Annotated in this window: 54 protein-coding genes and 6 pseudogenes (2 of these 60 only partly in view); 30 read left to right on the top strand and 30 right to left on the bottom strand. The window is 65.3% G+C overall.

All coding sequences use genetic code 11. The features are described 5' to 3' along the window. A pseudogene (locus ACETMP_RS07445) lies at positions 1-1,004 on the top strand (peptidoglycan DD-metalloendopeptidase family protein) (it extends 383 nt beyond the left edge of the window). A gap of 199 nt (positions 1,005-1,203) precedes the next feature. Here the strand turns inward: ACETMP_RS07445 and ACETMP_RS07440 are convergent. Next, positions 1,204-2,205 (bottom strand): annotated as a pseudogene (locus ACETMP_RS07440) (ATP-binding protein). Positions 2,206-2,387: 182 nt separating this feature from the next. Here ACETMP_RS07440 and yajC point away from each other — a divergent pair. From yajC to ACETMP_RS07410, 6 genes are read left to right on the top strand one after another with little or no spacing between them, the layout of a single operon-like run. Further along, entirely contained in the window at positions 2,388-2,777 is a 390-nt protein-coding gene (gene yajC, locus ACETMP_RS07435; protein WP_028136247.1) for a preprotein translocase subunit YajC, read from the top strand. Positions 2,778-2,824: 47 nt separating this feature from the next. Continuing rightward, the gene (secD, locus tag ACETMP_RS07430; RefSeq protein ID WP_375160451.1) at positions 2,825-4,429 is read left to right on the top strand and encodes a protein translocase subunit SecD; all 1,605 of its coding nucleotides are present in this window, start codon (positions 2,825-2,827) and stop codon (positions 4,427-4,429) included. Positions 4,430-4,440: 11 nt separating this feature from the next. Next, the gene (gene secF, locus ACETMP_RS07425) at positions 4,441-5,460 is read left to right on the top strand and encodes a protein translocase subunit SecF (protein ID WP_375160450.1); all 1,020 of its coding nucleotides are present in this window, start codon (positions 4,441-4,443) and stop codon (positions 5,458-5,460) included. A 60-nt stretch (positions 5,461-5,520) separates the two neighbouring features. Continuing rightward, complete coding sequence (locus ACETMP_RS07420) at positions 5,521-5,904, top strand: Mth938-like domain-containing protein (RefSeq protein ID WP_375160449.1); 384 nt, start codon at positions 5,521-5,523, stop codon at positions 5,902-5,904. Next, positions 5,901-6,764, top strand: coding sequence for a phytoene/squalene synthase family protein (locus tag ACETMP_RS07415; protein ID WP_375160448.1), 864 nt, complete (start codon positions 5,901-5,903; stop codon positions 6,762-6,764). The genes ACETMP_RS07420 and ACETMP_RS07415 overlap by 4 nt, the downstream gene beginning before the upstream one ends. A gap of 45 nt (positions 6,765-6,809) precedes the next feature. Then, entirely contained in the window at positions 6,810-8,054 is a 1,245-nt protein-coding gene (locus ACETMP_RS07410; RefSeq protein ID WP_375160447.1) for a threonine ammonia-lyase, read from the top strand. Between the two features lie 14 nt (positions 8,055-8,068). On the opposite strand, the gene ACETMP_RS07405 is transcribed toward ACETMP_RS07410, so the two are convergent. The 7 genes and pseudogenes from ACETMP_RS07405 to ACETMP_RS07375 all read right to left on the bottom strand — a co-directional run bounded on the left by ACETMP_RS07405 (position 8,069) and on the right by ACETMP_RS07375 (position 15,097). Then, positions 8,069-9,247, bottom strand: a complete 1,179-nt coding sequence (locus ACETMP_RS07405; protein ID WP_375160446.1) for an aminotransferase class V-fold PLP-dependent enzyme — start codon at positions 9,245-9,247, stop codon at positions 8,069-8,071. A 79-nt stretch (positions 9,248-9,326) separates the two neighbouring features. Next, positions 9,327-9,881 (bottom strand): CAP domain-containing protein, encoded by a 555-nt coding sequence (locus ACETMP_RS07400; protein ID WP_375160445.1) that lies wholly within the window; start codon positions 9,879-9,881, stop codon positions 9,327-9,329. A gap of 96 nt (positions 9,882-9,977) precedes the next feature. Continuing rightward, entirely contained in the window at positions 9,978-11,072 is a 1,095-nt protein-coding gene (locus tag ACETMP_RS07395; RefSeq protein ID WP_375160444.1) for a serine/threonine protein kinase, read from the bottom strand. Between the two features lie 7 nt (positions 11,073-11,079). After that, a complete protein-coding gene (trmFO, locus tag ACETMP_RS07390; RefSeq protein ID WP_375160443.1) occupies positions 11,080-12,507 on the bottom strand; it encodes a methylenetetrahydrofolate--tRNA-(uracil(54)-C(5))-methyltransferase (FADH(2)-oxidizing) TrmFO in 1,428 nt (475 codons plus the stop codon). Positions 12,508-12,632: 125 nt separating this feature from the next. Then, a complete protein-coding gene (locus tag ACETMP_RS07385; RefSeq protein ID WP_007590701.1) occupies positions 12,633-12,785 on the bottom strand; it encodes a DUF1127 domain-containing protein in 153 nt (50 codons plus the stop codon). Positions 12,786-13,217: 432 nt separating this feature from the next. Next, on the bottom strand, positions 13,218-14,042 hold the full coding sequence (locus tag ACETMP_RS07380; RefSeq protein ID WP_375160442.1) for a lytic transglycosylase domain-containing protein: 825 nt from the start codon (positions 14,040-14,042) through the stop codon (positions 13,218-13,220). Positions 14,043-14,187: 145 nt separating this feature from the next. Continuing rightward, positions 14,188-15,097: pseudogene (locus ACETMP_RS07375) on the bottom strand (DUF2189 domain-containing protein). A gap of 333 nt (positions 15,098-15,430) precedes the next feature. On the opposite strand from ACETMP_RS07375, the gene ACETMP_RS07370 reads away from it, so the two are divergent. Beyond that, on the top strand, positions 15,431-15,823 hold the full coding sequence (locus tag ACETMP_RS07370) for a DUF3597 domain-containing protein (RefSeq protein ID WP_257179897.1): 393 nt from the start codon (positions 15,431-15,433) through the stop codon (positions 15,821-15,823). Between the two features lie 52 nt (positions 15,824-15,875). Here ACETMP_RS07370 and ACETMP_RS07365 read toward each other — a convergent pair whose 3' ends face one another. Continuing rightward, on the bottom strand, positions 15,876-16,151 hold the full coding sequence (locus ACETMP_RS07365; protein ID WP_375160441.1) for a GNAT family N-acetyltransferase: 276 nt from the start codon (positions 16,149-16,151) through the stop codon (positions 15,876-15,878). 103 nt (positions 16,152-16,254) lie between these two features. Between ACETMP_RS07365 and ACETMP_RS07360 the strand changes: the two genes are divergently transcribed. Continuing rightward, entirely contained in the window at positions 16,255-17,184 is a 930-nt protein-coding gene (locus ACETMP_RS07360; RefSeq protein ID WP_375160440.1) for a tetratricopeptide repeat protein, read from the top strand. 197 nt (positions 17,185-17,381) lie between these two features. Then, positions 17,382-17,777, top strand: a complete 396-nt coding sequence (locus ACETMP_RS07355; RefSeq protein ID WP_375160439.1) for an SPW repeat protein — start codon at positions 17,382-17,384, stop codon at positions 17,775-17,777. Positions 17,778-17,822: 45 nt separating this feature from the next. Here ACETMP_RS07355 and ACETMP_RS07350 read toward each other — a convergent pair whose 3' ends face one another. Both ACETMP_RS07350 and ACETMP_RS07345 read right to left on the bottom strand, forming a co-directional pair. After that, entirely contained in the window at positions 17,823-18,098 is a 276-nt protein-coding gene (locus ACETMP_RS07350) for a GNAT family N-acetyltransferase (RefSeq protein WP_375161862.1), read from the bottom strand. A 96-nt stretch (positions 18,099-18,194) separates the two neighbouring features. Continuing rightward, the gene (locus tag ACETMP_RS07345; RefSeq protein WP_375160438.1) at positions 18,195-18,554 is read right to left on the bottom strand and encodes a hypothetical protein; all 360 of its coding nucleotides are present in this window, start codon (positions 18,552-18,554) and stop codon (positions 18,195-18,197) included. A gap of 94 nt (positions 18,555-18,648) precedes the next feature. Between ACETMP_RS07345 and ACETMP_RS07340 the strand changes: the two genes are divergently transcribed. From ACETMP_RS07340 to ACETMP_RS07315, 6 genes are all read left to right on the top strand, one after another. Next, positions 18,649-19,143, top strand: a complete 495-nt coding sequence (locus ACETMP_RS07340; protein WP_375160437.1) for a hypothetical protein — start codon at positions 18,649-18,651, stop codon at positions 19,141-19,143. 104 nt (positions 19,144-19,247) lie between these two features. Beyond that, complete coding sequence (locus ACETMP_RS07335; protein ID WP_375160436.1) at positions 19,248-20,855, top strand: acyl-CoA synthetase; 1,608 nt, start codon at positions 19,248-19,250, stop codon at positions 20,853-20,855. A 9-nt stretch (positions 20,856-20,864) separates the two neighbouring features. Beyond that, entirely contained in the window at positions 20,865-21,725 is an 861-nt protein-coding gene (locus ACETMP_RS07330) for a PCC domain-containing protein (protein ID WP_375160435.1), read from the top strand. Between the two features lie 108 nt (positions 21,726-21,833). Continuing rightward, the gene (locus ACETMP_RS07325; protein WP_375160434.1) at positions 21,834-22,586 is read left to right on the top strand and encodes an AAA family ATPase; all 753 of its coding nucleotides are present in this window, start codon (positions 21,834-21,836) and stop codon (positions 22,584-22,586) included. Between the two features lie 970 nt (positions 22,587-23,556). Continuing rightward, positions 23,557-24,135 carry an SRPBCC family protein gene (locus tag ACETMP_RS07320; protein ID WP_375160433.1) on the top strand — a complete coding sequence of 193 codons (579 nt, stop codon included), beginning with the start codon at positions 23,557-23,559 and terminating at the stop codon, positions 24,133-24,135. A 17-nt stretch (positions 24,136-24,152) separates the two neighbouring features. Then, positions 24,153-25,118, top strand: coding sequence for a cytochrome D1 domain-containing protein (locus ACETMP_RS07315; protein WP_375161861.1), 966 nt, complete (start codon positions 24,153-24,155; stop codon positions 25,116-25,118). Between the two features lie 130 nt (positions 25,119-25,248). Here ACETMP_RS07315 and ACETMP_RS07310 read toward each other — a convergent pair whose 3' ends face one another. The 5 genes and pseudogenes from ACETMP_RS07310 to ACETMP_RS07290 form a co-directional block, all read right to left on the bottom strand. Then, complete coding sequence (locus ACETMP_RS07310; RefSeq protein ID WP_375160432.1) at positions 25,249-25,890, bottom strand: HAD family hydrolase; 642 nt, start codon at positions 25,888-25,890, stop codon at positions 25,249-25,251. A gap of 42 nt (positions 25,891-25,932) precedes the next feature. Beyond that, positions 25,933-26,685, bottom strand: a complete 753-nt coding sequence (locus ACETMP_RS07305; RefSeq protein WP_375161860.1) for a trypsin-like peptidase domain-containing protein — start codon at positions 26,683-26,685, stop codon at positions 25,933-25,935. A 75-nt stretch (positions 26,686-26,760) separates the two neighbouring features. Further along, positions 26,761-29,738, bottom strand: a pseudogene (gene uvrA, locus ACETMP_RS07300) (excinuclease ABC subunit UvrA). A 282-nt stretch (positions 29,739-30,020) separates the two neighbouring features. Beyond that, positions 30,021-30,713, bottom strand: coding sequence for an outer membrane protein (locus tag ACETMP_RS07295; protein WP_375160431.1), 693 nt, complete (start codon positions 30,711-30,713; stop codon positions 30,021-30,023). A gap of 248 nt (positions 30,714-30,961) precedes the next feature. After that, positions 30,962-31,714 carry an outer membrane protein gene (locus ACETMP_RS07290; RefSeq protein ID WP_375160430.1) on the bottom strand — a complete coding sequence of 251 codons (753 nt, stop codon included), beginning with the start codon at positions 31,712-31,714 and terminating at the stop codon, positions 30,962-30,964. Between the two features lie 447 nt (positions 31,715-32,161). Between ACETMP_RS07290 and ACETMP_RS07285 the strand changes: the two genes are divergently transcribed. Together ACETMP_RS07285 and gyrA are read left to right on the top strand one after the other, a co-directional pair. Further along, a complete protein-coding gene (locus tag ACETMP_RS07285; protein WP_375160429.1) occupies positions 32,162-32,659 on the top strand; it encodes a single-stranded DNA-binding protein in 498 nt (165 codons plus the stop codon). A gap of 352 nt (positions 32,660-33,011) precedes the next feature. After that, a pseudogene (gyrA, locus tag ACETMP_RS07280) lies at positions 33,012-35,745 on the top strand (DNA gyrase subunit A). 71 nt (positions 35,746-35,816) lie between these two features. Here the strand turns inward: gyrA and ACETMP_RS07275 are convergent. Next, the gene (locus tag ACETMP_RS07275; RefSeq protein WP_028136278.1) at positions 35,817-36,074 is read right to left on the bottom strand and encodes a hypothetical protein; all 258 of its coding nucleotides are present in this window, start codon (positions 36,072-36,074) and stop codon (positions 35,817-35,819) included. A 253-nt stretch (positions 36,075-36,327) separates the two neighbouring features. Between ACETMP_RS07275 and coaD the strand changes: the two genes are divergently transcribed. The 5 genes and pseudogenes from coaD (at position 36,328) to queA (ending at position 39,506) form a co-directional block, all read left to right on the top strand. Then, positions 36,328-36,825, top strand: a complete 498-nt coding sequence (gene coaD, locus ACETMP_RS07270) for a pantetheine-phosphate adenylyltransferase (RefSeq protein WP_375160428.1) — start codon at positions 36,328-36,330, stop codon at positions 36,823-36,825. Positions 36,826-36,861: 36 nt separating this feature from the next. Beyond that, positions 36,862-37,426: pseudogene (locus ACETMP_RS07265) on the top strand (peptidylprolyl isomerase). A gap of 9 nt (positions 37,427-37,435) precedes the next feature. Beyond that, complete coding sequence (locus ACETMP_RS07260) at positions 37,436-37,858, top strand: hypothetical protein (RefSeq protein WP_375160427.1); 423 nt, start codon at positions 37,436-37,438, stop codon at positions 37,856-37,858. Further along, entirely contained in the window at positions 37,855-38,319 is a 465-nt protein-coding gene (locus ACETMP_RS07255) for a peptidylprolyl isomerase (RefSeq protein WP_128919467.1), read from the top strand. Before ACETMP_RS07260 ends, ACETMP_RS07255 begins: the two co-directional genes overlap by 4 nt. A gap of 113 nt (positions 38,320-38,432) precedes the next feature. After that, positions 38,433-39,506, top strand: a complete 1,074-nt coding sequence (gene queA / locus ACETMP_RS07250; protein ID WP_375160426.1) for a tRNA preQ1(34) S-adenosylmethionine ribosyltransferase-isomerase QueA — start codon at positions 38,433-38,435, stop codon at positions 39,504-39,506. A 114-nt stretch (positions 39,507-39,620) separates the two neighbouring features. Here the strand turns inward: queA and ACETMP_RS07245 are convergent, their stop codons facing one another. From ACETMP_RS07245 to ACETMP_RS07230, 4 genes are all read right to left on the bottom strand, one after another. Next, entirely contained in the window at positions 39,621-40,658 is a 1,038-nt protein-coding gene (locus ACETMP_RS07245) for an aspartate-semialdehyde dehydrogenase (RefSeq protein WP_028136284.1), read from the bottom strand. 251 nt (positions 40,659-40,909) lie between these two features. Further along, a complete protein-coding gene (locus ACETMP_RS07240; protein WP_375161859.1) occupies positions 40,910-41,512 on the bottom strand; it encodes a PepSY domain-containing protein in 603 nt (200 codons plus the stop codon). Positions 41,513-41,759: 247 nt separating this feature from the next. Next, entirely contained in the window at positions 41,760-42,506 is a 747-nt protein-coding gene (locus ACETMP_RS07235; protein ID WP_375160425.1) for a TetR/AcrR family transcriptional regulator, read from the bottom strand. A gap of 133 nt (positions 42,507-42,639) precedes the next feature. Next, positions 42,640-43,848 carry a patatin-like phospholipase family protein gene (locus ACETMP_RS07230; protein ID WP_375160424.1) on the bottom strand — a complete coding sequence of 403 codons (1,209 nt, stop codon included), beginning with the start codon at positions 43,846-43,848 and terminating at the stop codon, positions 42,640-42,642. A gap of 192 nt (positions 43,849-44,040) precedes the next feature. Between ACETMP_RS07230 and tgt the strand changes: the two genes are divergently transcribed. Continuing rightward, the gene (gene tgt / locus ACETMP_RS07225; protein WP_375160423.1) at positions 44,041-45,186 is read left to right on the top strand and encodes a tRNA guanosine(34) transglycosylase Tgt; all 1,146 of its coding nucleotides are present in this window, start codon (positions 44,041-44,043) and stop codon (positions 45,184-45,186) included. Between the two features lies 1 nt (position 45,187). Here tgt and ACETMP_RS07220 read toward each other — a convergent pair whose 3' ends face one another. Together ACETMP_RS07220 and ACETMP_RS07215 are read right to left on the bottom strand one after the other, a co-directional pair. Continuing rightward, positions 45,188-45,406 carry a hypothetical protein gene (locus ACETMP_RS07220; protein ID WP_375160422.1) on the bottom strand — a complete coding sequence of 73 codons (219 nt, stop codon included), beginning with the start codon at positions 45,404-45,406 and terminating at the stop codon, positions 45,188-45,190. A gap of 97 nt (positions 45,407-45,503) precedes the next feature. Then, complete coding sequence (locus ACETMP_RS07215) at positions 45,504-45,629, bottom strand: hypothetical protein (RefSeq protein ID WP_375160421.1); 126 nt, start codon at positions 45,627-45,629, stop codon at positions 45,504-45,506. On the opposite strand from ACETMP_RS07215, the gene cysK reads away from it, so the two are divergent. Together cysK and ACETMP_RS07205 are read left to right on the top strand one after the other, a co-directional pair. After that, the gene (gene cysK, locus ACETMP_RS07210; protein WP_375160420.1) at positions 45,628-46,605 is read left to right on the top strand and encodes a cysteine synthase A; all 978 of its coding nucleotides are present in this window, start codon (positions 45,628-45,630) and stop codon (positions 46,603-46,605) included. The two genes, ACETMP_RS07215 and cysK, sit on opposite strands and share 2 nt — an antisense overlap. 3 nt (positions 46,606-46,608) lie before the next feature. Beyond that, positions 46,609-46,851 (top strand): BrnA antitoxin family protein, encoded by a 243-nt coding sequence (locus ACETMP_RS07205; protein ID WP_257194838.1) that lies wholly within the window; start codon positions 46,609-46,611, stop codon positions 46,849-46,851. 198 nt (positions 46,852-47,049) lie between these two features. Here ACETMP_RS07205 and ACETMP_RS07200 read toward each other — a convergent pair whose 3' ends face one another. Next, the gene (locus tag ACETMP_RS07200) at positions 47,050-48,480 is read right to left on the bottom strand and encodes a caspase family protein (RefSeq protein ID WP_375160419.1); all 1,431 of its coding nucleotides are present in this window, start codon (positions 48,478-48,480) and stop codon (positions 47,050-47,052) included. Between the two features lie 201 nt (positions 48,481-48,681). Next, positions 48,682-49,557 carry a DMT family transporter gene (locus ACETMP_RS07195; RefSeq protein WP_375160418.1) on the bottom strand — a complete coding sequence of 292 codons (876 nt, stop codon included), beginning with the start codon at positions 49,555-49,557 and terminating at the stop codon, positions 48,682-48,684. A gap of 249 nt (positions 49,558-49,806) precedes the next feature. Here ACETMP_RS07195 and ACETMP_RS07190 point away from each other — a divergent pair, with 249 nt between their 5' ends. Continuing rightward, on the top strand, positions 49,807-50,205 hold the full coding sequence (locus ACETMP_RS07190) for a RidA family protein (protein WP_375160417.1): 399 nt from the start codon (positions 49,807-49,809) through the stop codon (positions 50,203-50,205). A 48-nt stretch (positions 50,206-50,253) separates the two neighbouring features. On the opposite strand, the gene ACETMP_RS07185 is transcribed toward ACETMP_RS07190, so the two are convergent. The 3 genes from ACETMP_RS07185 to ACETMP_RS07175 all read right to left on the bottom strand — a co-directional run bounded on the left by ACETMP_RS07185 (position 50,254) and on the right by ACETMP_RS07175 (position 51,878). Further along, positions 50,254-50,799: a hypothetical protein gene (locus ACETMP_RS07185; RefSeq protein ID WP_375160416.1), complete on the bottom strand. Its 546-nt coding sequence runs from the start codon at positions 50,797-50,799 to the stop codon at positions 50,254-50,256. Further along, positions 50,744-51,094 carry a hypothetical protein gene (locus tag ACETMP_RS07180; protein WP_100174819.1) on the bottom strand — a complete coding sequence of 117 codons (351 nt, stop codon included), beginning with the start codon at positions 51,092-51,094 and terminating at the stop codon, positions 50,744-50,746. The genes ACETMP_RS07185 and ACETMP_RS07180 overlap by 56 nt, the downstream gene beginning before the upstream one ends. A 196-nt stretch (positions 51,095-51,290) precedes the next feature. Beyond that, on the bottom strand, positions 51,291-51,878 hold the full coding sequence (locus tag ACETMP_RS07175; protein ID WP_375160415.1) for a formyltransferase family protein: 588 nt from the start codon (positions 51,876-51,878) through the stop codon (positions 51,291-51,293). A 560-nt stretch (positions 51,879-52,438) separates the two neighbouring features. Here ACETMP_RS07175 and ACETMP_RS07170 point away from each other — a divergent pair. Further along, a complete protein-coding gene (locus ACETMP_RS07170; protein ID WP_028136297.1) occupies positions 52,439-52,657 on the top strand; it encodes a hypothetical protein in 219 nt (72 codons plus the stop codon). A gap of 67 nt (positions 52,658-52,724) precedes the next feature. On the opposite strand, the gene ACETMP_RS07165 is transcribed toward ACETMP_RS07170, so the two are convergent. Beyond that, positions 52,725-53,027, bottom strand: a complete 303-nt coding sequence (locus ACETMP_RS07165; RefSeq protein WP_028136298.1) for a hypothetical protein — start codon at positions 53,025-53,027, stop codon at positions 52,725-52,727. 144 nt (positions 53,028-53,171) lie between these two features. Then, positions 53,172-53,399, bottom strand: a complete 228-nt coding sequence (locus ACETMP_RS07160; protein ID WP_375160414.1) for a hypothetical protein — start codon at positions 53,397-53,399, stop codon at positions 53,172-53,174. 274 nt (positions 53,400-53,673) lie between these two features. Here ACETMP_RS07160 and ACETMP_RS07155 point away from each other — a divergent pair, with 274 nt between their 5' ends. Beyond that, positions 53,674-54,759 carry an AI-2E family transporter gene (locus tag ACETMP_RS07155; protein ID WP_375160413.1) on the top strand — a complete coding sequence of 362 codons (1,086 nt, stop codon included), beginning with the start codon at positions 53,674-53,676 and terminating at the stop codon, positions 54,757-54,759. A 129-nt stretch (positions 54,760-54,888) separates the two neighbouring features. Next, positions 54,889-55,196, top strand: partial view of an NUDIX hydrolase gene (locus ACETMP_RS07150; protein WP_375160412.1) — the 5' portion only. It continues 85 nt past the right edge of the window; 308 of the gene's 393 nt are visible here — the first part of the coding sequence; the start codon lies at positions 54,889-54,891; the stop codon falls past the right edge of the window.

Below are 55,196 nucleotides of genomic sequence, written 5' to 3'. Positions count from 1 at the left end.
CTCGGTCGCGGCTGCCCAGCCGGCCGGCGGGACCAAGATCATCGTCGGCACCAGCGATACGCCTCGAGGTGCTCGCCAAGCGCTATCGCGTCACGCCGCAGGCGATCCTGGCCGCCAACGGCTATAAGGGCCCGCGCGCGCTGTCGCCCGGCCAGCAACTGATCATTCCGCATCCGGCGACGGCCGCTGCGCCGGCGCCTGCGTCGACTCCGGTCGCGGCAGCCCCTGCTGCGAAGCCGGTCGCCGTCATGGCTGCGCCGCCGAGCACTCATTTCGTCAATCGCGGCGACACGCTCGCCAGCATTGCCCGCAAGAACCATATCTCGTCGGCTGAGCTTGCCCGTGCCAACGGTCTCGATCCGTCGGCCAAGCTGAAGCTCGGCACCAAGCTGACCGTGCCCGGCGCAAAGACCGCGGCCCTCGCGGCGCCGGTTGCCGCAGCTCCTGTCACGGCCGCTCCGGTTGCGGGGACGCTGCAGCCCGTTGCAGCCGCTCCCGCGCCCGCCACCAAGATGGCCGCGGCCGGCGCACCCGTGCAGAGCGCGCGCCTCGCCCAGGCCACCACCAATGTCGAAGAGAAGCCCGCCGAGACCCCGGCGAAGGCTGCGGAGACCACCAGCGCGCTGCCGACCTTCCGCTGGCCGGTGCGCGGCAAGGTGGTCACGAGCTACGGCGCCAAGACCAACGGCAAGTCCAACGACGGAATCAATGTCGCGGTGCCCGAGGGGACGCCGGTCAAGGCGGCCGAAGACGGCGTCGTCGCCTATTCCGGCAACGAGCTGAAAGGTTACGGCAATCTGGTCCTGGTTCGGCACTCCAACGGCTACGTCACCGCATATGCCCATGCGAGTGAGCTGTTGGTGAAGCGCGGCGACACCATCAAGCGCGGTCAGGTCATTGCCAAGTCGGGTCAATCCGGGGAGGTGGCGTCGCCGCAGCTCCACTTTGAGATCCGCAAAGGATCGAGCCCGGTTGACCCGCTTCAATTCCTGAACGGGGCGTGAGGCGCCGCGGCTACGGTCGGGCACAGTCTCGCAAAAAAGTGCGCTGTCATCGTCCGCGAAGGCGGACGATCCAGTATTTCAGAAACAGTCGTTGTTGAACCGATAAGCCGCGGCGTACTGGATTCCCCGCCGGAGCCTGTCATCGGGCTCGCCGAAGGCGAGACCCGGTGGCGGGGAATGACGGTTGTGGATGTGGCGGCTACTTCGCCGTCAGCTTCACGCCGAGCCGGCCCGCCAGCTCCTGCACGAATTGCCAGGCGACGCGGCCCGAGCGTGAGCCGCGGGTGGTCGACCATTCCAGCGCCTCGCGCTCCAGCGCCTCATCGTCGACCTTGACGCCGAAATGGCTGCAATAGCCGCGCACCATGGCGAGGTATTCGTCCTGGCTGCAACGGTGGAAGCCGAGCCAGAGGCCGAAGCGATCGGACAGCGACACCTTCTCCTCGACGGCTTCGCCGGGATTGATCGCGGTCGAGCGCTCGTTCTCGATCATGTCGCGCGCCAGCAGATGACGGCGGTTGGAGGTGGCGTAGAGGATGACGTTCTCGGGTCGGCCCTCGATGCCGCCTTCGAGCACGGCCTTGAGCGATTTGTAGGACGCGTCATTGCCGTCGAAGGAGAGATCGTCGATGAACACGATGAAGCGGAAGCTGGCGTCGCGGAGCTTCTCCATCAGCATCGGCAGCGTTTCGATGTCCTCGCGGTGAATCTCGATCAGCTTCAGCCGGTCGGCCAGCTTGCGGTCCGCGTTGATGCTGGCATGCGCGGCCTTCACCAGCGACGATTTGCCCATGCCGCGCGCGCCCCAGAGCAGGGCGTTGTTGGCGGGCAGGCCGCCCGCGAACCGCTCGGTGTTCTCCATCAGGATGTCGCGCATCCGGTCGATGCCCTTGAGCAGGAACAGCTCGACGCGGCTGACCCGCGGCACGGGCGCGAGGCGGCCGTCGGGGTGCCAGACATAGGCATCCGCCCGTTCGAACGACTCGGCGGAGACGGCCGGCTTGGCCTGGGCGGAGAGGTGCGCCGCAATGGTCTCCAGCGCGCGGACGATGCGCTCCTGGGCGAGGCTGGCGCTGCCGCGCGAGGCGCTTTGACGGTCCTCTTGATGGTCCCCTTGGGGCGATTTGCCGCGACGCGGGCCGGCTTTCCGGCAGGGGTGCGGGGCCTTGCCGGCCGGGCTTTTGCTAAGGTTTTTGGGCATGTCCGAAGTTCCTGAGAACGCAGCCTTATCGGGCCTGACGGGCCGCCGCAAGGTGGCTAAAAGGGCGGTCTGGCAGCGTTGCAATTGGGGCAATGGCCGCTATAGTCCGCGCGAATTTGACCGAACCGGTTGCCTTTGAAGGCCTGACCGGTTTTCCCCCGTTTCTCACGAGGATCGTCCGAATGCTGATTACCCCTGCGTATGCCCAGGCCGCGGGCGCCGGTGACACCAACAGCATGTTGATGTCGCTGCTGCCGTTCGCCCTGATCTTCGTGATCATGTACTTCCTGATTCTGCGTCCGCAGCAGAAGAAGGTCCGCGAGCACGCCGACCTCGTGAAGAACATCCGCCGCGGCGACACCGTCGTGACCTCGGGCGGCCTCGTCGGCAAGGTCACCAAGGTCGTCGACGACGACCAGATCGAGTTCGAGATTTCCGACGGCGTGCGGGTGCGGCAGATGCGCCAGATGATCTCCGGCGTGCGCGCCAAGGGCGAGCCGGCGAAGGAATCCAAGGACAGCGCGAAGGACGCCGCCAAGGATAGTGCCAAGGACGACGCCGCGTCGAAGTGAACGCGTTCGCGAGCATCTCAAGTCTCCTGATCTGACAGGTCCAGTCGATGTTGTATTTCACGCGGTGGAGGGCGCTCGGGATTATCCTGACGGCGCTGATCGTGTGCCTCTGCGCGGTCCCGAACTTCTTCCCCGAGGCCCAGGTCAAGACCTGGCCGGCCTGGGCGCAGCGGCGGCTCGTGCTCGGCCTCGACCTCCAGGGCGGCTCCTACCTGCTGCTCGAGGTTGACTCCAACTACGTGAAGAAGGAACGGCTCGACCAGGTCCGCGACGATGTCCGCCGGACGCTGCGCGATGCCAAGATCGGATTCACCGGCGGCGTCACCGTGCGCAACGACGCGGCCGAAGTTCGCATCACCAAGGAATCCGACGTTCAGGCGGCGCTCGCCAAGCTGCGCGACTTGTCTCAGCCGCTGGGCGGCCTGATGGGATCCAGCGGTCAGCGCGACCTCGAGGTGAGCGATGCCGGCGGCGGGGTGATCCGCCTCAGCGTCCCGCAGGCCGCCATGCTCGATCGTCTGCGCAAGACCATCGAGCAGTCGATCCAGATCGTCGAACGCCGCGTCAACGAGCTCGGCACCGTCGAGCCCGTGATTCAGCGACAGGGCAATGACCGCATCCTGGTTCAGGTCCCCGGCCTGCAGGATCCGACCCGCCTGAAGAAGCTGCTCGGCGAGACCGCGAAGATGGAATTCCGCATGGTCGACACCACCGTGTCGCCGGACCAGGCGCAACAGGGCAGGTTGCCTCCGGATTCCGAGCTGCTGATGAGCGCGTCGCCGCCGCCGACGCCCTATGTGGTCAAGAAGCAGGTCCTGGTCGCCGGCGGCGACTTGATCGATGCCCAGGCGACCTTCGACCAGCGTACCAGCGAGCCGGTCGTCAGCTTCAAGTTCAATACTTCGGGCGCGCGCAAATTCGCGCAGGCCACGCAAGAGAATGTCGGGCTGCCCTTCGCGATCGTGCTCGACAACAAGGTGATCTCCGCGCCCCGGATCAACGAGCCGATCACGGGCGGTCAGGGCCAGATCTCGGGCAGCTTCACGGTCCAGTCCGCCAACGATCTCGCGATCCTGATGCGCGCCGGCGCGCTGCCGGCGCCGCTCACGGTGGTCGAGGAGCGCACTGTCGGTCCGGGCCTCGGCCAGGATCTGATCGAGAAGGGCGAGCTCGCGGCTTACGTCGGCTCCATCCTCGTCGTCATCTTCATGCTGCTGACCTACCGGCTGTTCGGGGTGTTCGCCAACATCGCGGTGGCCATCAACGTCGCCATGATCTTCGGCCTGCTGTCGCTGCTCAACGCCACGCTGACGCTGCCCGGCATCGCCGGCATCGTGCTTACCGTCGGCATCGCGGTCGACTCCAACGTGCTGATCTACGAGCGCATCCGTGAGGAGCTGCGCGGCGGCCGCAACGCGATCTCGGCGATCGATGCCGGCTTCAAGCGGGCGCTGGCGACCATCCTCGATTCCAACATCACCACCTTCATTGCCGCCGCGGTACTGTTCTACATCGGCACCGGCCCGGTGCGCGGCTTTGCCGTGACGCTCGGCATCGGCATCATCACCACGGTGTTCACCGCCTTCACCCTGACCAGGCTGATCGTCGCCTGGTGGGTGCGGTGGAAGCGGCCGCAGAGCGTGCCGATCTAGGAGCTAAGACCGTGACATACTACGTTCTCATCGGGCTTGGCATTCTGATTGCCGTCCTCACCGTGGTCGCCGCCCTCGGCGTGCTGCCGTCGCTGCGTATCGTCCCGGACGACACGCATTTCGATTTCACGCGCTTCCGCCGCATCAGCTTCCCGATCTCGGCGGCGCTCTCGATCGTCGCCATCACGCTGTTCTTCACCCACGGGCTGAACCTCGGCATCGACTTCAAGGGCGGCACGCTGCTGGAGGTGCGGTCCAAGTCCGGCGCGGCCGACATCGCGGCGATGCGCACGACGCTGGATGGCTTGCGCCTCGGCGAGATCCAGCTGCAGCAGTTTGGTGGCCCCGAGAATGTCTTGATCCGCGTTGCCGAACAGCCCGGCGGCGACAAGGCGCAGCAGGATGCCGTGCAGAAGGTGCGCAGCGCTCTCGGCGATTCCATCGAATACCGTCGTGTCGAGGTGCTCGGGCCACGCGTCGCCGGCGAACTCCTTGCCTACGGCATGGTCGGCCTGATGCTCGCGATCGTCTCGATCCTGATCTATCTCTGGTTCCGGTTCGAATGGCAGTTCGCACTGGGCGCCATGATCGCCAACGTGCACGACATCGTGCTGACGATCGGCTTCATGTCGATCAGCCAGGTCGATTTCGACCTGACCAGCATCGCCGCTCTGCTGACCATTCTGGGCTATTCGCTCAACGACACCGTCGTCATCTACGACCGCATCCGTGAAATGCTGCGCCGCTACAAGAAGATGCCGATGCCGCAGCTGCTCAACGAATCCATCAACTCGACGCTGTCGCGCTCGATCATCACCCACTTCACGGTGACGCTGGCGCTGCTGGCGCTGTTCTTGTTCGGCGGGCACGCGATCCACAGCTTCACCGCGGTGATGATGTTTGGCGTGGTGCTGGTCGGCACCTACACCTCGATCTTCATTGCGGCCCCGATCCTGATCTATCTCGGCGTCGGCGAGCATCGCGAGGATGCCCCGGATACGGCCGCGCCGGCGAAGAAAAGCAAGGCATGATCCGAACCGCACGCCTCCGCACGAGTTGGCGGGGGCAGTAAGCTCATTCGGACCAAACTCATGGCCGGCGATCCCAACGCACCCCATTTCCCGCGCTCGGCGCCGATCGAGGCCTATGGCAAGGGCGGCTTCGCCTTCGCCGGCATGTCGCACCGGGGCTCGCTGCTGTGCCTGCCCGAGGCGATCTGGGCCTGGGACGTGGCGGATCCCCAGAAGATCGACCGCTATTCGCTCGACCGGGTGTTCACGGCCGCCAACGGCATCGACACGCTCCTGATCGGCACCGGAACCGGGCTGTGGCTGCCGCCGCCGGAGCTGCGCCAGGCCTTGAAAGCGGTGCGGGTGGTGCTGGACACGATGCAGACCGGACCTGCCGTGCGCACCTACAACATCATGATCGGCGAGCGGCGGCGGGTCGCGGCTGCGCTGATCGCGGTGCCATGAGCAGCGGCGCGCCGCCGCCCGATTCCGTCGCCTTCTGCGCCGATCTCGTGCGCCGCCACGACTTTCCGCGCTATGCCGCGACGCTGTTCGTGCCCGCCGCCGAGCGCCGCGCGCTGCTTGCGCTCTACGCTTTCAACGTCGAGATCGTCCGCGTCCGCGACCAGGTCAGCCAGCCCTTGCCCGGCGAGATCCGCTTTCAATGGTGGACCGACCTGTTCTCGGGCCTCGTCCACGGCAGCGCCGAGGGCAATCCGGTCGCTGCCGAATTGCTGCGTGCGATCCGTGATTTCGACCTGCCGGTCGAGCCGCTGTCGCTGCTCGTCGAGGAGCACCAGTTCGACCTCTACAACGACCCGATGCCGACCATGGCGGCGCTGGAGGGCTATCTGGCCGCGACCTGCTCGGCGTTGTTTGGTCTGGCGGCGCGGATTCTGGCGCCGCCGTCGGAGGCGGTCGAACATCTCGCCCGTCATGCCGGGCTGGCGCAGGGCATCGCGCAGGTCATCGTCAACCTGCCGCGCGATGCCTCGCAGCGCCAGCTGTTCCTGCCGCAGCAGGTGCTGGAGAGCCATGGCTGCCGGATGGAAGACGTGTTTGCCGGCAAGGAGACGCCGAACCTGCGGGCCGTGCTGGAGCAGCTCGCCGGCGAGGCGCAGCAGCATTTGACCACGGCCTTGTCGCTGCTGGCGGACGTGCCGAAAGCGGCGCGCCCGGCGTTTCTGCCGCTGAGCCAGGTCAGGGCGGATCTCAAGCGCCTGTCGCAGCCCGGCCGCAATCCGTTCACGCTGCAGCCGACGTCGCGGCTGCGCACGCTCTGGACGCTATGGCGGGCTTCACGTTCCCGGGAATTTACCAAATAGCGGCTGGCTTATCGCCTCGAACCGCCCGATGCTCTATGCTGTCCCATGGCTGAGTTGTCCCAAACCCCATCGTCCGAACTCAGCGGCTTTCCGGTCGCACCTGGCGACGTTCATGCCGCCGCCGACATCATTCGCGGCGCCGTCGTCGAGACGCCCTGCAGCTACAGCCGCACGCTGAGCAGCATCTGCGGCTGCGAGATCTGGCTCAAGTTCGAGAACCTCCAGTTCACCTCGTCGTTCAAGGAGCGCGGTGCGCTCAACCGTCTCACCGCGCTGACGCCGGAGGAGCGTGCGCGCGGCGTCATCGCCATGTCAGCCGGCAACCACGCCCAGGGCGTCGCCTATCACGCCAAACGGCTCGGCATTCCCGCCACCATCGTCATGCCAATCGGCACGCCGATGGTGAAGGTCGAGAACACCAGGCACCACGGCGCGGAGGTGGTCGTCACCGGCGCGACGCTGGAGGAGGCGGCCGCGTTCGCGCGTCAGCATGGCGAAGCCCGCGGCATGATCTTCGTCCACCCCTACGACGATCCGCTGGTGATCGCGGGGCAGGGCACCGTCGGGCTGGAGATGATGCGAGCGGTCCCCGAGCTCGATACGCTGGTCGTGCCGATCGGGGGCGGCGGCCTGATCAGCGGCATCGCCATCGCCGCAAGAGCAATCAAGCCGTCATTGCGAATTCTGGGCGTCGAGGCCTGGCTCTATCCTTCGATGTACAACGCCATTCACAGCGGCAATCTGCCGGCGCGCGGCGATACGCTCGCCGAAGGCATCGCGGTGAAATCGCCGGGCAAGATCACCACCGAAATCGTCCGCCGCCTCGTCGACGACATTGCGCTGGTGAACGAAGCCGAGCTTGAGCGCGCGGTAGCGACCCTGATCTCGATCGAGAAGACGGTCGTCGAGGGCGCCGGCGCCGCCGGCCTTGCCGCGCTGATGTCCGATCCGCCCCGCTTTGCCGGCCAGAAGGTCGGTCTCGTCCTGAGCGGCGGCAATATCGACACGCGGCTGATCGCATCCGTGCTCACGCGCGAGCTCGCGCGCGAAGGGCGGCTGACCCAGCTCTCGCTCGATATTCCTGACAGACCCGGACAATTGGCCGCGGTGGCCGCGCTGCTCGCAGAAGCCGGCGCCAACATCATCGAGGTCTCGCACCAGCGCACCTTCTCCGAGCTGCCGGCCAAGGCGACGCTGCTGCAGCTCGTCATCGAGACCCGCGACGCCGCGCATCTCGACGAGGTGATGGCGAGGCTCAGCGCATCCGGATTGAGCGCGCGCTGCGCGTGAGCGGCACGCGTCTCCTATCGCGGGGCCAAACCCGCCAGATGCGCGATCAGCCGGTCGATCTCGCCTTCAATGTTGTAATAATGCGGTGACGCCCGCACCACATGCGGCAATGCGCGAAGCTCGGCATCGATGCGCGTGCTCGACGGGTCCGAGGCGCCGATCGTGATGCCGGCAGCAGCGGCGCTGGCGACAATGGTGTCCGCCTCGTGCCCGTCCATGGTGAAGCTGACGATGGCGCCGGGCGCGCGGCCGAGGTCGCGAATGGTGATGCCGGGAACATTCGCAAGGCCGCTGCGAAGGCGGCCGGCAAGCAGGCGGCAGCGTTGTTCGATCGGGGCGATGCCGATCTCGAGGGCGTAGTCGACAGCCGCACCCAAGCCAAGCCGGGCTGCGTAATTGTTCTCCCAGGTCTCGAAGCGGCGGGCATCGTCCCGCAGTTGATAGGCGTCGCGGGAAACCCAGGGGGCAGCAAAGTGGTCGATCATCGGCGGCTCCAGCCGCTGCAGCATGGCGCGGCGGACATAGAGAAAGCCGGTGCCGCGCGGACCGCGCAGGAATTTGCGTCCCGTGGCGGACAGCATGTCACAACCGATGGCATCGACATCGACCTCCATCTGGCCGACCGCCTGACAGGCGTCGAGCAGATAGGCGATGCCGTGCGCCCGGGCGATCCTGCCGACCGCGGCTGCCGGATTGACCAGCCCGCCATTGGTCGGAACCCAGGTGATCGCGATCAGCTTCACCCGCTCGTCGATCATCCGTTCGAGCGCGTCGACATCGAGCTCGCCGCTGGCATCGCTCGGCACCACGTCGACGACCGCGCCGGTGCGCTCGGCGACCTGGAGGAAGGCAACATAATTGGCGGCGTATTCCGCTTCGGCGGTCAGGATGCGATCCCCTTTCCGAAACGGCAGTGAATAGAACGCCATCTGCCAGGCCACCGTCGCGTTCTCCACCAGCGCGATCTCGTCGGGTGCGGCATTCAGCAGGCGCGCCACCGAGCGGTAGACCGCGTCGAGCCGGTCGGCTTCGCGGTCGGCGGCGGCATAACCTCCGATCTCGCTTTCCAGATCGATGTGGCCCTTCATTGCCGCGACCACCGGCGTCGGCATCAGGGCCGCGCCTGCGTTGTGGAGATATGCGAGCCGCGAGGCGGCCGGCGTGTCGGCGCGTATTCGGTCGAGGTCGATCAAGTGCTAGTCTCCGCTTCTTGCGATCTCGTGCCTGGATTAGGCGGCATTGCCGAGCCTGAGCAAGATGGCCCGGCTCGCCTCAGATGCAGAGGCTGAGCAGCTTGATGTGACAGCTGCTGGACTTTGGCTTGCTCGCGGGCGCAGCCTCGCGCTTCACGGCAACGACGGGCTCCTTGTCCTTCTTCTTGCCCTTGCCCTTGGGCTCGTAGTCGCCCGCGATCACCATGGCCCAGTAAGTGCGCTTGCCGCTGGCGTTCTTGGCGCTGGCGATGCCGACGCGGGAGGCGTTGTGCAGCAACAGATTCTTGCGATGCCCGGACGAGTCGATCCACTGTCCCAGCGTCTTCTCGAAATTGTCGTAGCCGTAGGCGATGTTCTCGGCGGCGCGGCCCGCGCCGGCCGGCGCGACGCGGCGGTTGAACGGCCCGAGGGCGTCGTGGCTGAGATTGTCCTTGGCGGCCATCGCGCGGGCCTGGTCCATGGCGATGCGGTCGAGAATGGCGTCGCGGACGACACGGACTTCTCCGTGCTTGAGGCGGAAGTTCGAGATCAGCTCGGCGGGCGAGTCCGCCATTGCGGGCGCGGCCATGAGCAGCAGGACGCCCGCAATCAGGCCGCCAACGACACGACGCATCACCGTCCCCTCAATGCCCATGATCCCGCCACGCCCGAATGATCCGACCCGCTTCTCTATCGCCAATGTGGACGCTTCAAGGCGCGGGGAGCCCGGTCAGCTCGTTGGCAGGTCCGCCTCGAAGTTGAAGCGGTCGCGCAGGTTCTTCCGCTGTTCCAGGATGTCCTTGAGGAAGGCGCGGTCCTGGTCGTTCTTCATCATCGGCTCGATCAGGTCGAGCTGGTTCATGGCAACCAGCTGCAGGATCTCGGTGCGGGGCTTGCCGCTGGTGTCGCGCGGCAGCGCGTGCACGACCTGGATGTGTTCCGGCGGCTTCGGCCCCTTTGCGGCGGCGAGCTCGTTGCGCAACTGGCCTTCGAGTGCGGTCTGATCGGCTTCGACGAAGGCATAGAGCCCGACGCCGGAGCGGCGGTCGGCAAAGGCGACGATGGCGGTATCGCGTACGGCCGGATTTTTGCGGATCAACGCGGTCAGCACCGGCGCATCATTGACCAGCCGGCGGCCGCCGCCTTCGCGGTCGGTGAAGTTGAACAGGCCGCGCGTGATGGCGCGGTAGACCTTCTTGCCGGTGGCGAGCCACAGGCTCGCCGCGAACGACTTCTTGGCGAGGATCTTTCGCTCGCGCGGCGTCAGCGCCTGCGGAGCATAGGTGCGCTTGTGCTTGAGCAGATGCCGGAGGTCTTCATAGGCGAGGATGCGGTAGAGCCGGCCGCGGCGCTCAAAGCAGGCCGCGAGCTGGAAGTCGGTCACATAGGCGCGTCCGTCGCGGCCGACCAGCCAGTTCTGCTCCTTGGCGAGATCGTTGTGGCAGATCCCGGCACGACGCAGCCGGCGCAGCGCCGCCTTGGCCGAACGGAAATAGGCGAGGTCGCCATGGGGCTTTGCCAGGTGCAATGCGGCGCCGTCGACGAAGCCGCGCACCAGGGCGCGCTTTCCGGCCCAGAGCAGCTCGGGACCGACATCGAGGCCCTTGGCGCGCGCCAGAGCATGCTTCTCGCGGGCGAACAGGTGCCGCGCCAGCAGGAACGACCACCACGGCACTTCGTCGAGCCGGCGCAGCACGGCGTCGGCCTCGCCGCTCTCGCCGCGGAATCGGCCGCGCTCGACGGTCGAGAACACGTCGCGCTTGAGCAGCACGCCCTCGGTCCAGCGCGCCGAAAGCGCTGCGGCGTCGTCTTTGGGGAGGCTCATCGACAACTCACGCTGCGGCGGCCATGCGCAGATGATCGGCGATCCAGCGATCGAGGTCGGCGAGCGCCCGCGCACTCAGCGCCTGCTTCTTGGCCACCGTCTTCTCGTTGCCGCGCAGCCGCGTGCCGTCGGGCTTCCTCGTCGGCACGGTCGCGAGCGGCGGGAACAGGCCGAAATTGACGTTCATCGGCTGGAACGAGCGCGTGCCCGGCTCGATGGTTTCGATATGGCCGCCGGTGATGTGGCCGAGCAGCGAACCGAGCGCGGTCGTGCCGGGCGGGGCGACGAGCGCCTCGCCGCGCGCGTCCGCAGCCGCATAGAGACCGGCGATCAGGCCGACGCTGGCCGATTCCACATAGCCCTCACAGCCCGTCATCTGGCCGGCAAAGCGCAACCGCGGCTGCGCACGCAGGCGCAATTGACCGTCGAGCAGTTTGGGCGAGTTCAGGAAGGTGTTGCGATGCAGGCCGCCGAGACGGGCGAATTCGGCGTTCTCCAGCCCCGGAATGGTGCGGAAGATGCGCTGCTGCTCGCCGTATTTCAGCTTCGTCTGGAAGCCGACGATGTTGTAGAGCGTGCCGAGCTTGTTGTCCTGGCGCAGCTGCACGATCGCGTAGGCCTTGGTGGCGGGATCGTGCGGGTTGGTGAGACCGACCGGCTTCATCGGGCCGTGCCGCAGCGTCTCGGGGCCGCGCTCCGCCATCACCTCGATCGGCAGGCAGCCGTCGAAATAGGGCGTGTTGGTCTCCCACTCCTTGAACTCGGTCTTCTCGCCCGCGATCAGCGCGGCGACGAAGCCGTCATACTGCTCCTTGGTCATCGGGCAGTTGATGTAGTCGGCGCCGTTGCCGCCGGGACCGACCTTGTCGTAGCGCGACTGGAACCAGGCCACCGACATGTCGATGGACTCGCGGTGCACGATCGGCGCGATCGCGTCGAAGAAGGCGAGCGCGTTCTCGTCGGTCAGCGCGCGGATGGCCTCGGCCAACGGAGCGGAGGTGAGCGGACCGGTGGCAACGATGACGTTGCTCCAATCGGCCGGCGGCAGGCCGGAAACCTCGCCGCGGGCGATCTCGATCAGGGGATGGTCGTTGAGAGCCTTTGTGACCGCAGCCGAGAAGCCGTCGCGGTCGACCGCCAGCGCGCCGCCGGCGGGCACCTGGTTGGCGTCGGCCGCGCGCATGATCAGCGAGCCGAGCCGGCGCATCTCCGCGTGCAGCAGTCCGACGGCGTTGTTGGCGGCATCGTCCGAGCGGAACGAGTTGGAGCAGACGAGCTCGGCGAGCCCGTCGGTGCGGTGCGCCTCGGTCATGCGGGTCGGCCGCATCTCGTGCAGCACCACGGGCACGCCGGCCTTCGCGACCTGCCAGGCGGCTTCCGAGCCGGCGAGGCCGGCGCCGATCACGTGCACGGGGTTGGATAGGGGTCCTGTCATGGGGCGGACAGGTAGCGCTTTTCGGGGGCCAGTGGAATCGCCGAGATCGAGTTTTCTGCCTCCAGACACGACAACGCCCGCACGAGGCGGGCGCTATCGGTTCGTCCGGTTGAGGGCTGAACGATTCAGCCCTGATACTGACCGGCGGCAACGCGCGGGATGTCCGAGCGATCAAGGCCGATATCGGCCAATTCGCGATCGCTGAGCTGGGACAGCTCGGCAACATTGCGCTGATAGTCCCGGAAGGCCTGGATCATGCGGATGAGCGAGAGCAGCATTGGTAGTCTCCTGTAGTTCGATTCAGCCCTTGCCCGGGCCTCATCGTTGAAATGAATATAGAGGAGAGTGGTGCAGTGCGAAAGTTCCGATGTTGCGATGCAGCTAGGCGGTGGATGCATAGCGAAGGTAACGGACGATTAACCGGACGGCGCTCCTTCACAAAGCGTGCACTCAGGCATCGACATGCATGAAGAAAATTCCGTGGAATCACGGAGTTAAGCGAGAACCCTTGATCTGGATCATTGTGGAAATAAGTTGCACGCGAAGGCTCGGCAAGCCGGTCGCATAGCTTCCTGACCCAAGTCTTTCCTGCGTGGTTCGCATAGGTAAAATGAATCAATATTCACTTTATGAGAGTGATTCGAGAGCTCGCCGGTGAGGCGTGGCAAGTATGCGTGGAGAGAGGCCGGATGATTCGCGCCCCGGCCCGATCAGGGAGCGCGAGCAAGCTGGGTGGCGAAATAGGCGATGGTCTTGGAATAGACCTCGCTCTTGTTCCACTGCTTGAGCACCTCGAAATTCGGACTGCCCGGCTGCCAGTCCTTGCCCTTCTGCCAGCCATGGCCGGCAAGATAATTGGCGGTGGAGGCGAGCACGTCGGGCGCGTTGTGCAGCAGATCGCGCTTGCCGTTGCCGTCGAAATCGACGGCGTATTTCATCCAGGACGACGGCATGAACTGAGTCTGGCCGAGCTCGCCGGCCCAGGCGCCCTTCATCTCGGCTGGCGCCAGATCGCCGCGCTGGACGATGCGCAGCGCGTCCATCAGCTCGGCACGAAACTGCTCGGATCTGCGGCAGTCATAGGCCAGCGTTGCGAGCGAGCGGATCGTGGCGAACTTGCCTGTGTTGACGCCGAAGTCGGTCTCCAGGCCCCAGATCGCGACCAGGACTTCGCCGGGAACGCCATAGGCCTGCTCGATGCGCGACAGCACGGAGCCGTATTGCTTCATCCTGTTGGAGCCGCGCTCCAATCGCGGCGGCACCATGCGGCCGGAGAATTCCTCGAAGGTCTGGGCGAAAACCTTTTGCGAGCGGTCGCGGTTGAGCACGTTCTGATCCGGCGTCACGCCGGCGAGACCGGAGGCAATGGCCTGTTGCGAGATGCCCTTGGCCGCAGCTTCGGTCTTGAACTCCGTAAGCCAAGCATCGAAATTACCCGAGCCGCAGGCAACCGCGGCGAATGCTGGCTGGGCAGACAGGATTGACGCGGAGAGGGCGAAAGTTGCGAGTGCGAGACGAGAAATCGTCGAGGTCATTCGAGGTAATGAATTCCGTGAAGCGATCTGACCGGCGGCGCAATCTCGGTCGGAACCGCGGCCAAAGCAAGGCGTGGGACAGGGCGCGATCCTGCCCGAGCCGAATTCAAGCTCAAGATCGGCAGGATCGCATGTCACGATATCGTCAGGCGTCCGGCCTGTTGCGCCAGGGGAAGAGGTTGGCCGGGAAGTCGGCAGCCGGCTTGCGCGGACGATGCGGCGGGGGCGGCACCGGACGTGCCCCGGGCTCCGAGACGATCACCTTGCGATAGAGGTGCCAGGTGGCGTGGCCGAGCAGGGGGGACCACCACGGCAAGGCCGAGGAAGGCCGGAATGGTGCCGAGCGCGAGCAGCACCGCGACGATCAGGCCCCAGGCCGCCATCGGCACCGGATTCCTCGCGACGACGCGCAGCGAGGTGCTCATCGCCTCGAACGCACCGGCATGACGATCGAGCATCAAGGGGAATGACACGACGCTGAGGCACAGTGCGGCGAGCGCGAACAGGAAGCCGGTGCCGCAGCCGACCACGATCAGCCACCAGCCTTGCTGCGTCGTCAGCACGCGCGTCATGAAGTCCGAGATGCCGGTGACGCCCTCATAGCCGAACGCCGCGATATAGATCGCTTGCGCGGTTGCAACCCAGGTCACGAACAAAGCGAGCAGCAGCACGCCGAGGCCGAGCATCGCGCCGAACGAGGGCGAGCGCAGCACCTCCATCGCGTCCCAGGCGGTTGCTTCCTCATAGCGTTCGCGCCGGCTGGAAAGCTCGTAGAGACCGAGCGCCGCGAAGGGGCCGATCAGGGCGAAGCCGGCGGCAAGCGGAAACAACAATGGCAGCACCGAATAGCCCATCACCAGGCGGGCGAGCACGAGGCCCAGCACCGGGTAGATCACGCAGAGGATGATGGCATGGCTCGGAACGGCCTTGAAATCCTCCCAGCCGCGCCGGAGCGCATCGTGCAGATCGGAGAGTTGGATGGTTCGGATAACGGGTCCAGCCGCATCTGCGGTCCGGTCCATCGTGGGGACATTGCCCGGGTAGAGTGTGGCCATGGTCGCTAGCTCCCTTGCCGAGCGGCCGAATTCGGCGCCGGCAAACGGCGCGTGCGGCCGCCATTCTTGAGTTTCGCGAGTCCGACCAGACGCGAATTGCGGACGGCATCGCGAGCTGAGCGCAAAGCGTACGCCTATTTCCGAGTCCTGTCCCTCACGCTTGGGTGAGATCTGATGCCGCAGCGCAACTTCGGCGACGTCATTCGGTCGTCATTTCGCCGCAGATAAGCTGATGCTGCGTATCGGTTCGCAGAACTTCGCGGGCGCTACGCAGTGACTTGGTCTATAAGTGCCACGCAAGCCCTTCCAACGGATCCTTTTCGGGGAGCAGATATGAGCATTTTCGGGAAAATCATGAGCGCGATCTTCGGTAGTCAGCCGGCTTCCGCCGCGCCCGCCGGCGGCGCAGCTTCGCCCTCCGGAGCAGCGCCGGGAGCATCGGCGCCGGCTGCCACACCGATGGCCGCGGTCGACGTCGCGGCGATCGTCGACAAGGCGGCGGCCGCGCACAAGGGCGAGAAGCTCGAATGGCGCACCTCCATCGTCGACCTGATGAAGGCGCTCGACATCGATTCCAGCCTCGCGGCGCGCAAGGACCTCGCCAAGGAGCTGGGCTATAGCGGCGACATGAACGACTCCGCCAGCATGAACGTCTGGCTGCACAAGCAGGTGATGTCCAAGCTCGCCGCCAATGGCGGCAAGCTGCCGCCCGAGATCAAGCACTGACCGAGCGCCGGTCGTGACGGAGGGGCCCGCCATCGCGCGGGCCCTTCTGCTTTCAGGCCACCAGATCCGCATGCTCCGGATGCCGGTCGAGATAGTCGACGACGAAACCGCAGCCGGCGATCACCTTCCGGCCGTCGCGCCGGATCAGCTCCAGCGCGCCCTTGACCAGTTCGGAACCGATGCCGCGGCCGCGCAGCGCGCGCGGCGTCTCGGTGTGGGTGATGATGACCGCCGTCGGGGTCAGCCGGTAATTGGCGAAGGCGATGTCGTTGCCGATATCGAGCTCGAAGCGGCTCCTGTCCTTGTTGTCCCGTACCGATGCGGCCATGCAAGATCCTTCCGACGTGCTGTCTCTGCCTGATCTAGGCGTCTGAACCGGCGCTTGCCAAGGTGCGACCAAGCTAGGTTGCCGCAGGGGAGATATCCGTAAAATGCGTGTCCCGCTCAGTCTCATGGCGTTGCTTGCCGCGCTGATCGCGACGCCGCCGGCTACGGCCGAAGGCGGTCCCGCCTGGGATGCGTGCGTCGGGCTGACCAGCTCGCCCGACCAGCGGGTCAAGGCCTGTTCCAGCGTCATTGAGACGAGGAGCGAGAGCGGCAGGCGGCTCGCCGGCGCCTATTGCAACCGCGGCCATGGTCTGACCGAGCAGCGCGAGCTCGATGCCGCGCTGTCCGACCTCGACGAAGCGGTCAGGCTCGCTCCCGACTATGCCTGCGCCTACAACAATCGCGGCCGCGTCTATTCGTTCAAGCGCGACTACGATCGCGCCATTGCCGATTACGACCAGGCCATCAAGCTCGATCCGTCGCTGGCGCTGGCCTACAGCAATCGCGGCGAGTCGCGCTTCAACAAGGGCGACCTCGACGGCGCCTTCGCCGACTTCGACGCTGCGATCAAGCGCGACCCCAACTATGCCATGGCCTACGGCAACCGGGCCCTAGTGTATTACCGCAAGCGCGACATGGCGCATGCCATTGCCGATTACACGATGCGGATCAAGCTTGCGCCAGATCTGCTCGCCTATATCGACCGCGGCAACGTCTACCGTGACAGCGAGCAGCTCGATCGCGCCGCCGCCGATTACGGCGAGGCCATCCGCCTTGCGCCGACCGACGCGCGCGGCTGGCGCAATCGCGGCATGATCCGGCTCTACCAGGGCGACAACAAGGGCGGCCTTTCGGACTACGACAAGGCGCTGCAATATGATCCCTCGGACGTGTTCTCGTGGAATAACCGCGGACAGGCCCGCTTGCGGCTCGGCGACAAGCAGGGCGCGATCGCCGATTTCAGGAAGGCGCTGGAGTTGAAGCCCGGCCTGTCGTCCGCGCAGGAATCGCTGAGGAAGCTCGGGGCGCTATAGCCGCAGTGCGGTATGAGCTCGTGACCCGCGAACATTCCCCGGCCATCGAAATAATCCTCGATCCCGGTCTTGCGCAGCCGCCGGCGGTTCCCACGTCCTTTGCAGGACATGCGTCCGAATGCGGCCGGCAGGGTCGCGGACATTCGGAAGTCGTGATCGCCGGCCGCCGACGTGTGCCTCTGTCATAGGAGGGTACGATGTCGGACTTCGGTTTCTTGAAGACTCATCGAACTTGGGAAGACTGGTGCGGGATGTTGCTCGGCGCGGCGATCGTGGCGTCGCCGTGGTTTCCGATCCAGGATCCAGGGATTGCCGGACAGCAGACGGCGATCCTGAACACGGTCGCAATCGGTCTGATCGTCTTTGGCATCAGCCAGCTCGAATATGTCGCCTTGCAGCGCTGGCAGGAGGTGACGACGATCCTGATCGGATTGTGGCTCATCGCCTCGCCCTACGTCCTGGGCTATTCCGGTGAAGGCTTTCTCCGCGTCTATCATACCGGCCTCGGCGCCGTGCTCGTGCTGCTCGGCATGCTGCAGCTGTGGCAGGACTGGGACCTGACCGACCAGGACATGCTCAAGCACGGACAATAGGCCCCAGACATCGGCAGGCCCGCCGGCAGGCGGCGGGCCTGTGTCCTATCTCGCCACGAGATCCTGATAGTCCGCGTGCTTCGCGACCCACGCCTTCACGAACGGGCATTGCGGGATGAGCTTCAATCCGGCCGCGCGGACCTGGTCGAGCGCGCCTTGCACCAGCTTTGAGCCGACGCCCTTGCCGCCGAGCTCTTTCGGCACGTCGGTGTGCTCGAACGTGATGACGTCGCCATCGAGCCTGTAATGTTCGCTCGCAACGCGGCCTTCGACCTCGAGCTCGAAGCGGTGACCGGCCTTGTTGTCGATAACGTCGCTCATGTCGCCTCTGCTGTCGTCGACCGGCCAGCCATTGACCTCGTGCACGACGTCGTAGCGCACGATCAGGTCAGTGGGTTTCCGCTTCAAGCCGTTCGTTCAATCGGCGGCTTTGGCGAGCCGGGAATCTTCGGGCTGCTGCTGCGGGCGCAGGCATCCCTGGCAGATCACCAGGGAGCGGTTGACCCTGGCGTCCTGCTCGGCCTCGCTGCCGTCCTGCTGCTGCCACCATTCCTTCGACGGCGGCTGAAGCCCGGCTTGCGACCTCTCGCGCGCGGATCGGGCCGCAGCGCGTGTCGGTTGCGTGGCTGGATGGGGCCGATTGGGATCCTCGCCGGCGCCATCCCAGGCATAACGGCCGGGCTTGAAGGCAGGATCGGGCGCCAGGTGGGCTTGAGGACCCACGGCACATCCGGCCAGCGCCAGCGACAACAGGAGGACGGCGGGCGCTTTGACCATGATACGGCACTCTGTACGCGAGAACTGGGCGAGGGTGCGCCGATCATGTTTAAAATTCCCTGAACGATTGCGGCAATGCCGGCGACCAACGCGCATGCGCCATCTGATGCTGCTGCTCGCCCTGATCGCCTCGACCGCGCGCGCGGAGGATGCAGAGCCGTTCAATCCGGCCGACTATCCCCCCGGCGTGCAGCAGGCGCTGCGCTACGCCAATGAGGAATGCACCAGCCAGGACGGCGGCGCGGTGAGCTTTGCGCCCGATACGGTGCGCCGGACCGACCTCACCGGCGACGGCCGCGACGACTACATCGTCGATTTCAGCGACACCAAATGCGGCGACCGCGAGACCACCTATTGCGGAACCGGCGGCTGCGACTTGAACATCCTGGTGACGCTGCCGGACGGCAGCGTGCGCAAGGTCTTCGACGGCCGTGTCCTCAGCTACAAGATCATGACGCCGCGGACGAAGCGAGGGTCTGCGCGCATCCGCTTCGATCTGCATGGCAGCTTTTGCGGCGGCTTTGGCGCGCAGGCCTGCGTCAAGACGCAGACGATCACGGCAACGCCGTTCGCGTTCAAGCAGCCGTAGGGCAGGTGTGCGCCGGCGGCCTTGCGGGGCCGCGGGCGATGGCGATAAATGGGCCGCAATGAGCGGGCGGCGAGAGCGCCGTCCGCCCTCGAAGAGGAAGCCCGATGCAGCCCCTGCGCATGTCCCGCCGCGTCATGAATCTCGCTTACATGCTGACCCAGAATGCGCGGCGGCACGGTGCGCGTCCCGGCTTCGTCTGGGGTGACAGATCCTGGACCTGGCGGCAGATCGATGCGCAGGCCTCGGCGCTGGCGGCTGCGCTCGCTGCGCGCGGCATCGCCAAGGGCGACCGCATCCTGGTCCATTCCAAGAATGGCGACGAGATGTTCTTGTCGATGTTCGCCGCATTCCGGCTCGGCGCGGTCTGGGTGCCCACCAATTTCCGCCTCATGCCGGACGAGGTCACCTATCTCGCAGAGGCGTCCGGGGCGAAGGCGTTCCTGTGCCATGTCGATTTTCCCGAGCACGCGGCGGCCGTGAAGGGCGGCGCGCTGGAGTTCACCTGGAGCGTCGACGGCAAGGCCGCGTTCGGCGAGACGTCGGTTGCGGAGGCCATCGCCTCGCGGGCCGGCGAGGCGGTCGAGAACGCTGCCGTCGAGCACGACGATCCCTGCTGGTTCTTCTTCACCTCCGGCACCACCGGGCGCTCCAAGGCGGCGGTGCTGACCCATGGCCAGATGGGTTTCGTCGTCACCAACCATCTCGCCGATCTCACGCCCGGCGTGACCGAGAACGACGCATCGCTGGTGGTGGCGCCGCTGTCGCATGGCGCCGGCGTGCATCAGCTGGTGCAGACCGCGCGCGGCGTCTGCACCGTCTTGCTGCCGACCGAGAAGTTCGACATCAACGGGGCGTTCCGCCTGATCGAGAAGCATCGGGTCGCCAATCTCTTCACCGTGCCGACGATCCTGAAGATGATGGTCGAGCATCCCGCCGTCGACAAATACGACCATTCCTCGCTGCGTCACGTGATCTATGCGGGCGCACCGATGTATCGGGAGGACCAGAAGACTGCGCTGAAGAAGCTCGGCAAGGTCATCGTGCAATATTTCGGCCTCGGCGAGGTCACCGGCAACATCACCGTGCTGCCGGCGGCGCTGCACGACGCCGAGGATAGTCCGCATGCTAGGATCGGCACCTGCGGCTTCGAGCGCACGGCCATGCAGGTCTCGATCCAGGACGACGAGGGCCGCGAGCTCGCGCCCAACCAGAGCGGCGAGATCTGCGTGATCGGGCCTGCCGTGCTTGCCGGCTACTACGACAATCCCGAGGCCAATGCGAAGGCGTTCCGCAACGGCTGGTTTCGCACCGGCGATCTCGGCCACATGGACGAGGAGGGCTTCGTCTACATCACGGGCCGCGCCTCCGACATGTACATCTCCGGCGGCTCCAACATCTATCCGCGCGAAATCGAGGAGAAGATTCTGACGCATCCGGCGGTCGGCGAGGTCGCCGTGCTCGGCGTGCCCGATGCGACCTGGGGCGAGGTCGGCGTCGCCGTCTGCGTGGCGCGCGAGGGCGAGAAGGCGGTGAGCGAGGCTGAGATGGCGGCGTTCCTCGGCCCGAAGGTGCCGCGCTACAAGATGCCGAAGCGCTTCTTCTTCTGGGACGCGCTGCCGAAATCCGGCTATGGCAAGGTGCCGAAGCGCATGGTGCGCGATGAGCTCGAGGCGCGCGGCCTGCTCGATCTCGACAAGACGAAGGCCGGCTGAGCCTGCACGATGCGGAATATCAAGCAGCCGGGCGCGCCCGTCGCAGAGCGCATCCAATGGGTGGAGGCGAGGGGGCGCGCCTTCTCGTTCACGCTTCAGGCCGGCGTGCCGCTGCTGGAAGCCGCGCGGCGCGGCTTTGCGGCCGAAGGTTTTACGAGCGGCGTGCTCAACTTCCGGCACGGCGCGCTCGGGCCGTTCGCCTATGTGATGCCGGCGCTGTCGAAGACCGGCGAGAACGCCGCGTTCTACAGCGATACGTACCGGCCCGGCGGCGTGACCCGCACGCGGCTCGGCAGCCTGACGCTCGGCACGCGCGACGGCGCGCCGTTCTTTCACTGCCATGGGCTGTGGACGGAGGCGGACGGCAAGGCCGGCGGCGGCCACATGCTGCCGGACGAGACTATCGTCGCCGAACCGTTCGAGGTCGACGCCTTCGGCATCGACGGCGCGATGTTCACCGCCGAACCCGATCCCGAGACCAATTTCAAGCTGTTCGGGCCGGTGGCAGCCGCGCGCAGCGGCGCGCGCACGACGCGCCGTGCCTTCGCGCTGCGGCTGCGGCCGAACCAGGATTTTGCCGGCTCGCTCGAAGAGTTCTGCCGCACGCACGGTATCGCGCGCGCGCGGATCCATGGCGGCGTCGGCTCGACCATCGGCGCGCGCTTCACCCATGGCGGGGTGACCGAGCCGTTTGCGACCGAACTGGCGGTGACAGCCGGGCTGGTCGCGCCCGGACCCTCCGGCGCACTCGAAGCGGCGCTCGACGTTGCGCTGGTCGACTACGCCGGCGGCCTGGCGGAGGGGCGCCTGGTCCGCGGCGACAATCCGGTGCTGATGACCATGGAGCTGGTGCTGGAGGCGCTGGACTAGATTGCAGCCTGGACTTGTCGTGGCTGCTGAAGCCACTTCTTTTGAATGCCTGTTCCTGATATGTTCTATGGGTTGCGAGTGTCTCGGACAGGGCAGGGAGTGGTGAATATGCGAGGGCGACAACGCGACATCAGGCTGCCTGCTCCCTATCTCCGGCGCGTCTGGCTCGACCGCGCGCTGGTTCCGGACTGGGAGGCATATCCGTATTGTCTGCCGATCTTCCGCGAGGAATTCGACCTGAGCTTCGACACCGCGATCACCATCGTCGTGGGCGAGAACGGCACCGGCAAGTCGACCATCCTGGAGGGTATCGCAGCGCTCGCGGGTTTTGACGACGCCGGCGGCGGCAAGGGCTATCGCCCGGTCGATCATTCCAATGCGCGTGAGATCATGGGGGGCGAGTTGTCGGCCGCGCTTCGCGCCGGCTGGGTGCCGAAGATCACCAACGGCTGGTTCTTCCGCGCTGAGACCTTCTTCTCCGTTGCAAGATATCTCGATGAAGTTTCGGGCACGCCGCCCGATTTCCTGTCCTACTCCCATGGCGAGGGCTTTCTGCGCTTCTTCGAGGAGCGGTGCCAGAAGCAGGGCATCTTCATCTTCGACGAGCCGGAATCGGCGCTGTCGCCGGCGCGCCAGATGGAGTTTCTCAAGCTGCTGCACCGCATGGATTCCTCCCGCAATTGCCAGGTCATCATGGCCACCCATGCGCCGATGCTGATGGCCTATCCCAACGCGCGATTGCTGCGGCTGACCAAGTACGGCCTCGAGCCCGTGACGGTGGAGGAGACCGATCATTACCGGGTGATGCGCGAATTCTGCAACGATCCGCGCGGGTTCGTTGAGGCGGCGCTGGGGGAGTAGGTAAAGCCGATGTTGTTCTGCACGCGCAATGACCGAGTGAAGGGCAACAGTGTCTTCAACGATCGTGTCTCGGACAAGCCGTAACGCGTGAGCGTTGCGGCGCAGAGCCGGGACGCAGACGGCCGCAGCATCGCGGATGCATGGGCCCCGACTCTGCAGCGCATCACCATAGCGCGTCGAAGACGCGCGTGAACGCGCTTATGGTGCTGCGCAGCGTCCGGGGCACGAGACCGTTGTCGATTGGCGGGCACGGTTTCGCATCCTCGCGGCAGAGTTCGCCCGAGTTTTGCTGCATTCACCACCCTCAAATGTGCCGAGGGCGCAGGGAAGGCCGGGTGCCGGCTGGCACCCGCGGTCCACTGTGCGGAAGCGTGTGCTTAAGGAAGCTGCACAGCGGCATACAGGTGAAGCCAAAACATCCGGCCTTCCCTGCGCAGTGGGTTGACGGCTTATGTCGTGCTCTCCCCGGGGAGCGTTGCACTATTGCCCCCGTCGCCTTGCGGCTGATCGATGTGCGCACCAGTTGGCCGCCGCATCTCCGCAAACCTTGACGCCAGAACCCCGGGCGCCAGGACCACACGATTTTGCCGTACGCGAGCTGCGCCTGTCGTGTGCGCGCGTTGCCTGCTCACGGTGTGACCCGCCCTGCAAACCGACTGCGCGCGACGCGGCCCGCGTCCACCACCTCCCATCCCGCGTTCGTGACGATCGCGATACGCCCCTCGGCCCGGGCTGGGATGGCTGTTCTATACGATAATCCGAAGTTCTGATAAAGAGAATTATTTGCGCGCGCTGGCATTGACCCTCCTATCGGTGTTTCGCCCGCGAGGTGGCGCAACAGCTTGTGGGGCGCGCCGGGCGCCGCCGCAACGGCGCCACGAACCGGTCTCCCCTCGGCCCCAAAATGCGCTAGGATGACCGCAGCGCGCCCAAAGTCGCGCGTGATCAACTGGACGTATGAGGAAACGAGATGAGGGTGACGATTGGACGGCGCACGGTCGTGGCGGCGGTGCTGACTGCCGCAGGGGCGGCGGCTTTGACGGTGGCTCTTGCGCCGGCTTTTTCACCAGCCTGGGCCCATGGCCCGACCCGGCAGAAGGTGCGCGAATCCATCGAGATCAACGCACCGCAGGACAAGGTCTGGGCCGCGATCCGTAACTTTCAGGACATGAGCTGGCTGCCGCCGGTGACCAAGACCACCGGCGAGAAGGGCAACGAGGTCGGCGCGACGCGGACGCTGACGCTGACGGGCGGGGCGACGGTCGAGGAGGAACTCTACAAGTACGAGCCCGACATGCTGAGCTATTCGTACCGGATCACGAAGGTCGACGTGAAGGTGCTCCCCGTGACCAATTATTCCTCGACCCTGACGGTGTCGCCCGCGCCCGACGGCAAGTCGAAGGTGGAATGGGCCGGCGCGTTCTATCGTGGCTTTCCCAACAACGATCCGCCGCCGGAGCTGAACGACGAAGCCGCCAAGACCGCGGTGAGCGGGCTCTACAAGACCGGGCTCGAGGCACTGAAGAAGAAGATCGAGAGCGGTAGCTGATCTTGCTGGCACCGGCCTTGCGGGCGCTGCTCCTGGCGGCGCTCGCCGCCGGCCTTTGCTGTGGTGCTTTTGGCCCGGGCTTCGGCAGCGCGACTGCCGAGGAAGCGTTCGTCACCAACCAGCTCAGCGACGATCTGACGGTCGTGGACCTCGGCAACCTTCGCGCGGTGGCAACCATTCCGATCGGCGGCAAGCCGGCCGGTGTGGCCGTCAGTGCCGACGGGCGCCTTGCCTATGTCACCAGTCCCGACGCCAAGGCCGTGACAATGGTGGACGCGGCGGCGCGGCAGGTGGCGGGCCGGATCGAGGTCGGCGGCGGCCCGCTCGGCATCGCCGTGGCGCCGGATGGCAAGACCGTCTATGTCGCCGATTGGTACGCGGCGGCGGTGCGGGTGATCGATACGGCCTCGCGCAGCGTCACGGCCAGCATCGCGGTCGGCGCCTCGCCGTCGGGGCTGGCGCTGACGCCGGACGGCAAGCTGCTGCTCTCGGCGGACCGTGACGACGACAGCGTTTCGGTGGTCGACACCGAAACGCGCCAGCGCAAGGCGACGATCAAGGTCGGCACCCGTCCGTTCGGCGTCACCATCGATGCCGAGGGCAGGCGGGCCTACACCGCCAATGTCGGCTCCGACGACGTCTCGGTGATCGATCTTGCGGAGGGGCGCGAGATCGGTCGCGTGCCGGTCGGCCTGCGCCCCTATGCCGTGGCGCTGACTTTGGGGCGCGGCTTCGTCACCGACCAATACGGCGGCACCGTCAGCGTGTTCGACCTGGCGAGCCTGAAGCCGGTCAAGCGCATCAATGTCGGCGACTATCCCGAAGGCCTCGCGGCAACCGCCGACGGCAAGCGCGTCATCGTCGCCTGCTGGGAGAGCAACACGCTTGTCATCATCGACGCGGTGGAGCTGAAGGTCGTCGGCGAGGTCAAGACCGGCGACGGCCCGAGGGCGTTCGGGGCATTCTTGCGCAGGACGGAGTAAGGGATCGCGTAGGGTGGGTTAGCCTTGCGGCTGCGCAAAGCGCAGTCGGAAGGCGTAACCCACCGTTTTGGCTTCCGCGGACAGAAGTGGTGGGTTACGCCAAGCGATTGCGCTTCGCGCAATCGCAGGGCTAACCCACCCTACGAATGCGGCACACCGCGCCCGCAATCTCGTCCATCCGCTCGAACACATGATCCGGCCCCAGCGCCCGCAGCGCTGCCGGCGCCGCGTAACCCCAGCACACCGCACCGCAGGCAATGCCGACGGCGCGCGCCGCCTCGATGTCGCGGACCTCGTCGCCGATCGCAATCACTTGGGTAGGCTTCACACCGGCGCGGCGGATGACCCGGCGGAATTTCGCGGGCTTGCCGAACAGCGATGCAGAACAGTCGAAATACGCGAACAGCGCGGCGGCGTCTCCGAGCTTCTCGCGCGCATTGGCTTCGCTGTCGGAGGTCACCAGCGCGAGTTGCACGCCGCTTCCGGCCAGCGTGCGCAGCATGGTCTCGACGCCCGCAAACAGCGGAATCTCAGCTGCCGCCTCCGCCTTCAGCCGCCGGGCATGCCGCGCGATCGCCGGCAACTTCCACAAGGGCACCTCAAGCCGAGAGAGGATTTCGCGTGTCGAGGCATTGCGCAGGCTGTCGACATCCTCGTCCCGTACGCGGCGAAAGCTGAAGCGATCGGCAATGTCGTTGATGGTGCGCAGGAACCAGGGGAAGCTATCGGCGAGCGTGCCGTCCAGATCGAAGATGGCGAGGGCGTAGGGCATGGGGAGCTGGCTTAGTGCTGCTTGATGTCACAGCGTAGGACTTCACTCGAATGGCGACCTTCCAGCGCGACCACCTCGAATTATCTCATCGACGACGGCAGCTTTCCAAACAATGCCAAGTTGAAGACCCATTGGATCGTCGCCAATCCGGCCTGAATAGACACCGAGGAATGTATCGGACTGGCCGATGATTTCCTGACCAGAGAGGACTTCAGGCGAGGCCTTCACTCCACGGGGAACAGTAATCCCCGTCCGTCGCGCCACAACAGGCGCTCCGGACATCCCTTGTCGAGTAGCGGTGTCGATCAGAAGTTTTGGAAGTCCATCGATGTCAATTTGTGGCTGACTAGCGATTGAGCCCCTTTTCCAAATTGCCAATTCATGCCCTCCATCAAGGCCACCCGGATACCCGAGGACAAAGACATCGTCCCCAGCTTGGGGTTCAAAATCGACAAAGGTATCCAAAGCGTTGATCGGCTTGCTGATCAAAGATTCGTCCATCAAGGCAACCTTGATGGCGATCACGTCGATATGGCTGCCGTGTTTTGGGTGTTCAAAAATAGGTTTTCCGTCGGCGTATAGAGGTATGTTGTAACGCTTTCGCACTGCCATTGTCTGATGACCAGCTTGACCATCAGCTCTCAGTAGCAGTGGCATTTCGATGTACGTTGGTTGGGCTCCGGAGCCACTCAAACTTTTTCCCTGGAGTTGGTCCCATCCCGTAACGTTGTGCCAATTGGTTATCAGGTAGAAATCACGATCACTAAGCCAAAAGAATCCCGTAGCTACTGCCAGTCAAGCGTCCGCGAATCCTGGACTTGGCGACACAGCTTCAATTTGACCGGCGCGTAGCTAAGCATGTGGGCAGAATCACTCCGCCGCCTCGCTCGCCGCGCGTCTCCGCTTCGGCTTCCGCGCCTTCTCCAGCACCGGCGCCAGAAACTTGCCCGTGTAGCTCCGCGGCGCCTTGGCGATGTCCTCCGGCGGGCCCCAGGCGACGATCTCGCCGCCGCCGTCGCCGCCCTCGGGGCCGAGGTCGATGACCCAGTCGGCGGTCTTGATGACCTCGAGATTGTGCTCGATCACCACGACCGTGTTGCCCTGCGCCACCAGCTCGTGCAGCACCTCCAGCAGCTTCTTGACGTCGTGAAAATGAAGACCGGTGGTGGGCTCGTCCAGAATGTAGAGCGTGCGGCCGGTGGCGCGTTTTGACAATTCCTTGGCTAGCTTCACGCGTTGCGCTTCGCCGCCCGACAGCGTCGTCGCCTGTTGCCCCACATGGATGTAGTCGAGGCCGACGCGGTGCAATGTCTGGAACGTCTCGCGCACGCGCGGCACCGCCTTGAAGAACTCGGCGGCTTCCTCGACGGTCATGTCGAGCACGTCGGCGATGCTCTTGCCCTTGAACAGGACTTCGAGCGTCTCGCGGTTGTAGCGCTTGCCCTTGCAGACGTCGCAGGTGACGTAGACGTCGGGCAGGAAGTGCATCTCGATCTTGATGACGCCGTCGCCCTGGCAGGCCTCGCAGCGGCCGCCCTTGACGTTGAAGGAGAAGCGGCCGGGCTCATAGCCGCGCGCCTTGGACTCGGGCAGGCCGGCGAACCATTCGCGGATCGGCGTGAAGGCGCCGGTATAGGTCGCCGGATTTGAGCGCGGGGTGCGGCCGATCGGCGACTGGTCGATGTCGATGATCTTGTCGATGTGCTCGAGGCCCTCGATGCGGTCGTGCGGGCTGCGCCTTCGCTGGCGTTGTTCAGCTTGCGGGCGATGGCGCGGTAGAGCGTGTCGATCAGCAGCGTCGACTTGCCGCCGCCGGAGACGCCGGTGACGCAGGTGAACAGGCCGAGCGGGATCTCCGCCGTGACGTTCTTGAGGTTATTGCCGCGCGCGTTGACCACCTTGATGGTGCGGCGATGGTTCGGCGGACGCCGCTCCGGCACCTCGACCTCAAGCTCGCCGGTCAGGTACTTGCCGGTCAGCGATTTCGGGTTGCGCATGATCTCGGCGGGCGTGCCTTCGGCGACGATGTGGCCGCCATGCATGCCGGCGCCGGGGCCGATGTCGAGCACGTAATCGGCGAGCCGGATGGCGTCCTCGTCATGCTCGACCACGACCACGGTGTTGCCGAGGTCGCGCAGCCGCTTCAGCGTGTCGAGCAGGCGGGCGTTGTCGCGCTGGTGCAGGCCGATCGAGGGCTCGTCCAGCACGTAGAGCACGCCTGTGAGCCCCGAGCCGATCTGCGAGGCGAGGCGGATGCGCTGGCTCTCGCCGCCCGACAGCGTGCCGGAGGAGCGGGACAGCGTGAGGTAATTCAGGCCGACGTCGAGCAGGAAGGTGAGGCGCTCGCGGATCTCCTTCAGGATGCGGCCGGCGATCTCGTTCTGCTGCGCGTTGAGCGCGCCGGGCACGGTCTCGAACCATTCGCCGGCCTTCCTGACCGACAGCTCCGAGATCTCGCCGATATGCTTGCCGCCGACCTTGACGCAGAGCGCCTCGGGCTTGAGGCGAAAGCCCTTGCAGGCCTGGCAGGGAACGTCGTGGAAGTATTTCGCCAGCTCCTCGCGGGCCCACTCGCTTTCGGTTTCGCGGTAGCGGCGGTTGATGTTGGTGATGACGCCCTCGAACGGCTTCTTGGTGTCGAAGGAGCGCACCCCGTCCTCGTAGGAGAACTTGATCTCGTCCTCGCCGGAGCCGTGCAGGATGGCGTCTTTCGTCTTCTTCGGCAGGTCCTTCCACTTGGTGGTCAGGGTGAACTTGTAGTGCTTGCCGAGCGCGGTCAGCGTCTGCACGTAATAGGGCGAGGACGACTTGGCCCAGGGCGCGATCGCGCCCTTGCCGATGGCGAGATCCTTGTCGGGGATGACGAGGTCCTCGTCGACATGCTGCTCGACGCCGAGGCCGCCGCAGGCGGGGCAGGCGCCATAGGGGTTGTTGAAGGAGAACAGCCTGGGCTCGACCTCGGGAATGGTGAAGCCGGAGACCGGGCAGGCGAACTTTTCCGAGAACAGCATGCGCTCGGGTCCGCTCTTGTCGTGGATCTTGGCGGTCTTCTTCTTCTCTTCCGTGGGAGCGGCCGCAGGCGCGTCGGCGAACTCGACGACGGCGAGGCCTTCGGCGAGCTTCAGCGCGGTCTCGAAGCTCTCGGCGAGGCGCTGGCCGATGTCGGCGCGCACCACGATGCGGTCGACGACGACGTCGATGTCGTGCGGGAATTTCTTGTCCAGCGTCGGCGCTTCCGCCAGCTCATGGAAGGCGCCGTCGATCTTGACGCGCTGAAAGCCCTTCTTGAGCCATTCGGCGAGCTCCTTGCGATACTCGCCCTTGCGGCCGCGCACGACGGGCGCGAGCAGATAGAGCCGCGTGCCTTCGGGCAGCGCCAGCACGCGGTCGACCATCTGCGAGACGGTCTGGCTCTCGATCGGCAGGCCCGTGGCCGGCGAGTAGGGCACGCCGACGCGCGCCCAGAGCAGGCGCATATAATCGTAGATCTCGGTGACGGTGCCGACGGTGGAGCGCGGGTTCTTCGAGGTCGTCTTCTGCTCGATCGAGATCGCCGGCGACAGGCCGTCGATCTGGTCGACGTCGGGCTTCTGCATCATCTCCAGGAACTGGCGTGCATAGGCCGACAGCGATTCGACGTAGCGACGCTGGCCCTCGGCGTAGATGGTGTCGAAGGCGAGCGAGGATTTGCCGGAGCCGGAGAGGCCGGTGAACACCACCAGCTTGTCGCGGGGAATCTCGACGTCGATGTTCTTGAGGTTGTGCTCGCGCGCGCCGCGGATCGTAATTGCGCGCAGGCTCGAGCCCGCGTTCTGTTGTTGGCGCTTCGCCTTGATCACTTCATCCATCCGAGTTGCCCTCAAGGAAGCCCATGGGTGCGCGACCGCGCCAGCAAGAGAGCCGCGCTTTGTCCGGAACCGGATCGGCGCCGATGGGTGTGTTGGCGAACGTAGGAAGAACGGCGGCGGATTTCCAGAGGGAGTTGCGAATCGTCAACGGATTGTTGGCGTGCTGGCGGCATCTGGCAGCAGCAGCCTGCAGAAATGCGCGGGAACGTGCCCGCCAAAACAAGCAAAACAAAAAGGCCGGCGCGAGGCCGGCCTTTCGTGACGATGTGACGTCGGTTGTGATCAGTACTTCGCAACCACCGGGCCACCGAAGTGATAGTTCACGCCGACCTGCACGGTGTGGAGGTTGAGCGTACCGGTGGGAATGGCGCCCGAGAAGTAGGTCTCGCCGCCGAGGCTGCGATAGAGATACTCGCCCTTGACCGACCATTGCGGCGCGAAGTACGCCTCGACGCCCGCACCGACGGTCCAGCCGGAGTGGAACTTGCTGTCGGAAGCCGAGAGGCCGCCCAAGGTGGCAGTGAGCTTGTTGTCGATCCAGGCGTAACCACCGGTGCCGTAGAGCAGCACGTTGTTGACGGCCCAGCCGATGCGGCCGCGCACGGTGCCCATGGCGTCGGTCTTGGAAGTCAGCGATGCGGGGACGCCACCGACGCCGGCGACGAAAACCGTGCCAGCTGCCGAGGCGCTGACGTCAGCCCAGGCGGCGTCGGCCTCGAGGCCGAACACGACGTTGCCGGTCTGCCAGTTGTAGCCGGCGGTGCCGCCGACGAAGCCGCCCTGCATCTTGGGGTCGCCCGACGAGGCTTCCCAGGCGCCGCCACCGACGATACCGAGATAGAAGCCGGTCCAGTTGTAGACCGAAGCCAGCGGAGCAACCGGCGCCTTGGTGTAGGGGCGAGCCGCGAGATCAGCAGCCGAAGCGGGGGCCGCCAGAGCGAACAAACAGGCCGAAGCCAACAAAACCTTTTTCATTTTCAACTTAATCCCAGTCCCAGTTTCTGTTGTTGCCTTCCTTGACGGAAGGGCAGCGGACTCAACGGCCCAACTGAGGCAATGCTTACACCACTGAAGCCGCAAGTTGTGTCTCCGAAAAGCCACACCGATCGAAAAGGTGATGGTTACTGACCCATTATCGCGGGCGAGCTATCGCGAGCGAGCTGCCTCAAACGACAAAGGCCGGCGCGAGGCCGGCCTTCGATCGTCACGAGCGATCCGCGCAATCAGTACCTCGGAGCGGGTGCGCCCCAGTTGAAGTGATAGTTCACGCCGGCCTTGACCGTGTGAACGGTGTCGGTCCACTCGGAGCGGTTCGCGGCAACAGCCGGAGCGGTGTACTGCAGCGTGCTTGTGCCGAAATCGATGTAGTTGTACTCGACCTTGGCGGACCAGTTCGGGGCGAACATGTATTCCGCGCCGGCGCCGACGGTCCAGCCCCAACGCCAGTCATTCCGCACGACACTGCCGACGAGAGGAACATCATAGCGATGCTGCAGGTCGCCGACCGCGGCACCGCCACTGACAAAGAACAGAGCGGGACCGGTCGAATAGCCGAGACGGCCCTTGATATCGCCGAAGCTGCGGATCTTCGTGAAGTAGGTGTCGCCTAGGCCGGCATTGATTTCCGCCGAACGGCCGCTGATATCAGACCAGTGATAGTCGCCCTCGATGCCGAAAACGACCGGGCCCGACTGCCAGTTATAGCCGAAGACGCCACCAACGAAACCGCCGCTGATGTCGTAGTTCTGACTTCCTGCGAAGCCCGGGCCGTTCGGCAGGAGGAAGAACGTCTCGTCGCTGTCGCCCCAGCCGCCACCGCCCTGAATACCAGCATAGAAACCGGTCCAGGTGTAGATCGGCGCGGGCGCAGCCACCGGCGCTTTCGTGTACGGACGAGCGGCGAGATCCGCCGCGTTCGCCGGAGCCGAGAGGCCCAGCGCAGCGGCCCCAAATGCAATTGCTAAGGTCTTTCTCATTTCCTAAAGCCCTCCAAAGTTGTCCGCTTCTTGCGAGATCCCCGAAGCGGTTAAGCGCGAAGCCCATGACGTCCAAGTCCGAGTCAACCGTAGCGCGATTTGGTGATTGAGTCCGTCTCCGAAATGCAACAGTCCCGCACGATCGTGAGCCAGCTAAGTAGATGATGTTCATGAAGTTTCGTGCTGTCACGGGAACCGCGAAAAGTTCCATCTGGGTTCCCGCCCGCCTCAAAATATTTCGGCAGAGCTCCATTCCAGGTTGTTCCGTAGGTTTTTCAGAACAAATCTAGAACACACGAGGAATTGGTGCTATATATGGGGATAACCTGCGGTGCGGCGGGCCGATCCGAGACCGCGAGCGTATAGGGTCGCCCCAACAGGGCGCAGAGGAACGCGGGCAGCGCGCTCGGCCTTTGAAATCAGTGGCATTCGGAGTGGAGAGCGGCGATGGCGGGAAGCGTCAACAAGGTCATTCTGGTTGGAAATCTCGGCAAGGATCCTGAAATTCGCCGCACCCAGGACGGGCGGCCGATTGCGAATTTGAGCATCGCGACGTCGGAAACCTGGCGCGACAAGAACACCGGCGAGCGCAAGGAGAAGACCGAGTGGCATCGCGTCGTGATCTTCAACGAAGGCCTCTGCAAGGTCGCCGAGCAATATCTGAAGAAGGGCGCGAAGGTTTACATCGAGGGAGCGCTCCAGACCCGCAAATGGACCGACCAGAGCGGCGTCGAGAAATACTCCACCGAGGTCGTGCTGCAGGGCTTCAACTCCACCCTGACGATGCTCGACGGCCGCGGTGGCGGCGGCGGAGGCGGCAGCTTCGGTGACGAGCCGGGCGGCGATTTCGGCTCGTCCGGCCCCGTCAGCAGCGCGCCGCGCCGTCCTGTTGCCGCAGGTGGCGGCAGCCGCAACAGCGACATGGACGACGATATCCCGTTCTGAGCACGGATCGGACGAGGGGCGCTGGCCGAGCTCGGCGGCGCCTTGCCACGTCGTGTCAGCAAACCCTACCAATTGACGGAACGGGCTCGGATTTCCGGGCCCCGCTTCATGTTCGGGTTGAATTCAGCCCGCGCTCGCCAAGCGGATCGACGGGGCGCTCGCCGCGGGTGCGATCCATGTTGCCAGGGCCGATTTTGGACGACCTGTTCCAGGTTGATTCCGGGGCTCCCTGCAACGCCGTAAGTCATTGGAAAAATAAGCGGAAAAAGCGCTTCCGAGTCCCCGCCAAGGGTGGTTATCAGGGGTGCGATGCGCTATATGATTCCCAGACAAAAACTCACCGGATTCCCCCTTGGCTGACGACGACAAAAAGCCCGGCGACCAGCCGGCGCAACCCTCGGACATTCGCCCCGTCTCCATCTTCGAGGAGATGAAGAAGTCCTATCTCGACTACGCCATGAGCGTGATCGTGGCGCGGGCGCTGCCCGATGCCCGCGACGGTCTGAAGCCGGTGCACCGCCGCATCCTGTTCTCGATGAACGAGCAGGGGCACACGCCCGACAAGAAGTACGTCAAATCCGCCCGCGTGGTCGGTGACGTCATCGGTAAGTATCATCCGCACGGCGATCAGTCGATCTACGACGCCATGGTCCGGATGGCGCAGGACTTCTCGATGCGCGTGCCGCTGATCGACGGCCAGGGCAATTTCGGCTCGGTCGACGGCGATCCCCCGGCTGCCTATCGTTACACCGAAGCGCGCCTGACAAAGGCGGCGCTGGCTCTGTTGGCGGACATCGACAAGGACACCGTCGACTTCCAGCCGAACTACGACAACAACGAGACCGAGCCGTCGGTCTTGCCGGCCAAGTTCCCGAACCTTCTCGTCAACGGTGCGGGCGGCATCGCGGTCGGCATGGCGACCAACATCCCGCCGCACAATCTGGGCGAGGTCATCGACGCCTGTGTCGCGCTGATCGACAACCCCGCGCTCACCATCGACGAGCTCATCAACATCGTGCCGGGACCGGACTTCCCGACCGGCGGCGTCATTCTCGGACGGCAGGGCATCCGCTCGGCCTATCACCTCGGCCGCGGCTCGATCATGATGCGAGGCAAGGTCGCGATCGAGACCTTCCGCAAGGAGCGCGAGGCGATCATCATCACCGAGATTCCCTACCAGGTGAACAAGGCGACGATGGTCGAGCGCATCGCCGAGCTGGTCAAGGAAAAGAAGATCGAGGGCATCGGCGACCTGCGCGACGAATCCGACCGCGACGGCTACCGCGTCGTCATCGAGTTGAAGCGTGACGCCGTTCCGGACGTGGTGCTGAACCAGCTGTATCGATTCACGCCGCTGCAGACCAGCTTCGGCGTCAACATGGTGGCGCTCGACAGCGGCCGTCCGCGGATCATGCATCTGAAGGACCTGCTGACGATCTTCGTCGACTTCCGCGAGCGGGTCGTCACGCGGCGCACCAAGTATCTGCTCGCCAAGGCGCGCGATCGTGCGCATATCCTCGTCGGTCTCGCGATCGCCGTCGCCAATATCGACGAGATGATCCGGGTGATCCGGAGCTCGCCCGACCCGACCACCGCCCGCGACACCCTGATGTCGCGTGACTGGCCGGCCCGGGACGTCGAGGACATGCTGACGCTGATCGACGATCCGCGCCATCGCATCAGCGCGGACGGCACGATCCGGCTGTCGATGGAACAGGCGAGGGCCATTCTCGACCTGCGGCTTCAGCGCCTCACCGCCCTCGGCCGCGACGAAATCCGCGACGAGCTCGACAAGCTCGCCGGCGAGATCGCCGATTATCTCGACATCCTGCGCTCGCGCGAACGCGTGCTCGGCATCATCAAGACCGAGCTTGCCGAAGTGAAGGCCGAGTTCGCCACGCCGCGCCGCACCGTCATCATCGAGCAGGAGGGCGAGGTCGAGGACGAGGACCTGATCCAGCGCGAGGACATGGTCGTCACCGTCTCGCACGCCGGCTACGTCAAGCGCGTGCCGCTGTCGGCCTACCGCGCCCAGCGCCGCGGCGGCAAGGGCCGCTCCGGCATGCAGACCCGCGACGAGGATTTCGTCAGCCGGCTCTTTGTGGCGTCGACCCATACGCCGGTGCTGTTCTTCTCCTCGCGCGGCCAGGTCTACAAGGAGAAGGTCTGGCGTCTGCCGGTGGCCGCGCCGAACGGGCGCGGCAAGGCGCTGATCAACATCCTGCCGCTGGAGCAGGGCGAGCGCATCACCACCATCATGCCGCTGCCCGAGGATGAATCGACCCTGGGGCAACCTCGACGTGATGTTCGCCACCACCGGCGGCAACGTCCGGCGCAACAAGCTGTCGGACTTCGTCGACGTCCGCCGCTCCGGCATCATCGCGATGAAGCTCGACGACGACGAGGCGATCGTCGACGTGCAGATCTGCACCGAGCGCGACGACGTGCTGCTGACCGCCGCCGGCGGCCAGTGCATCCGCTTCCCCGTCACCGACGTGCGCGTGTTCACCGGGCGCACCTCGATGGGCGTGCGCGGCATCGCGCTCGCCGGCTCCGACAAGGTGATCTCGCTGGCGATCCTGCGCCACGTCGAGACCACCTCGGACGAGCGCTCGGCTTATTTGAAGATGCGCCGTGCGGTCGCCGGCGAAGCCGGGGCCGAGGAGGCGGCAGTAGACGCCGAGGCCGAGGAGACGTCGGGCAGCTTCCAGCTCGCCCAGGAACGTTATGCCGAGATGTCGGCGCAGGAGCAGGTCGTGCTCACGGTGTCGGTCAACGGCTACGGCAAGCGAACCTCGTCCTACGAATACCGCACCACCGGGCGCGGCGGCAAAGGCATCGTCGCCATGAGCGTCAACAACCGGAATGGCAACCTGGTCGCCTCGTTCCCGGTCGAGGACGCCGATCAGATCATGCTGGTCACCGACAAGGGCCAGCTGATCCGCTGCCCGGTCGAAGGCATCCGCATCGCCGGCCGCTCGACGCAAGGCGTCATCGTGTTCGACACCGCCGAGGACGAGCACGTGGTGTCGGTCGAGCACATCACGGAAGAGGCCGAGAGCGGGAACGGGACCAACGGCGAATAGGGAGCAGCGGCTGAGGCTTGCTGCTCCGTTCGCTGTTCGCCGCCCATCATTCGTGGGCTTGATAGACCCGACTACGGCGTGCGGTTGGCGGTCACGAGGCGCGCCTCGCGGATCGTCGCCTTGGTGCCGGCCTTGCGCAGGCACGAGGCCTCGAAATTCGGCCAGGCCTGCTGCGAGCAATCCTTGCCGATGGCGCGGATATCGAGCCGGTCGCTCTTGGCCAGCGGCTGCGGCACGCTGGCTTCGACCGCCGGGGCAAAGCCGGGCAGGAGCGTGAGGGCTGCGGCAACAAACGCCGAGAGTGCGATCGCTGAGAGAGCCTTGATCATTGACAGTCCCCTGTGATGCGGCCGCCTACGCCCAGTGCGGCCCGTCATTCGTTGGCCGGATTAGTAACCATGGCCAGTTTCCGGACGTCTTCGCCGGCGCGGGAAATGGTTTCGTGCCCGCGCCCTTTTGTTTCGTGTCCGCGCTCAGGACGAAACAAAGCGGCCATCGCCGACACGGCCGGCGGGATATTTCTGGAAACGGCGGGGGAACCGGCCCGCTTGCCGGGCCGGGCCGGGCGCGGTAGGAGGGGGCATGCCGCGTATCGCCTTTTATCCCGGTTCCTTCGACCCCATCACCAACGGCCATCTGGACGTGGTCCGGCACAGCGTGTCGCTGTGTGACAAGCTCGTGGTCGCGATCGGGGTCCATCCCGGCAAGAAGCCGCTGTTCTCGACCGAGGAGCGGCTGAAGATGCTCCATGACGTCTGCGGGCCGGTGGCGGCCAAGGCCGGCTGCGTGCTCGAAGCCGTGACGTTTGACGATCTATCGGTGACGTCGGCGCGCAAGCACGGCGCGACCATCATGATCCGGGGCCTGCGGGACGGCAGCGACCTCGACTACGAGATGCAGCTCGCCGGCATGAACGAGGCGATGGCACCGGAGGTGCACACGGTCTTCCTGCCGGCCTCGCCGATGGTCCGCCCGATCACCGCCACTTTGGTGCGCCAGATCGCCGGCATGGGCGGCGACGTTTCGGCCTTCGTCCCGCCGGTTGTCGCAGCCCAGCTCAAGGTAAAATTCGCCGGATAACGGCGCGCTTCCTCTTCCTTCTGATCCGGAGTTGTCATGATCCGAATTTTCGCAGTCCTTGCCGCGCTTCTGTTCGCGGTGCCGGCGGTGGCGCAGCAATTGCCTGCAAACCTCGACAAGGCCAATGCCATCGTCATCGACAGCACCAAGGGCCGCATCGTTATCAAGCTGCGCACCGACATCGCGCCCCAGCATGCCGAGCGCATCAAGCAGCTTGCGCGGGAGGGTTTCTACAACAACGTGCCGTTCCATCGCGTCATGGACGGCTTCATGGCGCAGACCGGCGACGGCCAGAACTTCAACGGCACCGGCGGGTCGAAATATCCGAACCTGAAGCAGGAATTCTCCAAGGTGCATTTTGCCCGCGGCATCGTCGGCATGGCCCGGCGCGGCGACAGCGTCGACAGCGCCAACTCGCAGTTCTTCATTATGTTCGCCGACGGCGGCAGCCTCGATGGCCAGTACACCGTGATCGGCGAGGTCGTGCAGGGCATGGACGTCGTCGACAAGCTGAAGAAGGCTCCGCCAGGGCTCCGCCGGCGGCGCCGTGACCGATCCCGACAAGATGGTGAAGGTGCAGGTCGCCTCCGACATCAAATAAGAGGCGGCGATGGCGCGTTGTGGCGACAAGCTCCTGCTGGTTGCCGCGATGCTGCTGCTCGGCACCTCGGGCACGGCTGCCGAGGTGAGGCAGGTCGATACCATCCAGGACGTGTTCCGCCACTTGCGCACCTGCTGGAGACCGCCGCCCATTACCAAGGCCCGGCCACTCGACATCACCGTCGTCGTGAGCTTTAACCGGTCCGGCGACATTCTGGGCCATCCGAGGATCACCTATGAGTCCGCGGAGGCCTCCGACAATGACCGGCTGCAATACCGGATCGCGGTGATGGAGGCGTTGCAACGCTGCACGCCGATGCCATTTACCGAGGCAATGGCCGGCGCCGCCGCAGGACGTCCATTCGCGATCCAGTTCCGCAACCGCAAGACGTCACCTGACACTTCACCCCCAACACAAGAGAGACGAGCATGAGCGTCACCGAAAACACCCTGATCCTCGAGACCACGCAGGGCCCCGTCACCATCGAGATGCGCCCCGACCTCGCGCCCGGCCACGTCGCCCGCATCAAGGAGCTGGTCCGCGAAGGCTTCTACGACGGCATCGTGTTCCACCGCGTGATCGAGGGCTTCATGGCGCAGACCGGCTGCCCGCAGGGCACCGGCACCGGCGGTTCCGGCAAGAAGCTGAAGGCCGAGTTCAGCAAGGAGCCGCATGTGCGCGGCACCGCCTCGATGGCCCGCGCCGCCAACCCCGATTCCGGCGACAGCCAGTTCTTCATCTGCTTCGACGACGCACGCTTCCTCGACAACCAGTACACGGTCTGGGGCAAGGTCACCGAGGGCATGGAGAATGTCGACAAGATCAAGCGCGGCGAGCCCGTGCAGAACCCCGACAAGATCGTCAAGGCGCGGATGGCGGCGGACAAGGAATGACCGCGTAGCGGTCATTCCGGGGCGCGTGAAGCGCGAACCCGGAATCTCGAGATTCCGGGTTCGATGCTGCGCATCGCCCCGGAATGACGCGAACCAAAGGCGCGACAGCGCTCATGCGCACCGATCTCTTCGACTTCGACCTGCCCGCCGAGCGCATCGCCTTGCGCCCGGCGAGCCCGCGCGACGCCGCCAAGATGCTGGTCGTCGAGAACGGCGCGCTGCGCGACCAGACCGTCGCCGACCTGCCGTCATGGCTGAAGGCGGGCGACCAGCTCGTCGTCAACGACACCAAGGTGATCGCGGCGCAGCTGAAAGGCCGCCGCATCGGCCGCGAGACCGAGCCCCGAATCGAGGCGACGCTGATCAAGCGGCTCGACGGCTCGCGCTGGCAGGCGCTGGTGAAGCCGGCGAAGAAGCTCGCCGCCGGCGACCGCATCCGCTTCGGCAATGAAGGCAAGGTCTGCCTGCTCGGCCATCTCGACGCCGAGGTCGAGGCCAAGGGCGCCGAGGGCGAGGTCACGTTGTCGTTCTCGTTCCACGGCCCAGCGCTGGACCAGGCCATCGCCGATCTCGGCAGCCCGCCACTGCCGCCCTACATCGCCTCCAAGCGCACGCCCGACGATCAGGATCTCGCCGACTACCAGACCATGTTCGCGGCGAACGAAGGCGCGGTTGCTGCACCCACCGCGGGCCTGCATTTCACCCCGGCGCTGGAGCAGGCGCTGCGCGCGCGCGGCGTCGGCATCGTCAGGGTCACGCTGCATGTCGGGGCAGGGACGTTCCTGCCGGTGAAGGCCGACGACACCGAAGCTCACAAGATGCACGCCGAGTGGGGCACGATCTCGGCCGAGACCGCGGAGCGCCTCAACAGCGCTCGAAAAAATGGCGGCCGCATTATCGCCGTCGGCACCACGTCATTGCGCCTGCTCGAGAGCGCAGCCCGCGAGGACGGCACGATCCAGCCCTTCGCGGCCGAGACCGCGATCTTCATCACGCCCGGCTATCGCTTCCGGGCGGTCGACGTGCTGATGACGAATTTTCATCTGCCGAAGTCGACGCTGTTCATGCTGGTGTCGGCATTCTCCGGGCTGGAGACGATGAAGCGGGCGTATGCGCACGCGATCGCGAACGGGTACCGGTTCTATTCGTATGGCGATGCGTGCTTGCTGTTTCGGGAAAAGAAGTAGGGTGGGTTAGCTGAGCAGAGACGCGAAGCGCATCTGCTCGGCGTAACCCACCATCCTTGTCTGCACTTGAAAATGGTGGGTTACGGCTTCGCCTAACCCACCCTACGGCACCTCCTACGCCATCACCCGCTGCGGCAAGAGTTCCGCGATCTGCACCGCGTTCAGCGCGGCACCCTTGAGCAACTGATCGGCCGCCACGAACATCGAGATCGAATGCCCGGAAGGATCGCTGAGATCCTTACGGATGCGGCCGACCAGGACGTCGTCCTGGCCCGAGGCGTCGATCGGCATCGGGAAGTAGTTCTTGGCGCGGTCGTCGACCACCTTGACGCCGGGCGCCTGCGCCATGATGGCGCGGACCTGGTCTTCGCTGATCGGCTTTTCGCATTCGAAGGTGATGGCCTCGCAATGGGCGCGCAGCACCGGCACGCGCACGCAGGTGACGCCGACGGCGATGGTGTCGTCCTCGAAGATCTTGCGGGTCTCCTTGATGACCTTGGTCTCTTCGTCGTTGTAGCCGGTGTCGGGGTCGACGGCCGTGTTGTGGTTGAAGAGGTTGAAGGCGTAGGGATGCGGCATTACCTTCGGCGTATAGACCTGCCCGTTGAGATTGGCGCGGGTGGATTCGACCAGCTCCTCCATCGCGGCGGCACCGGCGCCCGAGGCGGCCTGGTAGGTCGAGATGATGACGCGCTTGATGCGGTTCTTCTGGTGGATCGGCCACAATGGCACCAGCGCGGTGATCGCCGCGCAGTTCGGATTGGCAATGATGCCCTTGTGGTCGCGGATTCGGTTCGCGTTGATCTCGGGGATCACCAGCGGCACGTTCGGGTCCATGCGGAAAGCGGAGGAGTTGTCGACCACGACCGCGCCCGCCCTGACCGCGATCGGCGCATACTTCTTGGAGATGCTGCCGCCAGCGGAGAACAGGGCGATATCGACACCCTCGAAGGACCGCTCGGTCAGCTCCTCGATCGCGATATCCTTGCCGCGGAACGACACCGTCCTGCCGGCCGAGCGGGCGCTGGCGAGCGCCTTGAGCTTGCCGACTCGAAAGCCGCGCTTGTCCATGGTGGCGATGAATTCGGCGCCCACCGCGCCGGTGACGCCGACAATCGCGACGACGGGATCGTTACTCACTTTGTCCTCCATTGAGATTTGCGAATGAGACAACAAAAAAGCCCCGGACCATCGAGGGCGGGGCTTCGGTAGAGCTTGATGCGTTTTAGTCGACGACTACGCGCGCACGCCTCCCCGGGCCCCTGAGGCCGTGGTGGTTTTGGTCGTGCGTTTGGTGGTCGTGAACATGGCGGCGACTTATGCGGGAGAGTCTGGTCGCCGTCAATGGCCTTTTGCCCCGGTCGATGCCGGGGCGGCGACCCCTTGCTGCGATTTGGCAGCCGCTACTTCGTCCTGGCGCCCGGGGGCTCCAGGATGACCTCCTTGAGGTCGTCGCCGCTGATCACGACGATCGCGAAATTGAGCCGGCCGCGCTCGCGCACGAGGCCACCGCTGATCGCCTTGCCCGAGGCCGCGCGCTCGGCAACGCGCACGGCATCCGCGAGGCGGTGCCTGATCGCACCGAGGGCCGCAAGGTTGTTGCGATCGTCGTGGTCGAGCTCGGCGAGCGGCAGGGCAGCTTCCCCGCCCACCAGTTCGCCCGTCGCGGCGTTGATGGTGTAGCGCCAGATCCGGTCATTGTGCAGGGTCTTCACCCGATACACCGCGACGCCGGAGCCGCCGTCAAAACTGACATCTGCGGTGGTGGCGCCGGCGTGGCGCGCTTCTGCGATCGCCATGGCCTGGCTGATCGAGATCGACGAGCTGCGGAAGCGCTCGATCTCGCGGCTGACGGCCTGGCGGTCAGCCTCGGCATCACCATCTGTATCGCTGTGAAGCGCGGTCGGCGTGCCCGCCGTCACGGTCGCCTGCAACGGCGCGGCGAGGAGCAGCGCAGGCAAGGCGATCGCGAGCAGTTGCAAGGTCCGTCGTCTGGCTGTCGTCATGTTCGAAACCTTCGACCTGCGAGTGTGCCGGATGAACGTAAAGAATTCGCGGCCGGCCTCGGGCAAAGGCCGGCCGCCGAACGCCGCGGCGGGCTGTACCTGCCGCGACGATCGAAGCGGTCCAGACCTCCTTGGGGCTGTGAAAGGCGGCCCGGACCAACTGAACTAAACAATACCGTATCGTTTTGTTTTGGTCAACGCCGCTGCGGCGTCCCTATGGGGGATAGGGCGCGAGTTCACGGAATCGTCAGCGGGAGGAGCGGCGCCGCGTCGGGCCCTTGGCGGCGTCCCGGATCCGGTCGGCAGGACCCAGCGCACCGGCAAGGAACAGCTTGATCGCGCTGCGCATGCGCTTCTCGGCCGATTTCGGCTCGAGGGTCGTTCCGAAGGTTGCCATGCGGTGGGTATGACCAACCACCACGTCGAGAAACACCTCGGCCGCAATGGTGGTGTCTTCGACGTCGAGCGCGCCTTGCGCGACCAGGTGGTCGAAGAAGCGCGCTGTGGTGGCGACCGCCTTGAGCCAGCCTTCCTCCTTGCCGAGCTTGGCGACGTCGGGGAAGTTGATGGCCTGTGACGTCATCATGCGGCTGAAGGCGACGGCATCGGGACCGCAGGTAAATGAGAGCATCTCGCGCCCGATCTCGACCAGCCGCTGCTCGACCGAGATGTCGGCGGCACTGCTCAACTGGGTCTCTGCCGCGGCCGACAGCGGCGCAAGCCAGCGCGCGATCTCGCGCCTCAGCACGGCGGCAAACAGGCCGCGCTTGTCGCCGTAGCGGGCGTAGACGGTGGGCTTGCTGACCCGGGCCGCTTCCGCAACCGCGTCGAGGGAGGTCGCGTCGAAGCCGCGATCCAGGAATAGGCGGGTGGCGACCTCGATCAACCGCTGGTCGCGCTCAATGGCGGCGGTCTTGGTCGGCCGGCCACCGCGGGATTTCGGCACCTCGCGCCGCGGCGCTGCCGGTCTCGTCCTGGTCGCAGTCAATCCCATGCCCAATGATTCTTGCGCGTTTCTGACGTTCGTCATTCGCTCTATATCGCGCAGCAGCCGGGACGTCATCGCCAATCTGGCCGAATTGGCCGTATCGTCAACCGTTTCGGCACGGCCTCGTTCCGTCACGCGATCACGGCAGCGCCGAGGTCCAGGCCTGGCCGGCTGCAGCCTTCTCGTATCCGTACTGATACAGCGCCCGCATATAGGCGGTGTCGAAGCCTTCGGACGGCGGGGCGGGGTAGTCGCGCGCGATGTAGGAGAGATGGAAGCCGAGACGGTTGCGCCGCGCGAAATCATAGGTCGAGAAGATGATCGAGCGCGTCTGCGACTGGGTGATCGCCGACAGGCTGCGCGAGGCGACGTCGATGGTGCCATTGGAGACCAGCTCGAAATTGCGTTCGATCTTCTTGTTGACGAGGATGTAGATGTCCATCCTCGCATTGCCCGGCAGCCGGCTGCCCTGGAACAGCAGGGCTTCCGGCAGCGTCAGCACCGGCGCGGTCACGCCGCCGTCGACATGCATCTCCTGAAACTTGCGGCCCTGGCCCTCGGCGTCGATCATGATCGGCGGAAACACCAGCGGAATGCTGGCGGAGGCCGCCATCACGTCGCGAAACAGCTTGAGTGCCTCGGGCGTGCCGACGGCGGCGATCTTGCCCATGTCCCAGATCGCGGTGCGCTGGGTGTCGAGGTCGGTCGTCGCGATCAGCAGCTTTCGCCCCTTGGCGTTCTCGCGCGCGACCTGGGCCAAAATCTCCGGCCCGACATAGCGTGCGACCAGCTCGCGCAGCCGCGTGTTGCCGAACAGGCCGGATCCGAACAGCACGCGCATGATGCTGGGATCGTTCAGCAGGCTCTCCGCGATGCCGCTGGTGTAGACTTCCTTCAAGGTGTCGTCGTATTGCGGGCCGAGAAACGCGAATGGCGCGATCAGGCCGCCGGTGCTGACGCCCGAGACGAGCGAGAAGGTGGGGCGGGTTCTGGCCGCGGTCCAGCCGCTGAGCACACCGACGCCGTAGGCGCCATCGGCGCCGCCGCCGGACAGCGCCAGATAGGACTTCGTCGCCGTGCCGGTGTCCTTGTCGAAGCTGAATTTCGTGACGGGGTCGTCGGCGTAGCGCCGCAGGCCATCGATCTCGAGCACGCGCGATGTGCTGGCCTCGGCGGCCGTGTAGGGCGTGCGGGGCAGGGAGGTGCAGGCGGCGAGCGCCAGGCTGCACGTCAGGACCAGGACCGCGGTCAGGCGGCCGGTTATGGGCCTGATCCGCTGGTGCAGGCGGCCGGAGAGGTCGGTCGAACAGGAAGGAAGGAGCATTGCCGGTGGCTGGCGATCACACATCTGGCGCCTCCGGCGGATCTCGCCGCGGCACCCTCGTCCAGCCCCGAGTAAAACTATACTGTATCGTTTTGTTTAACAAGGCTGGCGGCGGGAATAAGTCGCGCCCAGTGTGTCCCAGGCCGAGGCACCGGCCGGCCGCTGCGGGGGCTGGGCGGGTTGATCGACGTGCTCCGACACGCAATAAGCACCGCCATGAATCCCGACAACGAGCTTCCCAATCACTTCGAGTTGCTTGCCAGCGATGGCGCCGCGCGCACCGGACGGCTGACCACGCCCCATGGCGTCGTGCGGACGCCGGCCTTCATGCCGGTCGGCACCGCCGGTGCCATGAAGGGCATGCACTGGCGCGAGGTGCGCGATGCCGGCGCCGACATCGTGCTCGGCAACACCTATCACCTGATGCTGCGCCCGACCGCCGAGCGGATCGCGGCGCTCGGCGGCTTGCAGCGTTTCACCGGCTGGAACGGGCCGATGCTGACGGATTCCGGCGGCTTCCAGGTGATGTCGCTGTCGGACCTGCGCAAGGTCACCGAGAATGCCGTCACCTTCCGCTCGCATATCGACGGTGCCAAAGTCGAGCTGTCGCCGGAGCGCTCGATCGAGGTGCAGCGCCTGCTCGGCTCCGACATCGCCATGCAGATGGACGAGTGCGTGCGGCTGCCGGCCGAACACGCCGACATCGAGCGCGCGATGCAATTGTCGCTGCGCTGGGCGGAGCGCTCGAAGCGCGCCTTCGAAAGCGCTCCCGAGGGCTACATGCTGTTCGGCATCGTGCAGGGCGGCGACGTCCCGCAGCTTCGTCACGCCAGTGCCAAAGGCCTGGTCGAGATCGGCTTCCACGGCTATGCGATCGGCGGCCTTGCCGTCGGCGAGCCGCAAGAGGTGATGCTGGCGATGATCGACGAGACCGCGCCGGTGCTGCCGAAGGAGCGCCCGCGCTATCTGATGGGCGTCGGCACGCCCGACGACATCCTCGAAGCCGTGAAGCGCGGCATCGACATGTTCGACTGCGTGATGCCGACGCGCAACGGCCGCCACGGCGTCGCCTTCACGCGTTTCGGCCAGGTGAACTTGCGCAATGCGCGCCACGCCGACGATCCGCGTCCGTTGGACGAGGAGAGCTCATGGCCCTCGACGCGCAATTGCGCGCGCGCGTATCTGCACCATCTCGTCAAGGCGGGCGAGACGCTGGGGGCGATGCTGTTGTCCGAAATCAATATCGCCTACTACCAGTTGCTGATGCAGGGTATCAGGGACGCGATCGCAGGCGGAAAGTTTGAGGAGTTCTATCGGCGTACGCGCGAGGACTGGGCGAGGGGTGACATCGCCCCGTGCTAGCTCAGTTGCACACGAAGCGTTGCTTCACGGCATGTTTGGTCACGAAGCCATAGCCGCAATTGTCGCAGGTCCAGAGATAGCTGATCATTTGGTCCGAGACGTAGGCGGAGGCTTCGGCGGCGACCATGGAGTCGGCGCAGACAGGACAGGTAGGCAACTCGCTGCAACGCGGATCGCGGTTCGGCGCGACGGTCGACAACACTTCAGCAACTGCTGACATCGTGGTGACCTCCCTGCTTTAAGACCTAAGTCTAACATAAGCAGAATCGGTTGACGAGGTCGCAACACAAATGCGTTGAATTTCTGATCGTCGCCGCTCACGCGATTTTGCGATGCAGCGTATTTAACATGTGCCGCATTGTCGCTTGCGTGCCGCCGCAAGCTGTCTGTAACTGCGCAATGCCGCGATAGATGTGCAGATTTTGCCACAGGGAGTTCATCATGGACGCATCGTCCAACACGGGTGCAGCGCACCAAGCCGGCCGCGGCCGGATCTACGACTCGATCGTCGAGGCCTTCGGCAATACGCCGATCGTGCGCTTGCGCCGGCTGCCCGGCATGCACGGCGTGAATGCGACCATTTTGGCAAAACTTGAATATTTCAATCCTGCCGCAAGCGTGAAGGACCGCATCGGCGCCGCCATGATCATCGCGATGGAGAAGGCCGGCATCGTCAAGCCCGACACCGTGCTGATCGAGCCGACCTCCGGCAATACCGGCATCGCGCTCGCCTTCGTGGCGGCATCTCGCGGCTACCGCCTCAAGCTGGTGATGCCGGAATCGATGTCGATCGAGCGGCGCAAGATGCTGGCTTTCCTCGGCGCCGAGCTGGTGCTGACGCCGGCGGCGCAAGGCATGAAGGGCGCGATCGCCGCCGCCGAGGAGCTGGTGAAGACGACGCCGAACGCGGTGATGCCGCAGCAGTTCAAGAACCTCGCCAATCCCGAGGTGCACCGCCGCACCACCGCCGAGGAGATCTGGAACGACACCGCCGGCAACGTCGACTACTTCGTCGCCGGCGTCGGCACCGGCGGCACCATCACCGGCGTCGGCCAGGTGCTCAAGCCGCGCAAGGCCTCGCTTCGCGTGGTCGCGGTCGAGCCGGAGGAGAGCCCGGTGCTGTCGGGCGGACAGCATACCCCGCACAAGATCCAGGGCATCGGTGCCGGTTTCGTCCCCGACATCCTCGATCGTTCCGTGATCGACGAGATCGTGAAGATCAACTCGACGACCGCGATCGAGACCTCGCGCGCGCTGGCGCGGCACGAGGGCATTCCCGGCGGCATCTCCTCGGGAGCTGCGATTGCGGCCGCGCTGCAGATCGGCAAGCGGCCGGACGCTGCCGGAAAGACCATCCTGGCGATCGTGCCGTCCTTCTCCGAGCGGTATCTTTCGACGGCCTTGTTTGAAGGAATCTAGGACATGGCGGAGCAACCACCGAGGCGGCCGCGCACCCTGGGCGATGCCAGGACGGAAGCAGAGGCCGCGTTCAAGAAGGTGACGGCCAAGGTCGCCGCGGCGCCGCCCAGACAGACGGCTGTTCCCGGCATCAAGGAGCAGGTCACGCTGCGCATCGATCAGGACGTGCTGGAATTCTTCCAGGAGGGCGGCCCCGGCTGGCAGGATCGCATCAACGAGGCGCTGCGGAAGGCGGCGGGGAAGTAGGGCAGTCTCGTCACGCACAGTGGGGCTCCTCATCCTGAGGAGCTTGCGCAGCAAGCGTCTCGAAGGATGGAAGGCCCCGCTGCAAGGAGCCGGGCCTGCATGGTTCGAGACGGCGCTTCGCGTCTCCTCACCATGAGGATTACAGACGAAAAAAGCCCGGCGTGAGCCGGGCTTTCGTGTTTACAATTCCGCCTCGCCTCAGCGGCGGAACATGCCGCCCATCATGCCGCCGACGACACCGCCGACGAAGGCCGCACCGGCGGCATCGCCGGGGCTGCTGCGCTGAGGGGCCGGTGCCGGCGCGCTGCCCTGAGCCGGGGCGCTGGCGGCGCGCCGGGCCGGCTTCTGGCTGGTGTCGCTCGCGGTCGCCGGGGCAGCCACGATCTCCGAGAGCAGAGCCTTGTGCTGAAGCTTGTTGAGATAGCCTGACGAGGGATAGCCGCGCGCCGTCTGCCAGCGCTTGAGCACGGATCGCGTCTCCTCGTCGAACGTGCCGCTCTGCTTGGTATCGAAGCCTAGCGCCGTCAGGCGACGCTGCACGTCACGGCGCTTGGTCTTGTCGAGGCCGATCTGGTCCTCGGTGACTTGGGTGGACTCGTCGGTGAAGGTTGCGGGATCGATGCCGGCGTTGAGGGCGCGGGTCGCGGTCGAGGGACCGCTCTTGATGGCAGCGAGGCGTGCCAGCGCCAGCGCCTTGAACTGACCGTTCGGATAGGCGGTGAGATAGGCGTTGAGCTCTTCCGGCTTGTTGGATTCCTTCACCGAACGCCAATATTCGAGCTCGACGCCGTCCGACCCGGCGCTCGCAGCCGGCACGATGCCCGAAGCGGTCGGGGCGGCGTTGGCGACCTGCGTGGTGGGGGCCTGGTTGAGATAGACGGAGCCGGTCAGGTTGGTGTGGCCCCAGGGCAGCTGGCCCTTGCGGGTCTCTTCATTGACCTGGGCGCGCACCGACGTCATCGCCTGCTGGATCTCGACGCCGGGCTTGGTGATGTTGTCGATCAGCGCGCGCGTGAACGGGCTGTTGTTGCCCTCCTGACCGTCGAGCGCGGTTTGGCCGGGGCCGGTTGCGAATGCGATCAGGGTGCCTTCACCGGATTTCATCTCGGCAAGACCGCTCTGCACGTTGACGCTGCGGGTCGCGGCGTTCGACTTGATCTTGGCGGCGAACGGATTGTCGCGGCAGGCATCGAGGAACACGAGCTTGACCTTGGCATCGCCCATGGTCTGCTCGAGCGTCAGGTCGATGTTGATGGCCGCGCCCAGCTTGACGTCCATCTCCGACTTGATGTCGGCGTCGACGGGCAGCAGGTAGTTGGTGCCGCTCACGGCGATGCCGTGGCCGGCATAATAGAACAGCGCGATGTCGGAGCCTTGCGCCTTGCGCCCGAAGTCGAGCAGCTTTTCGGTCATCTGGTCGCGGCTGAGATTGGAGCCTTCGATCACCTCGAAGCCGACATTGCGCAGCGTCGATGCCATCGCCTTGGCGTCGATCGGCGGGTTCGGCAATTGCGCGACGTTCTTGTAGGAGCCGTTGCCCACGACAAAGGCGACGCGGCGATCGGCCTTCGCGGCACTGACCGACAGCGCCATGCACATCAGCGAGGCGAGGAGGGTGAGATAGCGCATTCTGAAATCCCCAGAATCGAATTGCAGGCAGCAGCAAATTGGCAACGAACCTACACGAAGTGCCCGACCTCGCGCCACCAAAACGGCAGGACGTCCGCATCAACCCGCTGCTGTGTGGCCGAATGTGCACGGTGGAGCGCCGCTCCAACGTGATCTAAATCACACGGCCACTTTGTTTTGTCGCGCAAGGCGGCGCAAGGTTCACTGGGTGCGGACGGGAACCGGCGGCACCGGCTTCAAATTCAGGAGATTGCCGCACAGGATCAGCGCCGCGCCGAGCACGGTCCAGCCATCGAGCCGCTCGGAATAGAGCAGCCAGCCGGCTGCCGCAGTCAGCGGAACCCGCAGGAAGTCCATGGGCACCACGATCGTCGCATCCGCGTACCGGAGCGCACTGGCGAGACAATAATGGGAGAAGGTGCCGCAAACCCCAATGACGAACAGCCAGCCCCATAGACGAGGCGAGGGCCAGATCCACACAGCGAGCGTCGGCAGCAAGCCCACGACGGCCTGCACCACGATCATCCAGAACAGGATCGACAATGCGCTCTCGGTCCGGGTCAGCGACTTCGCCAGGATCATGGAAATGCTGAAGCCGATCGCAGCGCCGAGCGCGATCAACTGGCCGGGATTGATCTCGCTGGTGGCGGGCCGCACGATCATGACGACGCCGACGATGCCGAGCACGACGGCGGCGATCTTCCAGAGCGTCATGCGCTCGGACAGGAACGTCGCGGCCAGCACCGCGGTCCAGATCGGCATGGTGAATTCGATCGCGACGACCTGCCCGATTCCGATCAGCGTCAATGCGTAGAACCAGCCGAGCTGGGCAAAATAGTGCACCACGTTGCGAGCGAGATGCTGGGGCAGGCGCTTGGTCGCGACCGCCTTGAAGCCGCCGGCGCGGTAGATGATGGGCAGGAGGAGCGCAAACCCGATCACCGAGCGCACTTCCATGATCTGGAAGACGTTCAACTCGCGCGTTGTCTCGCGCCCGGCAACCGCCATCACCAGCATCAGCGACAGCCAGCCGGCCATCCACAGTGCAGCCATCGTTTTGGACGGTGTCGCGCTCATCGGCGGTGATTGCGGGAGGATGGAATGTGAAGGGACGGCCGGTATCGGCGACATCGCCGCCGTTTGCAACGGCCAAATCTGCGGATGCAGCGATGCAGCGGGCCGTGCTAAAGCATGATCCGGAAAAGTGCGCAGCGGTTTTCCGAAAAGATCATGCTTAAACGGCAAGCTAAGGCGCGATAGCGATTCATGCTCATCGCATCGCGCTTTAGGCATCATCGAACAAAAAGAATCGGGGGAGCTTCGCTCATGCAGATCCTGCAGCCGGCCGAATGGAAGAAACCGCGTGGCTTTTCCCATGGCGTCGCGGTCGAGGGACCGGGGCGCTGGGTGGTCCTGGCCGGCCAGACCGGCGGCGACGAGGCCGGCAATTATGCGCCCGACCTGGCGGCTCAGGTCGAAATGGCGCTGAAGCGGATCATCAAGCTGCTGGGCGAGGCCGGCGCGGGTCCGGAGCACATCGTCCGCCTGACCTGGTACCTGACCAGCCGCAGCGAATATGAAGCGGCCGGTGCCGGCATTGGTGCGGCCTGGAAGGAAACGCTCGGACGCAATTTCCCGCCTTCGACGCTGCTCTATATCGGCGGCCTCGTGGACGAGCGGGCCAAGGTCGAGATCGAGGTCACGGCGTTCGTCCCGGCTGCATAAAAAAGATCCGGCGGAGCCGCCGGATCGATCGTCAGCTCGACCGCTGGCTTACTTCGACAGCGAGATGTTTGCCCCGCGGAACTGGCTGTCCGCGCGGATCGCGACGCTCTGCCTGTGGCCGCTCGTCTTCAGCGAGATGTTGGCATTGAAGCCAGCGGCAGAGGCAACCAGCTCGTAATTGCCGCCGGCGCCACGCCCCTGGAGCGATCCAGAGATGTTGCGGCTGATTTCGGACCAGCTCCCGCTGATGGCGCTGCCCTCGGCCTTGACGTTGGCCGTGAAGTTGAACTTGTAGGCGTCGCTGGCGCAGGTCAGGGTCAGCTCCATGGTGGGGCCGATCGGGGCGTACTTGGCCCGGCAGCGGATCCGTTCGGTCGAGCCGTCGTCCAGGGCTACCGTTCCCGCGCCACTCCAGCTGCCCGCGAGGGGGGCGAACGGGCTCGACTGGGCCTTGCTTTCAGTGCCGGCGATCCCTGCCGCAAACAAAACGGCGGCCGCGATCAGCAGCCGCCGGCTCCGGGCGCGAGCCTCGATTGGTTTATTGGCGCGATGCTTCCCATCGCCCGCTGCACGGTATGCCTGCAGATGCTCCATTCCACTTCCCCGATCCGGCGTTGCCGTTGAGTTGACCGTTGGCATATGCACCATTGATCGAAACTTTCACAAGACCCCCGCTGCCGATGGTGCCGGAAACGTTAGCGCCGGGCGCAGTGATCTTGCCGTCGGCAACCGTCAGCATGGAACTCGCGGTGGGTTCGCATGAGCCGCTCTTGGTTACGATCGTGACCTGCCAGTTGCCGTCATAGGGCGTCTGGGCAAAGGCGGAAGCGGCGAGGGTGCCGGTGAAAACTGAGGCGGCACAGAACACCGCAATGCGAGCAAAACGCATAAATCCGTCCTTCAATGTGTCTGATATGCTGTCGCTTATCTGGACCAAATGTGACGGAAATTTGTTGCGATGCCAAATCGAAAATTGTTCCTGTGGGAACAATGGTTTATTTGCGTTTCTGGCTGCGATTTTCCAAGCGGAATCAACGCGACTTCACGTTAAGGGTAAACGTCGGGAGCGAGCCCCTGGATGGGCTTCACGAAAGGCTTGGCGCGGAGGTCGCGAACTGCTCGTCCTGAGTCTTGGCGGGCAGCGCCTTGTGGACCTTGGCGTAGTCGATCACGTCGGCCAGGAGCTTGAGGCCGAGGGGGGCCAGCGCGCGCTCCCAGAGTTCTCGCGCCGTCTCGCCCTTCTTGACGAAGCACCAGTCCTGGGCGGCGATTGCGCCGGCGTCCATGCGGTCGGCGAGGTGATAGATGGTGCCGCCGGCGATCGGATCGCCTTCCTTGATGGTCCATTCCACGGCGGCCTTGCCGCGATGACGCGGCAGCAGCGAGGGGTGATAGCCGATCCCGCCGAGCTTGGCCGCGGCGAGCGCGTCCTTGCCGATCCGGGCGTGGCTGTGCGCTGTGATGATCAGGTCCGTATCGGGGGCGATCTCGGAGCCTACGACCAGCTTCGGGTTGGCCTGCACCACGACCTCGATTCCGGCCGCCTTGGCGGCCGCGGCGAGGCGGTCCTCGGCGTCGGCCACCACGACCCGCACGATCGAAACGCCGTGCTCCCGGAGCATGTTCAGGGTGGTCACGCCGAAATGGCGGGAGCCGACGAGGGTAATGCGCATGGGTCTCCGATCCGGTCTCGCAACTGCGTCATCACCCGATAACACGTCCGGACGCCCTGTCACCACCCGCACAGCGCTTCCGTGGGTTATCAACAATACGCCGGGGACGCGGCTGGAGGCCATGAAGGCGCAGCCGGCCGTTCCGGTGCCTCCCAGGCGGGCGCAGACTGCCGCGCAATGGCTTCCGCGAACCCATCCCGCGAACCCATCCCGCGAACCATGAGCGTTGCCGCGCGGCCACGGCAGGACGGCAAGCGTCCGACAAGTCGGTTCCTGTGTTTCGTTTTTAACAGAGCGACGCCGGGCAGGCTGATAGAACGCGTCGACCGGGGCTGGCGACATTTCAACCCGCATCCGTTTTTAACCCGGCCTGGGCCGCTGGCGCAATCGCCAGCGGCCTTTTCAATGTCGCGTATCATGAAAGCACCGAATGGTAACGCGATCTCAACCAGCCCGGTGTATCGACGAATCCGTCGCGGATTTGTATTGCGTACCGCGACACCGAAAATGTCCCGCCGGCGTGGGTGCGCCGCGCTGGCCTTTTCGCCGGGACAAATCTCATGCCGCGCGCAATTGAGCAGATTGTCGACAGCTATGTGCGGCTGAAGAACCGCCGTGGGCTCGACGAGCTGATGATGCACAGGCAGCGGCTCGCGGTCGAGCTGAAGAGCAGGTCCGGTTATGATTTCAGCCTGCCGATCGGCCAGATCGACGAGGAGATCGCGATCATCGAGGCGGGCCTCAGCCGGCTCAAGGCAGATAATTCCACGGCGATCTAGCGGGGTCTGCGCGGCAAGGCTACGGACGCCGCGGCGCCGTCTGATCGTCCGTCAATGCGCTTGTCGTTCAATCGCGCCGGCCGCCATCGATCACTGTGAACAGCGGCCGCGCCGGGGTCGGCTCGACCAGCAATTCCTCCACCAGCGCGGTTGCCGCGTCGACATATTTGCGTGTCGGCTTGTCGAGCGGGCGCCTGGCCTCGTCGTCGAGCGCGACCTTTGCGGCCTCGACCAGCTTGCGCATGCGCGCCGCATGGTCATCGCCCGCCGTCAGCGTCGCGCGCGCCAGCGAGCGCAGCACGAACAGCTCGCCTTCGAGGCGGAGCAGGCGGTCGTTGAGCCTGGTCAGGACGGCGTTGAGGTCGGCCATGATTGCTGGTTCGGCGCCAAGGGTCCGTTCTGATCTAGCGGCGATCGGTGAACGGAGTCCAAATGGCGGCGCTGCAATTCGGCCGATCCGCCGGTCCGTTTCGGGCGCCCCTGCGGCGTCGTCAGAGTTGCCCGGGTGGGCGGCCTACCATTCCACGTCCGCCCAGCGCTTTCCGAACACCGGTGGCCGCGTCTTCACGGCTTGCCAGCCGAAGAAATGATGCTTGCCGGACCAGGCGTGCACAACGCCGCTGCAGATGCTGCATTTGAAGTGGCCGGCGTGGGCTTCGCTGTGCTCCTCCCTGGTCGCGGTGTAGTTCATGCTGCAACCCGCACAGGTGAATTCTTCGATCGTCCAGATGCTGTTGGCCATTGCACGCAATGCTTCTTGGTGACCCCGATCCACGGTAGCCGCGGGCGTTTGCAGTGGCGTAAAACTGCGCACGGGAATCCGGTTAACGGGCGTTAGCCAAGGGCGGGCAACGTCGGAGGCGGCCGCGGGTCGCGGGCCATGGTGCAACGGCCCTGGCGTGGTGCCAATCGCGGGGCGGGCCGGTTCCCGTCGCCTTGACGCCGGATGCGTTGCTGGCAATAACGGCTGGGCCTCGCAAGCACCGGAAGTTTGCGTTCATGCCGCAAGGAAAGCAGTGCCCGTGAAAAGTCTCCGTCAGCTCCTGACGGGAGAGGATGTCATCCAGCTGGTGATCCGGCTCGGCCTGCTCGCCCTGCTGATCATCTGGACCTTCCTGATCATCCGCCCGTTCGTGCCGATCCTGGCCTGGAGCGGCGTGCTCGCGGTTGCGTTCTATCCGGCCTTCAGCTGGGTCGCCAAAGCCCTCGGCGGCCGGCCCAAGACCGCAGCCGCGATCCTGACCATGATCACGCTCGGCATCGTCATCGGCCCGGCGACCTGGCTCGGCATCAGCGCGGTGGACGGCGTGCGCGAGCTGGCCCACCAGCTCGGCACCGGCGATCTGGCGCTTCAGGCCGCGCCCGAGCAGATCAAATCGTGGCCGCTCGTCGGCCCCTGGCTCTACGAGCTCTGGGACCAGGCCTACACCAATGTCCGCGCGCTGGTGCGCGAGGTGGCGCCGTATCTCCAGCCGCTGGCGGGCCCGCTGCTGTCGCTTGCCGGCGATGCCGGCGTCGGCACGCTCCAGTTCCTGGTCTCGGTGTTCGTGGCCGGCTTCCTGTTTCCGCATGGGCCGAGGCTGGTCGCGGCCGGCCGCGGCTTCCTGTTTCGCATCGTGCCGGAGCAGACCGAACATTTCCTCTCGCTGGCGGGCGCGACCATCCGCGCCGTGGCGCAGGGCGTGATCGGTGTGGCGATCGTGCAGGCGCTGCTCGCCGGCATCGGCTTCAAGCTCGCCGCCGTGCCGAGCGCCGGCCTTCTGGCCTTCATCGTGCTGCTGCTCTCGATCGTGCAGATCGGCGCGTTCCTCGTGCTGCTGCCGGTGATCATCTGGATCTGGACCGCCAAGGACGTCACCACGGCGCTGCTGCTCACCGTGTTTCTCGTCGTCGTCGGCTTCATCGACACCATGTTGAAGCCGCTCGTCATGGGACGCGGCCTGACCACGCCGACCATCGTGATCTTCGTCGGCGTGATCGGCGGCACGCTCGCCCACGGCATCGTCGGCCTGTTCATCGGACCGATCATCCTCTCGGTGGCCTGGGAGATGATGATGGCCTGGATCAGGACGGAGGACCGGGCAGGGGCGGGCAAGGACTGATCCCGCGCCAACCGCGGCGATCTGCCCGAGGTGCCGCGCCAGGATCCGGCGCATCAAAGCATGCCGCGAACTTGTCTGTTCCACTAGACAAGTTACGATCGAAACGATTCTGTTTCAGCGACGGCAGCAATGGCGAAGTCTTCCAAGCTCGTTGCCGCGAGGCGCGGCAAGGTATTGTTGGTCAGACGCCGGTCGGACGGCCTGTGGATGTTTCCGGGCGGCCGCAAGCGGGCGCGCGAGTCCGCGAAGGATTGCCTGCGGCGGGAGATCCGGGAGGAACTGCCCAAGCTGAAGCTCGGCAGGATCAGTCTCTGGAAGGAAGTGAAAGCCAGGAACAAGCGTTCCGGCCGCAAGATGAGCGACGCGATCTTCATTGCCAAGAGCGCCAAAGGCCGGCTGGCGATTGGCGACAAGAAGGAGATCGACCGTGCCGCCTG

It is taken from the genome of Bradyrhizobium dasycarpum (assembly GCF_042019905.1).
GTDB classification, from domain to species: domain Bacteria; phylum Pseudomonadota; class Alphaproteobacteria; order Rhizobiales; family Xanthobacteraceae; genus Bradyrhizobium; species Bradyrhizobium japonicum_B.
This window is presented reverse-complemented; position numbering and strand designations above follow the sequence as displayed.

Bases quoted from the DNA above. Each gene is read 5' to 3' on its own strand.
- yajC (WP_028136247.1), top strand. From the start codon at position 2,388: ATGCTGATTACCCCTGCGTATGCCCAGGCCGCGGGCGCCGGTGACACC.
- secD (WP_375160451.1), top strand. From the start codon at position 2,825: ATGTTGTATTTCACGCGGTGGAGGGCGCTCGGGATTATCCTGACGGCG.
- ACETMP_RS07420 (WP_375160449.1), top strand. From the start codon at position 5,521: ATGGCCGGCGATCCCAACGCACCCCATTTCCCGCGCTCGGCGCCGATC.
- ACETMP_RS07415 (WP_375160448.1), top strand. From the start codon at position 5,901: ATGAGCAGCGGCGCGCCGCCGCCCGATTCCGTCGCCTTCTGCGCCGAT.
- ACETMP_RS07410 (WP_375160447.1), top strand. From the start codon at position 6,810: ATGGCTGAGTTGTCCCAAACCCCATCGTCCGAACTCAGCGGCTTTCCG.
- ACETMP_RS07400 (WP_375160445.1), bottom strand. From the start codon at position 9,881: ATGCGTCGTGTCGTTGGCGGCCTGATTGCGGGCGTCCTGCTGCTCATG.
- ACETMP_RS07395 (WP_375160444.1), bottom strand. From the start codon at position 11,072: ATGAGCCTCCCCAAAGACGACGCCGCAGCGCTTTCGGCGCGCTGGACC.
- trmFO (WP_375160443.1), bottom strand. From the start codon at position 12,507: ATGACAGGACCCCTATCCAACCCCGTGCACGTGATCGGCGCCGGCCTC.
- ACETMP_RS07385 (WP_007590701.1), bottom strand. From the start codon at position 12,785: ATGCTGCTCTCGCTCATCCGCATGATCCAGGCCTTCCGGGACTATCAG.
- ACETMP_RS07380 (WP_375160442.1), bottom strand. From the start codon at position 14,042: ATGACCTCGACGATTTCTCGTCTCGCACTCGCAACTTTCGCCCTCTCC.
- ACETMP_RS07370 (WP_257179897.1), top strand. From the start codon at position 15,431: ATGAGCATTTTCGGGAAAATCATGAGCGCGATCTTCGGTAGTCAGCCG.
- ACETMP_RS07365 (WP_375160441.1), bottom strand. From the start codon at position 16,151: ATGGCCGCATCGGTACGGGACAACAAGGACAGGAGCCGCTTCGAGCTC.
- ACETMP_RS07360 (WP_375160440.1), top strand. From the start codon at position 16,255: ATGCGTGTCCCGCTCAGTCTCATGGCGTTGCTTGCCGCGCTGATCGCG.
- ACETMP_RS07355 (WP_375160439.1), top strand. From the start codon at position 17,382: ATGTCGGACTTCGGTTTCTTGAAGACTCATCGAACTTGGGAAGACTGG.
- ACETMP_RS07350 (WP_375161862.1), bottom strand. From the start codon at position 18,098: ATGAGCGACGTTATCGACAACAAGGCCGGTCACCGCTTCGAGCTCGAG.
- ACETMP_RS07345 (WP_375160438.1), bottom strand. From the start codon at position 18,554: ATGGTCAAAGCGCCCGCCGTCCTCCTGTTGTCGCTGGCGCTGGCCGGA.
- ACETMP_RS07340 (WP_375160437.1), top strand. From the start codon at position 18,649: ATGCGCCATCTGATGCTGCTGCTCGCCCTGATCGCCTCGACCGCGCGC.
- ACETMP_RS07335 (WP_375160436.1), top strand. From the start codon at position 19,248: ATGCAGCCCCTGCGCATGTCCCGCCGCGTCATGAATCTCGCTTACATG.
- ACETMP_RS07330 (WP_375160435.1), top strand. From the start codon at position 20,865: ATGCGGAATATCAAGCAGCCGGGCGCGCCCGTCGCAGAGCGCATCCAA.
- ACETMP_RS07325 (WP_375160434.1), top strand. From the start codon at position 21,834: ATGCGAGGGCGACAACGCGACATCAGGCTGCCTGCTCCCTATCTCCGG.
- ACETMP_RS07320 (WP_375160433.1), top strand. From the start codon at position 23,557: ATGAGGGTGACGATTGGACGGCGCACGGTCGTGGCGGCGGTGCTGACT.
- ACETMP_RS07310 (WP_375160432.1), bottom strand. From the start codon at position 25,890: ATGCCCTACGCCCTCGCCATCTTCGATCTGGACGGCACGCTCGCCGAT.
- ACETMP_RS07295 (WP_375160431.1), bottom strand. From the start codon at position 30,713: ATGAAAAAGGTTTTGTTGGCTTCGGCCTGTTTGTTCGCTCTGGCGGCC.
- ACETMP_RS07290 (WP_375160430.1), bottom strand. From the start codon at position 31,714: ATGAGAAAGACCTTAGCAATTGCATTTGGGGCCGCTGCGCTGGGCCTC.
- ACETMP_RS07285 (WP_375160429.1), top strand. From the start codon at position 32,162: ATGGCGGGAAGCGTCAACAAGGTCATTCTGGTTGGAAATCTCGGCAAG.
- ACETMP_RS07275 (WP_028136278.1), bottom strand. From the start codon at position 36,074: ATGATCAAGGCTCTCTCAGCGATCGCACTCTCGGCGTTTGTTGCCGCA.
- coaD (WP_375160428.1), top strand. From the start codon at position 36,328: ATGCCGCGTATCGCCTTTTATCCCGGTTCCTTCGACCCCATCACCAAC.
- ACETMP_RS07260 (WP_375160427.1), top strand. From the start codon at position 37,436: ATGGCGCGTTGTGGCGACAAGCTCCTGCTGGTTGCCGCGATGCTGCTG.
- ACETMP_RS07255 (WP_128919467.1), top strand. From the start codon at position 37,855: ATGAGCGTCACCGAAAACACCCTGATCCTCGAGACCACGCAGGGCCCC.
- queA (WP_375160426.1), top strand. From the start codon at position 38,433: ATGCGCACCGATCTCTTCGACTTCGACCTGCCCGCCGAGCGCATCGCC.
- ACETMP_RS07245 (WP_028136284.1), bottom strand. From the start codon at position 40,658: ATGGAGGACAAAGTGAGTAACGATCCCGTCGTCGCGATTGTCGGCGTC.
- ACETMP_RS07240 (WP_375161859.1), bottom strand. From the start codon at position 41,512: ATGACGACAGCCAGACGACGGACCTTGCAACTGCTCGCGATCGCCTTG.
- ACETMP_RS07235 (WP_375160425.1), bottom strand. From the start codon at position 42,506: ATGGGATTGACTGCGACCAGGACGAGACCGGCAGCGCCGCGGCGCGAG.
- ACETMP_RS07230 (WP_375160424.1), bottom strand. From the start codon at position 43,848: ATGTGTGATCGCCAGCCACCGGCAATGCTCCTTCCTTCCTGTTCGACC.
- tgt (WP_375160423.1), top strand. From the start codon at position 44,041: ATGAATCCCGACAACGAGCTTCCCAATCACTTCGAGTTGCTTGCCAGC.
- ACETMP_RS07220 (WP_375160422.1), bottom strand. From the start codon at position 45,406: ATGTCAGCAGTTGCTGAAGTGTTGTCGACCGTCGCGCCGAACCGCGAT.
- cysK (WP_375160420.1), top strand. From the start codon at position 45,628: ATGGACGCATCGTCCAACACGGGTGCAGCGCACCAAGCCGGCCGCGGC.
- ACETMP_RS07215 (WP_375160421.1), bottom strand. From the start codon at position 45,629: ATGATGAACTCCCTGTGGCAAAATCTGCACATCTATCGCGGCATTGCG.
- ACETMP_RS07205 (WP_257194838.1), top strand. From the start codon at position 46,609: ATGGCGGAGCAACCACCGAGGCGGCCGCGCACCCTGGGCGATGCCAGG.
- ACETMP_RS07200 (WP_375160419.1), bottom strand. From the start codon at position 48,480: ATGCGCTATCTCACCCTCCTCGCCTCGCTGATGTGCATGGCGCTGTCG.
- ACETMP_RS07195 (WP_375160418.1), bottom strand. From the start codon at position 49,557: ATGAGCGCGACACCGTCCAAAACGATGGCTGCACTGTGGATGGCCGGC.
- ACETMP_RS07190 (WP_375160417.1), top strand. From the start codon at position 49,807: ATGCAGATCCTGCAGCCGGCCGAATGGAAGAAACCGCGTGGCTTTTCC.
- ACETMP_RS07185 (WP_375160416.1), bottom strand. From the start codon at position 50,799: ATGGAGCATCTGCAGGCATACCGTGCAGCGGGCGATGGGAAGCATCGC.
- ACETMP_RS07180 (WP_100174819.1), bottom strand. From the start codon at position 51,094: ATGCGTTTTGCTCGCATTGCGGTGTTCTGTGCCGCCTCAGTTTTCACC.
- ACETMP_RS07175 (WP_375160415.1), bottom strand. From the start codon at position 51,878: ATGCGCATTACCCTCGTCGGCTCCCGCCATTTCGGCGTGACCACCCTG.
- ACETMP_RS07170 (WP_028136297.1), top strand. From the start codon at position 52,439: ATGCCGCGCGCAATTGAGCAGATTGTCGACAGCTATGTGCGGCTGAAG.
- ACETMP_RS07165 (WP_028136298.1), bottom strand. From the start codon at position 53,027: ATGGCCGACCTCAACGCCGTCCTGACCAGGCTCAACGACCGCCTGCTC.
- ACETMP_RS07160 (WP_375160414.1), bottom strand. From the start codon at position 53,399: ATGGCCAACAGCATCTGGACGATCGAAGAATTCACCTGTGCGGGTTGC.